At 45.7% G+C, this 44009-nt stretch carries 39 protein-coding genes; 20 read left to right on the top strand and 19 right to left on the bottom strand.

Going from position 1 to position 44009, the window contains the following annotated elements; genetic code table 11:
- Positions 1–1078: NAD(P)-dependent oxidoreductase (locus AC5EF3_RS09725; protein WP_493547894.1), on the bottom strand; the 1078-nt coding region annotated here is incomplete at its 3' end.
- Positions 1079–1373: 295 nt separating this feature from the next.
- On the opposite strand from AC5EF3_RS09725, the gene AC5EF3_RS09720 reads away from it, so the two are divergent.
- Positions 1374–2222 carry an undecaprenyl-diphosphate phosphatase gene (locus AC5EF3_RS09720; protein ID WP_041301313.1) on the top strand — a complete coding sequence of 283 codons (849 nt, stop codon included), beginning with the start codon at positions 1374–1376 and terminating at the stop codon, positions 2220–2222.
- Positions 2223–2289: 67 nt separating this feature from the next.
- Here AC5EF3_RS09720 and AC5EF3_RS09715 read toward each other — a convergent pair whose 3' ends face one another.
- Positions 2290–3294, bottom strand: coding sequence for a complex I NDUFA9 subunit family protein (locus AC5EF3_RS09715; RefSeq protein WP_493547893.1), 1005 nt, complete (start codon positions 3292–3294; stop codon positions 2290–2292).
- Between the two features lie 313 nt (positions 3295–3607).
- Here AC5EF3_RS09715 and AC5EF3_RS09710 point away from each other — a divergent pair, with 313 nt between their 5' ends.
- A complete protein-coding gene (locus AC5EF3_RS09710; RefSeq protein WP_493547892.1) occupies positions 3608–6160 on the top strand; it encodes a glycoside hydrolase family 3 protein in 2553 nt (850 codons plus the stop codon).
- A 308-nt stretch (positions 6161–6468) separates the two neighbouring features.
- Positions 6469–6957 (top strand): response regulator, encoded by a 489-nt coding sequence (locus tag AC5EF3_RS09705; RefSeq protein ID WP_012778070.1) that lies wholly within the window; start codon positions 6469–6471, stop codon positions 6955–6957.
- Here the strand turns inward: AC5EF3_RS09705 and AC5EF3_RS09700 are convergent.
- The gene (locus AC5EF3_RS09700) at positions 6954–8174 is read right to left on the bottom strand and encodes an EAL domain-containing response regulator (RefSeq protein ID WP_493547891.1); all 1221 of its coding nucleotides are present in this window, start codon (positions 8172–8174) and stop codon (positions 6954–6956) included. The two genes, AC5EF3_RS09705 and AC5EF3_RS09700, sit on opposite strands and share 4 nt — an antisense overlap.
- A gap of 77 nt (positions 8175–8251) precedes the next feature.
- Complete coding sequence (locus AC5EF3_RS09695; RefSeq protein WP_493547895.1) at positions 8252–9595, bottom strand: TadE/TadG family type IV pilus assembly protein; 1344 nt, start codon at positions 9593–9595, stop codon at positions 8252–8254.
- 277 nt (positions 9596–9872) lie between these two features.
- On the opposite strand from AC5EF3_RS09695, the gene AC5EF3_RS09690 reads away from it, so the two are divergent.
- On the top strand, positions 9873–12626 hold the full coding sequence (locus AC5EF3_RS09690; protein ID WP_493547890.1) for a hybrid sensor histidine kinase/response regulator: 2754 nt from the start codon (positions 9873–9875) through the stop codon (positions 12624–12626).
- Here the strand turns inward: AC5EF3_RS09690 and AC5EF3_RS09685 are convergent.
- The 4 genes from AC5EF3_RS09685 to AC5EF3_RS09670 form a co-directional block, all read right to left on the bottom strand.
- On the bottom strand, positions 12615–13829 hold the full coding sequence (locus tag AC5EF3_RS09685; protein WP_493547889.1) for an OpgC family protein: 1215 nt from the start codon (positions 13827–13829) through the stop codon (positions 12615–12617). The two genes, AC5EF3_RS09690 and AC5EF3_RS09685, sit on opposite strands and share 12 nt — an antisense overlap.
- Positions 13822–15639, bottom strand: a complete 1818-nt coding sequence (gene mdoH / locus AC5EF3_RS09680; protein WP_012778075.1) for a glucans biosynthesis glucosyltransferase MdoH — start codon at positions 15637–15639, stop codon at positions 13822–13824. Before mdoH ends, AC5EF3_RS09685 begins: the two co-directional genes overlap by 8 nt.
- 87 nt (positions 15640–15726) lie before the next feature.
- Complete coding sequence (locus AC5EF3_RS09675) at positions 15727–15885, bottom strand: hypothetical protein (protein WP_012778076.1); 159 nt, start codon at positions 15883–15885, stop codon at positions 15727–15729.
- Positions 15869–17515: an OpgD/OpgG family glucan biosynthesis protein gene (locus AC5EF3_RS09670; protein ID WP_012778077.1), complete on the bottom strand. Its 1647-nt coding sequence runs from the start codon at positions 17513–17515 to the stop codon at positions 15869–15871. Before AC5EF3_RS09670 ends, AC5EF3_RS09675 begins: the two co-directional genes overlap by 17 nt.
- 600 nt (positions 17516–18115) lie before the next feature.
- Between AC5EF3_RS09670 and AC5EF3_RS09665 the strand changes: the two genes are divergently transcribed.
- The 11 genes from AC5EF3_RS09665 to AC5EF3_RS09615 all read left to right on the top strand — a co-directional run bounded on the left by AC5EF3_RS09665 (position 18116) and on the right by AC5EF3_RS09615 (position 27932).
- Positions 18116–19180, top strand: a complete 1065-nt coding sequence (locus AC5EF3_RS09665; RefSeq protein WP_493547888.1) for a LacI family DNA-binding transcriptional regulator — start codon at positions 18116–18118, stop codon at positions 19178–19180.
- Between the two features lie 158 nt (positions 19181–19338).
- Positions 19339–19953 carry a ribonuclease D gene (locus AC5EF3_RS09660; protein WP_012778079.1) on the top strand — a complete coding sequence of 205 codons (615 nt, stop codon included), beginning with the start codon at positions 19339–19341 and terminating at the stop codon, positions 19951–19953.
- A gap of 91 nt (positions 19954–20044) precedes the next feature.
- Positions 20045–20689, top strand: coding sequence for an LPS export ABC transporter periplasmic protein LptC (gene lptC, locus AC5EF3_RS09655; RefSeq protein ID WP_012778080.1), 645 nt, complete (start codon positions 20045–20047; stop codon positions 20687–20689).
- Between the two features lie 47 nt (positions 20690–20736).
- Complete coding sequence (lptA, locus tag AC5EF3_RS09650) at positions 20737–21273, top strand: lipopolysaccharide transport periplasmic protein LptA (RefSeq protein WP_012778081.1); 537 nt, start codon at positions 20737–20739, stop codon at positions 21271–21273.
- 64 nt (positions 21274–21337) lie between these two features.
- Positions 21338–22108, top strand: coding sequence for an LPS export ABC transporter ATP-binding protein (lptB, locus tag AC5EF3_RS09645; protein WP_012778082.1), 771 nt, complete (start codon positions 21338–21340; stop codon positions 22106–22108).
- A 10-nt stretch (positions 22109–22118) separates the two neighbouring features.
- Positions 22119–23621: an RNA polymerase factor sigma-54 gene (gene rpoN, locus AC5EF3_RS09640; RefSeq protein WP_012778083.1), complete on the top strand. Its 1503-nt coding sequence runs from the start codon at positions 22119–22121 to the stop codon at positions 23619–23621.
- Between the two features lie 135 nt (positions 23622–23756).
- A complete protein-coding gene (gene hpf / locus AC5EF3_RS09635; RefSeq protein ID WP_012778084.1) occupies positions 23757–24332 on the top strand; it encodes a ribosome hibernation-promoting factor, HPF/YfiA family in 576 nt (191 codons plus the stop codon).
- Positions 24333–24392: 60 nt separating this feature from the next.
- A complete protein-coding gene (locus AC5EF3_RS09630; protein WP_012778085.1) occupies positions 24393–24866 on the top strand; it encodes a PTS sugar transporter subunit IIA in 474 nt (157 codons plus the stop codon).
- 139 nt (positions 24867–25005) lie between these two features.
- Complete coding sequence (locus AC5EF3_RS09625) at positions 25006–25791, top strand: hypothetical protein (protein ID WP_012778086.1); 786 nt, start codon at positions 25006–25008, stop codon at positions 25789–25791.
- Between the two features lie 81 nt (positions 25792–25872).
- Positions 25873–26979, top strand: coding sequence for a histidinol-phosphate transaminase (hisC, locus tag AC5EF3_RS09620; protein WP_493547887.1), 1107 nt, complete (start codon positions 25873–25875; stop codon positions 26977–26979).
- On the top strand, positions 26976–27932 hold the full coding sequence (locus AC5EF3_RS09615) for a prephenate/arogenate dehydrogenase family protein (protein ID WP_493547886.1): 957 nt from the start codon (positions 26976–26978) through the stop codon (positions 27930–27932). Before hisC ends, AC5EF3_RS09615 begins: the two co-directional genes overlap by 4 nt.
- Positions 27933–27955: 23 nt before the next feature.
- Here AC5EF3_RS09615 and AC5EF3_RS09610 read toward each other — a convergent pair whose 3' ends face one another.
- The 5 genes from AC5EF3_RS09610 to AC5EF3_RS09590 all read right to left on the bottom strand — a co-directional run bounded on the left by AC5EF3_RS09610 (position 27956) and on the right by AC5EF3_RS09590 (position 31992).
- A complete protein-coding gene (locus tag AC5EF3_RS09610; RefSeq protein ID WP_493547885.1) occupies positions 27956–28966 on the bottom strand; it encodes a DUF2125 domain-containing protein in 1011 nt (336 codons plus the stop codon).
- Positions 28966–29727, bottom strand: coding sequence for a lysophospholipid acyltransferase family protein (locus AC5EF3_RS09605; RefSeq protein WP_012778090.1), 762 nt, complete (start codon positions 29725–29727; stop codon positions 28966–28968). Before AC5EF3_RS09605 ends, AC5EF3_RS09610 begins: the two co-directional genes overlap by 1 nt.
- A 73-nt stretch (positions 29728–29800) precedes the next feature.
- Entirely contained in the window at positions 29801–30322 is a 522-nt protein-coding gene (locus tag AC5EF3_RS09600) for a YdcF family protein (RefSeq protein ID WP_233356717.1), read from the bottom strand.
- Between the two features lie 93 nt (positions 30323–30415).
- The gene (locus AC5EF3_RS09595) at positions 30416–31279 is read right to left on the bottom strand and encodes a cell division protein FtsX (protein WP_012778092.1); all 864 of its coding nucleotides are present in this window, start codon (positions 31277–31279) and stop codon (positions 30416–30418) included.
- The gene (locus AC5EF3_RS09590; protein WP_012778093.1) at positions 31276–31992 is read right to left on the bottom strand and encodes a cell division ATP-binding protein FtsE; all 717 of its coding nucleotides are present in this window, start codon (positions 31990–31992) and stop codon (positions 31276–31278) included. The genes AC5EF3_RS09595 and AC5EF3_RS09590 overlap by 4 nt, the downstream gene beginning before the upstream one ends.
- 84 nt (positions 31993–32076) lie before the next feature.
- Here AC5EF3_RS09590 and AC5EF3_RS09585 point away from each other — a divergent pair, with 84 nt between their 5' ends.
- The 3 genes from AC5EF3_RS09585 (at position 32077) to AC5EF3_RS09575 (ending at position 33993) form a co-directional block, all read left to right on the top strand.
- A complete protein-coding gene (locus AC5EF3_RS09585) occupies positions 32077–32979 on the top strand; it encodes an MJ0042-type zinc finger domain-containing protein (protein ID WP_493547884.1) in 903 nt (300 codons plus the stop codon).
- Positions 32966–33502 (top strand): phosphoribosyltransferase, encoded by a 537-nt coding sequence (locus AC5EF3_RS09580; RefSeq protein WP_012778095.1) that lies wholly within the window; start codon positions 32966–32968, stop codon positions 33500–33502. Before AC5EF3_RS09585 ends, AC5EF3_RS09580 begins: the two co-directional genes overlap by 14 nt.
- Before the next feature lie 86 nt (positions 33503–33588).
- Positions 33589–33993, top strand: a complete 405-nt coding sequence (locus AC5EF3_RS09575; RefSeq protein WP_493547883.1) for a hypothetical protein — start codon at positions 33589–33591, stop codon at positions 33991–33993.
- Positions 33994–34044: 51 nt separating this feature from the next.
- Here AC5EF3_RS09575 and AC5EF3_RS09570 read toward each other — a convergent pair whose 3' ends face one another.
- From AC5EF3_RS09570 to argH, 4 genes are all read right to left on the bottom strand, one after another.
- A complete protein-coding gene (locus tag AC5EF3_RS09570) occupies positions 34045–36639 on the bottom strand; it encodes a DUF4175 family protein (protein WP_493547882.1) in 2595 nt (864 codons plus the stop codon).
- Between the two features lie 64 nt (positions 36640–36703).
- A complete protein-coding gene (gene lysA / locus AC5EF3_RS09565) occupies positions 36704–37969 on the bottom strand; it encodes a diaminopimelate decarboxylase (protein ID WP_493547881.1) in 1266 nt (421 codons plus the stop codon).
- A gap of 81 nt (positions 37970–38050) precedes the next feature.
- Entirely contained in the window at positions 38051–38257 is a 207-nt protein-coding gene (lptM, locus tag AC5EF3_RS09560; protein ID WP_012778098.1) for an LPS translocon maturation chaperone LptM, read from the bottom strand.
- On the bottom strand, positions 38254–39681 hold the full coding sequence (gene argH, locus AC5EF3_RS09555) for an argininosuccinate lyase (protein WP_149037343.1): 1428 nt from the start codon (positions 39679–39681) through the stop codon (positions 38254–38256). Before argH ends, lptM begins: the two co-directional genes overlap by 4 nt.
- Before the next feature lie 41 nt (positions 39682–39722).
- Here argH and AC5EF3_RS09550 point away from each other — a divergent pair, with 41 nt between their 5' ends.
- On the top strand, positions 39723–40316 hold the full coding sequence (locus AC5EF3_RS09550) for a TlpA family protein disulfide reductase (protein WP_493547880.1): 594 nt from the start codon (positions 39723–39725) through the stop codon (positions 40314–40316).
- Between the two features lie 56 nt (positions 40317–40372).
- Here AC5EF3_RS09550 and AC5EF3_RS09545 read toward each other — a convergent pair whose 3' ends face one another.
- Together AC5EF3_RS09545 and AC5EF3_RS09540 are read right to left on the bottom strand one after the other, a co-directional pair.
- Entirely contained in the window at positions 40373–41929 is a 1557-nt protein-coding gene (locus tag AC5EF3_RS09545) for a Tad domain-containing protein (protein WP_493547879.1), read from the bottom strand.
- 217 nt (positions 41930–42146) lie between these two features.
- On the bottom strand, positions 42147–43025 hold the full coding sequence (locus tag AC5EF3_RS09540) for a 3-hydroxybutyryl-CoA dehydrogenase (protein WP_012778102.1): 879 nt from the start codon (positions 43023–43025) through the stop codon (positions 42147–42149).
- A 381-nt stretch (positions 43026–43406) separates the two neighbouring features.
- Between AC5EF3_RS09540 and AC5EF3_RS09535 the strand changes: the two genes are divergently transcribed.
- On the top strand, positions 43407–43883 hold the full coding sequence (locus tag AC5EF3_RS09535) for a hemerythrin domain-containing protein (RefSeq protein WP_012778103.1): 477 nt from the start codon (positions 43407–43409) through the stop codon (positions 43881–43883).
- Positions 43884–44009: the final 126 nt, after the last annotated feature.

The following is a 44009-nucleotide window of genomic DNA, read 5'->3' as shown; positions in this document are numbered from 1 at the left end:
CGCCAGTTTTTTTCTCGACGACTGAGCTAGGTGCAGAGAGCCAGTCAAATTTGACGCCTTCTTCTTCTGCATTGAGAACTTCGCGTTGAGAGCCGGGCATGTTTTCACGGTCACGGCGATACATACATGTAACCGCTTTAGCGCCTTGGCGTATGGCCGTGCGGACACAATCCATTGCCGTGTCACCGCCACCGATGACGACAACGCGTTTGCCTTCAGCATTTAGTTCGCCTGATTCAAAACGCTCGACCTTGTCTCCAAGGCTGAGTTTGTTTGATGTGATCAGGAAGTCTAAAGCAGCGTGCACGCCTTTGGCATCTTCACCCGGCATATTCAGGTCACGTGCTTTATAAACACCTGTCGCGATTAGCATGGAATCGTGTTTTTGGCGCAGTTCTTGGAGTGTGACTGTGTTTCCAACATCTGTGTTGTATACAAATTCAACACCGGAATCTTTGAGGTATTGCTCACGGCGAAGCACGATTTCTTTTTCAAGCTTAAAGCCGGGGATACCATATATTAGAAGACCACCAGCGCGGTCATAGCGGTCATAGACTGTGACTTGATATCCTAAACGGCGCAATTGTTCGGCCGCAGCGAAACCAGCAGGACCTGCACCAATAATACCAACGGATTGATCGCGTTCTTTGGGTGGTTTTACAGGTGTGACCCAGCCATTTTCAAATGCTGTGTCAGTGATGTATTTTTCAACAGCTCCAATGGTGACAGTGCCATGTCCTGATTGCTCGATAGTACAACTGCCTTCACACAAGCGATCTTGCGGACAGATGCGGCCACATATTTCTGGCATGTTGTTGGTTGAAGACGATAATTGATACGCTTCTTCCAGACGGCCTTCGGCGGTGAGTTTAAGCCAATCAGGAATATTATTACCTAGAGGGCAATGTTGCTGACAAAACGGGACACCACATTGGGAACAGCGAGAGGATTGTTCTGCTGCTTTTGCATCAATGTAGTCAGCATAAATTTCATGGAAATCTTGCTTGCGGTTTTTGGCGTCACGTTTTTTTGGCATCTCTTTGTCGAGCGAGATGAATTTCAGCATTTTCTCAGGCATGACTGACTTCTTTGATCTTAGTTTTATATGAGTGAGACCTTCATAATCCGCTAAAACGAGGCCTGCAAGCCTCAAAATGTATGATTGAAACCATATGGATCTCAAATATGCCGTGTATTGGAGATTTAAGCTAGTAGTTGATAATGATTCTCATATTTTATGCACTATATGGTTTGTAATAATTTTTAACACGTTTTATGGCTGGTTATTGTGCTGTAAACGCTTGCATCATTATGACAGTAGCAGTTTGGTGCATCACGTTGGTTTCGACCATGTTTTAAGTATGGGGTATTATATGTCGTATTTGCAATTGGCTTTGATTGCTTTGGTGCAAGGAATAACGGAATGGCTCCCGATTTCATCATCGGCGCACGTTTTGTTGGCAGCAGACTATTTTGGTTTAGATGGTCCTGAAGAATTGCTGATTAATGCGATGGCGCATTTGGGAACATTGGGTGCAATCCTCATTTATTTTTGGAAAGATTTTGTCAAAGCGAGTGTAGGAAGTGTTGAGCTTGTGTCTGCGCCGATGACAAAAAAGCCTTTGTCTGAAGCGGCACACCTTGCTTTGATGATTATTGTTGCCACCCCTGTCGCCCTTGCAATTGCGGCGGGATGGGAAATTTTCGCGGATGATGCAGTGAAAGACAGTATGCGCAATGTGTATGTGGTGGCTGGTTCAACAGTTTTCTTTGGTGCTTTGCTGTGGTGGGCAGATGTAAAAGGTAAAACACACCGCACCGAAAAAGACATGACGATGAAAGATGCTTTTCTGATTGGGATTACCCAGCCGATTGCAGCATTAATTCCCGGCACTAGCCGGTCGGGTATTACAATGACGGCATCTCGTGCGCTTGGGTTTAGTCGTGAAGAAGCAGCACGTTTTTCAATGTTGATTGGTGCACCTATGCTGGCTGCTGTTGGTGCTTATGCATTTCTTGAGTTGACGAAAGCAGGGGGCAATACAGGAGATGCCACTTTGATGGATGGGCTGTATGTGGCTGCATTGTCTTTTGTGTCAGGGATTGTGTCTATTGCGGCTTTGATGGCGATCCTTAAGCGTATGAGTTTCTTGCCATTCGTGCTTTATCGCTTCGCGTTGGGTGGTCTTCTATTGCTGATGGCCCCGCATTTAATGGCTTAGATAATTTAACCCAAAAGAAAACGGGACCAGTTGGCCCCGTTTTTTGTCTCTGATTTTAATCAGTCAATTAGATATCGACGCGAGATACGTCTTCTTTTTCAGGAATGTGGAATTGACCATATTCACGGTGGCGCCAAAGATAAGTTGGAACGATGGCTTCCACAGTTTCTAAACTTGTAACGCCAAGATCTTGGATTGTTCCAAAGTTTTTGTCTGTTTCTAGGCCGACAATGTTATCTGATTTTAGCATCCGCACTTGATCACGCGTGATTGGCGGTGCGTGGAAAGGCCAGAATTTGAATAGTCCGGCAAAGACAAGGCCTTTAAGTTCAGCAGCAAAGAATGGAATCGGGAGCAAAGTTTTTTTGCGGTCTGTTTGCTCAGTAATGAATTCTAGCAATTCTTTGAATGTGTATGTGCGTGGGCCGCCAATTTCATATGTGCGTCCCTGTGTTTCAGGGATTGAAAGGGCGTTTACGATCGCATCAGCTAAATCACCCACAAAAACGGGTTGGAATTTGGTCTTGCCGCCGCCGACTAAAGGAAGGAAAGGCAAAAATTTGGCAAAGGTCGCAAATTTGTTGAAGAATTGATCTTCTGGGCCAAATACCAATGATGGGCGCAGGATTGTTGCCGTTGGGATTTTCTCAAGGACTGCATTTTCTGCTTCAGCTTTAGTGCGGGCGTAATTTGCATTGGACTCAAGGTCTGCACCAATTGCTGACAATTGTATAAATTGCTTAATACCAGCATCTGCGGCGTATTCAGCAATATTTTGCGCACCTAATGCTTGTGTCCCATCAAAGGTGTTTCTGCCTTTTTGGTATAATAGGCCGACAAGATTCAAAACTGCATCGGCACCATCAAGTGCGCGAACAATAGACGGGCGGTTGCGGACATTGGCTTGGATGATTTGGACTTGACCAACTTCTCCACCTATACGCATGTCGCCAGCGTTCATCGGATTGCGGACAGCGACGCGAACACGCCAACCTGCTTTACACAATGCGCGTACTGCATAGCGGCCTATAAAGCCCGAGCCACCAAATACTGTAATGAGTTTGCCTGACATGACACCTAGTCCTGTGTGATTCATTCGTCCGCTGACTATAGACGAGAGTGTGCTTAATCAAAATTCGCTGCAAATGTCTATGCAGTTTGGCGCGAAAGAACGTCGCGCCGGCTAAATAGAGGCTTTTTTCCCGCTTATACCGTAGCGATTGCTAACAAATTGCAATTTCGACATCAGTTTTTAACAGACTGGATCTTTTGAGTTTTTGCTATTGGCTATCTGCAATTCCATTAATTCTAAGTTGTTACTACTGTTGACAACGTAGTCATTTGTGACATCTATTGCAGTCCCCGGATTGTTTGAGGTGTGCGAGATGAAAACTAGTTCAGCTTTGAAATTAGTGAGCCTTTGTGTGTTAGGTGGTGTTATGACTGGTTGCGTAAAGGCATCCGATGTTCAAAAAGTATCTGATCAAGGAGCAGCGTTTACAGAATTAGCTGCCTCTACGCAAGAATCAGGCGTTGCGAATCCAGATATCTGGCCAGATCTTGCCCCTTTACCATTAGACCCTGAAGTTGAAGCACGTGTCGATGAGCTGCTTGCTCAAATGACATTGGAACAAAAAGTTGGGCAAGTCATTCAAGGTGACAGTGACTCCATTACACCCGAGGACGTTAAAAAATATCGTCTTGGTTCAATTTTGAGTGGCGGTAGCTCCGCACCTGGCGATAAAGCATATACAGATGCTCAAACATGGCTGGATACAGCAGATGCGTTTTATGATGCATCAGTTGACCCTGAAGGCGTTGAAGTCGCTATTCCTTTGATCTGGGGAATTGATGCTGTTCACGGGCACACAAATCTAGCAGGCGCAGTGGTATTCCCTCACAATATTGGATTGGGTGCAGCGAATAATCCGGATTTGATAGAAAAAATTGCGGCATCTACGGCAAAAGCGCTGACAATTTCCGGTCATGATTGGACATTTGCGCCTACGCTGGCTGTACCAAGAGATGCGCGTTGGGGCCGCACTTATGAGGGCTTCTCTCAATCACCTGAGATCGTTTCAGAATATTCCGCTCGCATTGTTGAAGGATTGCAGGGCGTTTATGGTGCGGATGACTTCATGACCGAAGGCCGCGTTATTTCCAGCGCCAAACACTTCCTTGGAGATGGTGGAACTGAAAACGGTGTTGATCAGGGTAATGTGACGATTTCTGAAGAGGAATTAAGAGACATTCATGGAGCTGGTTATATTGGCGCTGTTGAGTCTGGTGTGCAAACGATTATGGCGTCTTTCAATGCTTGGCACGGCAAAAAAATGCACGGTAATAAATCGCTGTTGACGGGTGTTTTGAAAGAACAAATGAATTTCCAAGGTTTTATTGTTGGTGATTGGAATGGTCACGGACAGATTGCTGGCTGTACGAATACTGACTGTCCTCAAGCTATCAATGCTGGTCTGGATATGTATATGGCACCAGACAGTTGGAAAGGGCTGTGGGAAACAACATTAGCGTATGCAAAGGATGGGACAATCCCAATGGAGCGTCTCGATGATGCAGTTCGCCGCATCCTGCGCGTTAAAATTGCATCTGGCATATTTGAAAAAGGGCGTCCAAGTGAGCGCGCCAATGCAGGTGATGCTGCTAATTTAGGTGCAGATGAGCATCGTACTATCGCACGTGAAGCAGTACGCGAGTCTTTGGTTCTTATAAAGAATAACGACCAGCTTTTACCATTAGCAGCTGCACAGACGGTTATGGTCGTCGGTGATGGTGCTGATAGCATATCCAAGGCATCAGGTGGATGGACGCTCTCATGGCAGGGGACTGGTCACACCAATGATGAATTCCCGAACGGAACAAGCATACTTGATGGTATAAAATCAGTTGTTGAAGCGGGTGGCGGTAAAGTTATTTTCAACCCAACTGGTGAAGTGATGGATGAAAAGGCTGATGTTGTTATTGCTGTATATGGTGAAGATCCGTATGCGGAATTCCAAGGCGATATCGAACATTTGGCATTTTTAGACAATGGGTTTGATACGTCTAGCTTGAAAGCTCACAAAGATGCAGGCGCAAAAATCGTATCTGTATTTTTGTCTGGGCGTCCTCTTTGGGTCAATAATCAAGTTAATGCGTCTGATGCGTTTATTGCGGCTTGGTTGCCGGGTAGTGAAGGTGATGGGGTTGCAGATATGTTGTTCCGTACATCAGATGAATTTGAATTTACGGGACGTCTTTCTTACCCGTGGCCAAATACAGCCAATGCAAAAGACGCTTTAGTATCTGAGCCATTATTTAATATTGGATATGGTCTAACTTACGCTGAAAATAAAACACTTGCAGCGCTTTCTGAAGATGCTGGTATCGCTTTATCTTCTCAAGGCGAAAGAGGGCAGCTCTTTGTTAAAGGCAAAACAGTTGATCCTTGGAGCTTTGTTTCCATGTCGGCAAATGGCGTCACATCTATTGGGCCAGAAGGATTGCAATCTGATCTTCTGAATGTGACTAGAGCTGACTTTTCGGCTCAAGAAGATGCGCTTGCCATTGAGTGGAAAGAAGCTAATTCCCGTGTCCTTACCGGATTTGTTTCTAATGCGCCGGTGGACTATATGCGCGAATCAAATGGAGCCATGGAACTGGCTTTTATGCTTCGTTCATTGTCGGACACAAATGCTAAGCTAGATGTTCTTGTTGGATGTGAAACAGGTGCGTGTGAAGTCGTTTCGACAATTGATGCACCAGCAGATGAATGGAGTGAGACGCGCATTTCTCTCAGCTGCTTTGCTGAAAAAGGTGTGAGCATGTCTAATCTGAGATCTATCCTTGCTTTGAACGCATCATCACCAAGCAAAATTGGTTTGGCGAATGTGCGCCTTGAAGCCGATGCTGATGGCGTTCAGACCTGTCCAAAAGAGTAGTTCAACCTATTTCTTCGGAGTGAAGCCTAATACATTTGATTTTGGTTTTATGTCCTAACTTGCCCTCTTGCTCTGTATATAAGCATGAGGGCATATTTTTGTGTGATGATTTATCGGCAGCGGAATTTGATGGTTGGCTGGGAGAAAGATTATTATATGGCGGGTATTTGTTGAGTTGTTTACGCTTTAACCATTCCCGTCATGGTTGAATTAATTAAAAATTAACCAGTGTTGAGTAATAGTAAATATAATTTAATAAATTCTTTCTATATGAAAGAATACATTCTGCGTTGAAGGGGAGCTGGAGAATGGCCGGATTATCCTTAGAGAGCATAGTCGTTGAAAACGATAATTCTGAAGACGTAACTCAATCAGAAACATTGCCAATGCCTGCAAGGCGCATTGCAGTTGTGGATGATAGCCGCATAGATTTTCGACTTTTGCGCCGCCAACTTGAAATGTCCAATAATTCAAATCTTGTTATTGAGCATTATTCGACTTTGGCTGAATTTCTTGATGACGCGACAGTTTCACCAGATGCGGTTATTTTAGATAGACACTTGCCTGAATCAGGATTGAGTGAAGGGCGTATTCGCGAAATTCGCGCGCGTCACAAGAATTGTGGTGTGATTATACATACTGGTATGATGACGCCTTCCCTGCGCTCAACAGCCAGCCATGAAGGCGCAATTGCTGTCATTGAGAAGGGCACTTTGGATAGTGAAGCTATCGGGTTATTGGTTGAAACGGCTGCTGTGCTCGGCCCGCAAATGTATTTACCAGGCGGACGCCATTAAGCCACCGATTTTGCCCGCACATTTTTGCTGCGGGCATTAATGTCCAAAATCCATGAGTTGAATTGGCTTGCCGTCATCGGGCGGGCGATGAGGTATCCTTGGACTTCATCGACGCCAAGGCGGCGGACATATTGCAGTGTTTCTTTGGTTTCAATACCTTCAGCGACGACACGTAGATCAAGCTGCTTTGCCATTTTCATAGCGGTTTCGACAGCAATTCGGCTGAATGGATTTTCAACAACGTCTTTGATAAAAGACTGGTCAATTTTCAATTCATTGAAGGGGTAGAGCCTTAATTGTTCAATGGATGCGGCACCGGTTCCAAAATCATCCAGAGACAGTCTGAACCCTTTAAGGCGAAACCGCGCTAAGACATCAAGCATGTCTGCACCATAGGACATAACCTTATTTTCAACCACTTCCAGAGTGATCAAACGTCGGTCTATATCATGCAATTTGAATATACGTTCCAATCTGTCAGGAAGCTGGATATCTGACAGACTTAATGGACTGAAATTCAAAGAGGCTTTTAGGTGACGTCCCTGACGTTGCCATATTTGCAAATCGCGTGCGACTTGTTCGGCGAGATCTTCAGTTGCTCTTGTAATCGTGCCGTATGTTTCAGCAGCTTCAAGGAAATTCATCGGCGATTCGTATTCACCGGAATCGTTCAAAACCCGCCCCAGCACTTCGACGCTTTCGACACGTTTTGATATCAAGCTGAGTTTGGGTTGGTAAAATGGGTTGAAACGGCGTTCGTCGATATACTGGCTTACTTTTTTACCAGACCATAAATGCGCATCGGAAGGAGATGATGTTGTGCCCATCATTGGCGTTGAAATATGCGACAAAACAGTTTGCAGCGCTTCGGCGGTAAATGGTTTTTGGATTGTGCCTAGAACATCAATCCGTTGGATACGGGCAAGTCTGGTTACGGTCTCAAGAAGGTCAAGATCTTCACTTGATACGATTACAAGCGCGCCGTGATAAGAAAGTTTGCCTAATTCGCGGATAAGGGTCACGCCATCCATATTAGGCATGTTGAGGTCACAAAATATAATCTCAATCAGATGCTGATAGCGTTGTAGGATTTCCAGAGCATGTTGACCATCAAGTGCAGTGTCAACTTTTTCAATGCCTTGCGCACGAATAACGTCTTGCGCCACAATGTGGAACACTGGATCGTCATCTACGACTAGTGCATGCGAAAAACTCATAATGGGAACTCATCAACTCTTAGTCGTGCACTATATCCGAAACCCAATAATAAAGCTTAACAGGTGACGGAGAAATTTCATCGTTTAAGGCGAATAGTCACTTCCTGTGAACCCACACCTTGTGGAACGGGGATATCTGATAAGTGGTAGTCGGTTTTAATCACAAGGTTGGGTCCGTTTTTGAGCTGGAATGAATTGGCGACAATAACTGTATATTCGGATTCATCAGCAACGGGTTTGTCACCATCAATGGTGAGGTCGCTAAATGGGATATAAATTGTGCCAACGAGCGTGCCCGCATTGTCGCTTGTAATACGGTGGTTTTTCCTGACGACTTCACCAAGTGTGTTGTTTTGAACTTTACCTAGAACGCCGCCAAGCTTGTTACCTAATTTTCCCGCAACTTTGCCGCCAAGGGTATCGGTGAGACCACCAAACCCTGCATCATAAATGAGGAGGCCAGCCATTGGACCTGAGCGTGGTGCACGTAAGGAGATTGAAGAATGTTTACCAAAATTGATTGTTGCCAATGGCCCGGACAAGAAAAAGCCTACGCCATCACCTTCGATATTGCCTGAGCTCTGCACATTTAAAGGACCATTGAGAATAATGTATTCGCCGGGTTTAAATTTTACATCAGCACCGTTTACATATAACCCGCCACAATAAACACCGGGTTCGAGAGTAACGTTCTCTCCAGGGTTTATGTGCACGCCATGTAACAGTCCATCAACACAATCCAAAGCATCAAAAGGAGGGTAAGGGCGGTCTCTAAGAGGGTCAGTAATTGGGGGGCAGCTTGTGATGACATCTCCGCCAATAGTGTGTGGGTCTCCTCTTAAGCCACCAGCAATACAGACAAAATCCATATTAACTTGCGCCATATCTCTAACGATCATGGAATATCTATTATCTGAATTGGAATAGACCTGACAGTTCTCTGCTGTGATACGTGCTCTTTGTTGAAGATTAATCGTGCCCTGTTCGTGATCTGATAATCCGATCAGACAGACATTTCCTCCACCTGAAACTTCAGCGACAGCTTCGGCATAAAAATTTGTTTCTTTTTGATCTTTTTTCAAAATCGAGGCGATGGTTTTAGGAGCCGTGGAGGAAACAGTAATAATCCCTTTGCTCACATCAAGCACAGCACGCGTTGTTGCTTGTTCGCCCGTCCAGTTCGCGTCAACATAACTACTTGCCACAGATTGCACGCGGGTTTGATCGGCTGAAGATACCGCCATCTCGCGCGCTGCTGCCAGTGCAGCCGCATCAACAACGGATTGCAGTTCGCGGTTTAAAGACGATTTTTGAGAGATATCTATTGTGCCGGCTATCACAGCTATCAACAAACCAATGAATAGCGCAGCCATGACGGAGACATTGCCCTGCGTTGATTTGCAGAACTTATACAGGCTCAAAAAATTGGCTGTTTTGTGATGATTTTTCTTGGTCAAATCGTAGACCTGTCCTCGGGCAAAACTGATATTGTTTTAAATATTAACATGGTTATTTCAATAATTAACAAACTAAGCCACCAAACTTGATGAATGAGCGTTTAAGTTTTGGAAACCATAAGTTGCCAAGACTGGCTGGTAACTTATTTAATCTGAACTGATCATGAAAACACACAGCGCCTTTTCCTATTTCAAATCTATAAGGTTCCGCCTTTCTTTCATGATAGGTGCGATTATTTTTATGAGTGTGTTGATGGTTTCTGGTTTTTCCAGTTGGCGTGAATTTGAGCGTCAGATTGAAACCAAACGACAATATGTTGAAGGCTCTGCACAAGGATTTGCAGCAGCAATTTCCGACCCATTCTCGCAAAATGATAGAGCAGGTGTGGTCAATGCTTTGCGAGGCGTACGCAGTTTATCAGGCATTGAGTTTGCTCAGGTCAAGGATGCCAATGGACGCGATTATTTTTCTTTGGGTGCTGGCGCGAGTTTACGTGGACGCGATGGTGACCCTAAAACGATGTCGACATTGCAATTGCTGAAAGCTGACTTCTTGAGGGTAGAAACACCCTTACTGGATGACGGGGCTACGATTGGTAGTCTGCATTTGCTGACCAATATTACAAGTTTCCGCAAAACGCTGATCAATGATTTGTCATTCATTGCAAAAGTAATGCTATGTATCACGTGTATCGGAGTGTGTGTGGCGCAGTTTGCGATTGGAAAATTGATTGCGCCTATCGCACATCTTGCCAAACTGATGGAACAAATTGGGGAGAGCAATCAGTTTGATACGCGTGAAACGAATGCCGCAGCGTTTGTAAAACGAGAAGATGAGACTGCTCAACTCGCACGCGCCTTCACTGACATGATGGATAAAATCAAAGAGCGCGACGATAAATTAGCCGACCACAGAGCATCTCTGGAACGCACGGTTGAAGAACGTACGCATGATTATCGTATGGCGAAAGAAGACGCTGAGGCTGCAAATGCGGCAAAGTCTGACTTTCTAGCGACGATGAGCCACGAGATTAGAACGCCCATGAATGGCCTGCTTGTTATGGCGGAGATGTTGTCAGCGGCGAATCTATCTATGCGGCACAGGCGATATGCCGAGATTATATCGCGTTCGGGTAAAAGCCTGCTGACGATTATAAATGACATTTTGGACCTTTCTAAAATTGAGAGCGGTAAATTGGATCTGGAGACAGCTCCATTTGAACCGGACGCAATGGTTGAAGATATTGCGTGTCTTTTTTGGGAAAAAGCTCGATCCAATAATGTAGAAATAGCTACATATATATCGCCCAACACGCCTCAGCGCATTCTGGGAGATGTTACGCGCCTGAATCAGGTTGTGACGAATTTGGTGAATAACGCTCTGAAATTCACTGAAAAAGGTGGTGTGGAAATTCGGGTGGATGGGCGGCTCAATAAAAATGGTCAGCGCGTTAGATTGCGCATTGATGTGATTGACACTGGGATAGGTATTCCGGCGGACCGTCTGGATCAGATATTTGAAGCTTTTTCTCAGGCAGATCAAAGCACAACGCGTAAATTTGGCGGAACGGGCCTTGGCTTGGCGGTATGTAAACGATTAATGCATGCTATGGGCGGGGATGTGAAAGTTGCATCTGCTGAAGGTAAGGGAAGTTGTTTCACCGCTATTGCTGACTTTCCTATTGTTGAAACATTCGCCATGGCGAAAAGCCTAACAGAGGACAAGCCAGTATTCGTGATTGGCTATGATTCCCATAAATCTTCTAAAGTGTCGACGCGTATAGCATCTCGCGGCTTAGCCAAAAGCTTGTATGACGCAGGTGCGGCAGTTTCGATAAAAGATATAAATCTCATAGAATGGAATGACTTAGAAGATAAAACGACGGTGATTGCACCTTCGAACTTGATCAAAAAAATCGCTGACCCAGAAGGGCGTATTTTCAATCGTTTGAATTTTGTCTGTCTGTCTGATGTTGGGGATATGCAGGCTGATACTTTGGTAAGCGATGGGTATGTGGTGGATATTTTACCTCAACCAACTGGGCGACGCGCTATTGCGGATTTGGTGTCGCGTGCCGTTTCCTCAAATTTCCGTGGCGCTGCTGCATTGAGTGATAATACTGCTGAACAAAGTCATGCCCAGTTTGAAGGTGTGCATGTTCTTGCTGCTGACGATAATGCCGTAAACCGAGAAGTCTTGCGGGAGGCGCTCTCGACATTGAGCGTGACTGTCGATTTTGCTGAAAATGGACAAGAAGCGCTTGAGATGGTGAACGACAAAAGCAACAAGTACGACATTGTGTTTATGGACGGGTCTATGCCAGTCATGGATGGTTTTGAAGCAACGCGTCGTATTCGTGCTGGTGAAGACGCGCGTGGCAAAGAGAAACGTTTGCCAATTGTTGGGCTGACAGCTCAAGTGCAAGGTTTAGGTGCCGATCATTGGAAAGATGTCGGTATGGATGAGTGTTTGTATAAACCTTTCACAATTGAACGTCTGGTTTCCACGCTTTCAGCTTTTGTCGCTGCATCAAAAGAAGGTGGCAGTAGGGTGAATGTAGAACCTGATGTTGTTGAACTAACAAGTGGAGGTGAGGCTCCTTTATTTGAGCAATCAACGCTCGATATGTTTGAGCAATTATCGTCTTCTTCGGGTGGAAATTTGCAAGAAAAAGTATGGGGTATGTTTGTATCCACCGCGCCTGCCTCACTGGAAGAGCTTGAAAAGCTAAGCCTTGAACCTGAGTTGGATGTGAAAATGATTGCGAGCACGGCGCATGCTTATAAATCCATGTGTCTAAGTGCAGGTGCAAAACGCGCGGCTGATCATGCATTGGTTTTAGAAAAGACAGCAGGCTCAGGACAAAAGGAAGAATTAGTCAGTATCATCAAAGATATGCTTATCTCCAGCAAAGCAACGATTGATGCAATGGAAGAAAGTCTCGCTGAACACAGAGCCATTGCATTAAATAGAGAAGCGGCTTTATCCAACTAAGCCATTTGCATTGTCTATCTTAGTAACAGGTTTTGTTTCTAGGTTTTTTGCCCGCTGAATTTCGCGTTTCTTATTGTTGCTGGCAAACACAGCAACGCGATATTGAATGTAGATGCCGGCTCCAAACAGAATAATGTCCATCCAGAGAGTTGGAGGGATAACGGCTCTAAAGCATTGAAGAAAAATGGATAATACAGTTCCAACAGCAAAAACAGGCAAGCCGTGTTTTCCCATTAGCTCGACGGCGTTCCATAAATTGGATGTAGAAATCCAGCTTGGCCATTTCGTGTTTATGACAAGGTATGTCAGCGATAATACATGCAATAGGCGCGGCAGAGATAGATAGGCTTTGTTGAAGTCCTTCATGATTCTCGGAAGCTCATCATTGAAGGGTAATGCACCCATTCTTTGCTGAATCCAGTAGAAAGAAAACAAAGCATAGGTAAGGGCTAGAACATATAAAACAGGATGGAATGGTGCTATGCGTTTGCCTGTTTTTGCGCTCATGCCGCCTAGAATTCCAATGACAAATATAAATTGCCACGCAAACGGGTTTAGAAACCATCTGCCATTATGAGGCCAGTTGGGCATGTTTATGTAAATACGCTCATAAAACAGGATATGCAGAGCAAACCAGATCAAGCCTGAAATAAGCAAAAGCAACCAACGGTTTCTAACGCCTAACCACAAGAATGCCGGAGCCATTAATAGCAGCATCATATACAGAGGTAAGATGTTCACATAGCCTATTTGATAGGTCAGTAGAGGAACGCCTATAGATGCGAGTATGGGGTGATCTATAAGTGGTTGTAGGGAGACTGCGCGGATCATTTTTTCAGCGCCGAAAACGCTGATTGTAACAGCAAGAATGGCAAGGCAAGCTGCAAAAACAAGTAAATGAACCCAATAGAGTTTGAAGGCGCGCGCCCACATTTTTTCCAGTCCGCTTTTGAATTCACCGCGCTGGAATGTGCCCGTATAGGCTAGTCCAACTGCAATGCCGGACATGAGGACAAAAGCTTCTGCGGCGTCAGAAAATCCCCAGTTTCTGGAGGTGAAAGCTTCAAAGGCGTTGCCGGGTACGTGGTTGATAAAAATCGTGAGGACCGCAAATCCACGAAACACATCCAGACGTCTGTCCCGCATAGGTTTTGAAGCTGGAGGGAGCGGTGGTGCAGCATTCGCTGATGCTGAGTTATGCATGAGATGGCTTATCTATATTTAGCGAATTTTGATCAGACGTTTGAGTTTCATCAGGTGAATTGCTGTCAGTTTCTTCCAGCCATCGGGTCAAAATAGATGTTTGAATCTGCATCACATCAGAAGGTGCATATTCCATTGGCGTCCAGAAGATGCCCATTAAGGCACTGATTTTACCACTCATTTGAGACGATGACAGTGTGATGAGTATCGAAGAAAATATTTGCGGCACAGCGATAGGCATAAACCAGTAAATCAGTTGCGGTGCTAGAAACCAGCAAGATGTCATAATGGCGAGACCAGATAGTGTTATCCACCATGAAGCTTGAAAGCTTTCCTTCAGACCTACAGTGTCGGCTTCTCTGTTAGAAGCTGGCCATCCGCCATCTTTTCCTAGAACGATTTCTAGGAAGGCGCGGGTTTGGAACATCAGCATAATCGGCGCAAATATTGAAGACCATATAATCTCGACAAATGTGCTCCAAAGCGCGATGAGGCTGCCGCCAAAATTTCTGTTTTCACCGGTAAGTAAACCACGCAAAACGATTAGGAATTTAGGCCCGATTAGCAATACCAATACACCTATAATGAGGGTAAAAGCCTGCGTTTGAGCTGAGACCGGAAAGACAGGATGCTGGCCGGGATTGGGGAAATAATTTGTCGTTGTCTCTACCAAAGTAGGCGCAATAATAGAGGCGATTATAAATAAGGCCCAAAGCGGAGAGGCAAGATAAGCCATAATGCCTTGAGTGAAAGTAAAACGACACCAAGTCGTCAGGCCCGGTGCACCGACAAGGCGTGTATGTTGAAGGTTTCCTTGGCACCAGCGACGGTCGCGCTTGGCAAAATCTATTATGTTTTCAGGGCCTTCTTCATAAGATCCTTGCAATTCGGGATCTACGATGACTTTCCAACCTGCGCGAGATAATAGTGCTGCTTCGACATAATCATGGCTGAGGATATGGCCGCCAAAAGGAGGTTTTCCTTTCAAAGCTGGCAGGCCACAACTTGTCGCAAATGCGTGTGTGCGCACAATTGCGTTATGTCCCCAGAATGGCCCTTCAGTCCCCTGCGTGCTGGCGAGTCCACGCGCAAATGAAGGTGAGAAATAATTGGCGGCAAATTGAATAGAGCGACCAAACCAAGTACGCGCGCGAATGACTTTTGGGAGTGTCTGGAATAGTCCGATTTCAGGGTCGGATTCCATGCGGTTGACCATCTCAATCAGCGTGTCCCCCTCCATAAGGCTGTCCGCGTCTAGAATGATTAGGTATTCATATGCTGCGCCTGAAGTGCGGATGAAATCTTCAATATTTCCTGCTTTTTTGCCAACATTGTTGTCACGTCGTCTATAGAAAATGTTGCTCTTGTTTTGACATTCTGTGGAAAGTCTGTCGAACCATTGTTCTTCTGTTGCGATCACGTCCGGCTGATTGGTATCTGACAAAATTGCGAAATCAAAAAAGCGTCCAGCTTCCGCAATTTCCAAAGATTGGACCATAGCGGCGATATGGGAGAATGTTTTGGACGGATCTTCATTGTAGACAGGTACTAGAATGGCCGTACGGTTTTCGGGTTTTAATAATAATGTTTGCGGTGCGTTTTTGGAGCCATTATTTTGGAACAATAGGCCGCCCAATGCCATTGAACCGCCCCATGCTATCCACGCTGAAGAAATTGCAAGAAGCGCGATACGAACATAATCTAATATGTCCTTACCATCAGCAAAAAACACTTGTGCAGAAAGCTGCGTCGCGCTGATGGCAATAAGCAATGCATATGCAATTGATATGAAACGGCTGATAAATAACATAAAGCAACCTTACAGCTTCATGCCTTAGAGAATAGGTCTAAGGCTCTAATAGAAGCTGATACATACGAAATTGCATCTCGTTTGTCTTTACTTAGTTGCTAAACGGGCAGCAAAAGGAAGTACAGATGATGTACGACGCTCACGACGACGTTCTAGTGATTGAGCTGGCATAGCCATAGGTGCGTTTGGAAGGCCGCGCATTGTGTTTTTAGAAACTGAGTTCATTTTATTAGTATGGTTTTTCATCGCCTGATCTCCATTGATAAAGCCAAATTTCAGAAAGGCGCTCATTTCCATTTTCGAGGAAAGCATTGAGCTCCATAGGTGCATCTGAATCTGTTCGTGCATCGAGTACCAAGCGCCATACATTGCTATCGCCTATACGAGACAATGATGAGTGTACGAGCTGACCTCGACTAATATTAATTACTGATTTTACATCGCTGCCTTCAGGAAGGTTTTCTAAAGCTCCCCCTTCAAAATCAACGACGAATTTACGTAGTGTATTTTTACCAACTGTGCCGGATACTCCACCCATTCCACCTCTAAGACCGATAACTCGAGCGAACTCTTTAGTATCTGAATTGTCAGGCGAAATTGTGTCAGAATTGCCCAATTGGGTTACATCTTGTTCATGATTGGGGCGTTCAACATCTCCCCAGCTAAGGCGGTATTCATATTCTCTAAAGTCGCCTGCTTTAGGGGCATCCGCTGGTGTCCAGAAGGCAACGATATTGTCGTTGATTTCAAGATCTGTTGGGATTTCAACAAGTGAAATTTGTCCTTTTCCCCATTCGCCTTTGGGCTCCACCAATAAAGATGGGCGGCGTTCATAATGGGCCTCAGCGTCCTGATACATATCAAAGTCGCGGTTTCGCTGCATCAAACCAAAAGCTTTTGGGTTTGTTTCCGTAAAATAGGAATTGGCCAGTTTTTGCGGGTTATTTAGGTTGCGCCATAATTCGTCGCCATTCTCACGAATGATCTTTAGGCCATCACTGTCATGTACACGACCGCGATAATCATCAAACCGGTGATTTGAGTCCGAATATAAATACATGCTGGTCAGTGGAGCCACACCAAGGCGGGCGACATCATCACGGAAGTAAAGCCGTGCGGTGACATCCATAATTGTGTCTGGGCCGGGTGTGATCACAAATTTATAGGCACCCGTGACTGATTTACTGTCGAGGGCTGCGTATACCGTAATGCTTGTGGCATCTTCTTCAGGTGTTTCGATGTAAAAATCTGAAAAACGGGGAAATTCTTCACCAGCAGCAGTTGCTGTGTTTACGGAAAGTCCACGTGCTGAAAGCCCATATAAACTGCCTTCACCTAGAGCACGAAAATAACTTGCACCGATAAAAGAAACCAGTTCGTCTTTATAATCTGGATTGTTGAGGGGATAGGCCAGCCTAAAACCAGCAACACCTGGCATAACGAAGTTTTCAAAATTTGCAGGGTCTAGAGGCGGCCTGTAAATAAAGTCGCTCGAGCTAAACCCAACTGGTGCAACTTTGTCATCCTTGATTTCATAAACGCGCACTGTTTCCCAGAAAATACCACCAAGATGAAAAGCTTGCATTTCAAATGTAGACTGGTCTTTCCAGTAGGCTTTTTCAGGATTGTGACGGATAGCGCGGTGCTCGTCATATGTCATGCTGCTCAATAATTCGGGTAGTTCATCCCGAGACGGCGCTTGATATGGCGCTTTCGAACGCGATTCCATGACTTGAGATAAAAGATCAAACGAAAATGGCGTATTTGCCGGCGCAACCACGTCCGGCGTGTTCGCGGGAGCGGAACTCGCAGGCAGACAGGACGCGATGGAAATAATCATCCAAGATAGAAGTAAAGTGACGGATGGGCGCGACATTAAGCTTTTGTTAACCTTTAGATCGTGTTGCGGGCGTTCAAATGATTGGATTTGATCATTTGGTGAAGTTAGCAGTTCGAAATATTTTTGAGCCGTTTGAGGAGGTGAGGACCGGTTGATAGTGTGTGTTTAGCTGTTGAATGAAACGATTGAGTCGTTGTTTTGGTTCCCGTATCTAACGAATAGATTTGCTGTCCTAAAATGTCCTCCCGTTAACGGTAAGTGCTTATTGCCGCATTTTCGAAGAAGTTTCATGTGAAAAATCAGTAAGCTAAGGCTGAAACCTAATCTAAACACGATAAACCCCGCTATTTGCTGAAGAATCTGGCGCTCGTGAACATTTTGTAAGCATTGAATTTTAAGCCTGTAGAAGGACTAAAAATTGCGCAAAACGTATTTGTTAGGCGAATTGCTGCGTTTTTTATCATGTAAAGAAGGTGTTAGTGGCATAGAACACACACTCATTGGCTTCACAGAGTGTGGTTCGCGCGTTTAAATAGATATCTTCTTGTGATTTGCACGTGATTTCGCATAAGTGGACAATATATATGAATTTCAACCCTACGCTTTTTAAATGCAGGGATAGTTGGGGAAATCTTTTTGGCATCTGATCGGACACGCTCAAAATCAATAACATTGTCTGATGTTGCAAAAGACGCTGGTGTATCACCCATGACGGTGTCTCGCGTGATCAATGGTGAGATTAGTGTACGTGAGTCCACTCGCATATCTGTGCAAGAATCTATTCGAAAATTAAAATACCGTCCCAATATCGGTGCGAGACGGTTGGCAGGCGCGAAAGTTGCCCGCATTTGTTTGCTATACGGAAATCCATCCAGTTCGTATCTTGGTGAACTTTTGCTAGGCGCTGTCGAAAAGGCAGGGCGCTTGGGCCATCAATTGGTTGTTATTCGTGCGAGTGAAGATTTGACGGCGGACATGCTGGCGCAACAATACCGCACTCAATGGGATGGGATTATTTTGCCGTCTCCAATGGGAGATGAAAAAGCAACGCGTGACATTATCGCAAAAGAAAAAATTCCAGCCGTCTTTACAACAGGTGGCGTTGGAGGCCGTAGAAAAAAACTGCCTCACTCTTTTGAGCTAGGGATAGATAACCGGGCGGCTGCACGTGCGATCACGCAAAAACTAATTGATCTGGGCCACACGCGGATTGGCTTTATTAAGGGGCGTCAGGATCAGGCTGGCAGTTTGCTTAGATATAAAGGCTTTTGTGATGCGATGGAGGCGGCCAATCTGGAAGTTAATCCATTAATGGTCGAGCAGGGTGATTTTACCTATCTGTCCGGTATGGAAGCAGCCGAACGTATGTTGACTTTTGATCCACGTCCAACGGCTGTGTTTGCAGCAAATGATGATATGGCAGCTGGCGTTATTGGGGCGGGGTCGCGTCAAGGTTTAATGTTGCCGGGTGATTTGTCAGTTGCCGGATTTGATGATTCTCCCATCGCTACAAGTATCTGGCCACATCTGACAACTATCCACCAACCTGTGTCTGAGATTGGTGCGTATGCGGTGGAATGTCTGGATCAGATTATTTTTCCAAAAGACGACGAATCGGTTGTTACGAAAAAGCAGTATGAGTGGCTGGAATATACATTGATAGAACGCGCTTCCACAGCACCGCCCAGCCGGTTTAGTTGATTCCTGCGTTTCAAGTCTGGTCCCAAGTGTGGGTTTTTTGCCCCGTTTCCAAATCATATGCACGCAATAGAGGTAAATAGGGTTGCACCTATGGGCAAACCCTTCATATCTACGTTAAATGCTTGTCGCATGGTGTAATATATAGTGAAGGAATGAAGATGGCGATTAAATATCATGAAGGTGATCTGCCCAATGGTTTAAAGCTAGGTGCCATTCTTGCTGTTGATACAGAAGCCATGGGGTTGGAATTTCACCGAGATCAATTGTGTGTCGTGCAACTATCTGACGGCACAGGTGATGAGCATGTTGTTCGGTTGGACCGTAAAACCTTTGATTGCCCAAATTTAAAAGCACTTATGTCAGATACTAAAGTGTTGAAGATTTTCCACTTTGCACGCTTTGATGTGGCGATGATGAAAAAATGGCTGGGTATAGAATGTGCCCCAATATTCTGTACTAAAATCGCTTCCAAATTGGCGCGCACTTATACGGATCGTCACGGTCTAAAAGATGTGAGCCGCGAATTGGTTGGGGCTGATATGTCCAAAGCGCAGCAATCTTCAGATTGGGGAGCAGATTCACTTAGTGAGGCGCAGCTCGCCTATGCGGCTTCTGATGTGCTTTATCTTCATGAAATTCGCGAGAAACTCATCCTTATGCTTGAACGTGAAGGGCGGATGGAATTGGCGCAGGCGTGTTTTGATTTCCTTCCTAAGCGAGCAGATTTGGATTTGGCTGGATGGCCAGAAACTGACATTTTTGCGCATAGTTAAAAATTAGAGCAGCAAAGCCATAGTACAGACACTGTTTTGTCCATAAGCTATGTGCACAATCTCAACAATACTGTGACACTTGAGGCAGACTTTGAACGCAATTACTCAAAACAAGATGCAATTATGGGAGCCAAGGCGGGTCACGACTCTGACTCAAGCGCGCTTTCGTTCTAGTCTTGTTGGGCTTTTGCGTATGTTGTTCATGGCTGGTATCGCAATTTCGGCGGGGTGGTTGATTGGCCCTGTGGTTGTGCATGCGTTTACGTCCGGAGCATCGATTCAAGAAAACTCTGTAAATGGTGTGACGATGCTAAACCCTCGCTTTTCCGGGCGAGATGAAAACGGGAATGCATTCACCTTGACAGCCGGAACAGCCCAGAGACGTATTGATGAATTGGATGTTGTGGATTTGCAGCAGCCAGTTCTTGAAGACGGACTTGGCGGCGTCGTTCGGGCACGAACAGGTGTCTATGACAAGGGTAAGGAAATGCTGACCCTGACGGATAACGTGCATTTTGTAGATGCCTCCGACTATGAGTTAACAACAGACAGCGCTGTTGTGTTTATAAGTGAAAACCGAGTGGTGGGGTCTACTCCATTGCGGGGTGAAGGTCCCTTGGGGGAATTCCGAGCTGACAGCTATGAAGTTGTGGATGGCGGGAAACGCACTATCTTGATTGGGAATGTGTGGACTCAAATTGTAAGTGTTGACCCTGATGAAGAGGGCGACAATTGAGATGTTAAACGATATAGTAAAGTTGTGCAGTCATGAGGAAGTTGAACATGTTTAAATTCAAACAGGTAGCGCCTGTATTTGTTGCGATCATAACTATGCTCGTGCCGGCTGCGCATGCTCAATTGGGTAATTCACGTGGACCAATTGAAATAACTGCCGATAGATTTGAGCTTGATGATGTAAAACATGAAGCGATTTACCAAGGTAATGTTGATGTTATTCAGGGGCAATCGCGTATTCGTGCAAACAAAGTTGTTGTGAGCTATTGGAGCAAAGAAAGCCAGAAAGAGCGTGCTGCTGCGGCAACCGGATCTATTGGTGCCTTGAAGGAAATAATTGCAACAGGTGAAGTATACTACATTACGCCTGTTGAAAAAGTAAAAGCTGAACGCGGCGTATATAATGCGGAAAAAGAGCGTATTACGCTGTCTGGCAACGTACTTGTGACCAATGCTGAAGGTGTCATTGCGGGGGCACATCTCGTGATTGATATTCCTAAAGGACGTTACAATATGGATGGAGGCGGCCTTGGTGGTCGTGTGACATCTGTGTTTGAGAGTGTCGGTGAACCACCGATTCAATAAATTAATCATGTCTACGAAGATTTGTAGACAAGTTCTAACCTGATTTTAATGGTGTTGAGTTCTAATGACCGAACAGACGATTATTCAATCGAGTACTGAAGGGGAAGAAGGCAAGGGTGGCCTTCAAGCATTAAACATCGCGAAGTCCTTTAAAGGGCGGAGCGTGGTTAAAGATGTTTCTCTTTCTCTTCAGCGCGGTGAAATAGTTGGTCTGTTAGGGCCGAACGGGGCGGGTAAAACCACCTGTTTCTATATGATAATGGGACTCATCGCTGTGGATAACGGACGTGTGGAAATTGATGGAGAGGATGTGACAGCGTTGCCGATGTACCAACGTGCACGCCTTGGCGTCGGTTACCTTCCTCAGGAAAATTCGATTTTCCGAGGCATGACTGTTGAACAAAACATCATGAGTGTTGCTGAACTCACAGAAAAATCCAAAGAGAAACGCCATGAATTAGTGGCATCTTTGATGGATGAATTGAATGTGGCTCATCTTAGAGACCAAAGTGCGAATTCTCTTTCCGGTGGTGAACGCCGCCGTGTTGAGATTGCGCGTGCACTTGCTTCCCGGCCAAGTTTTATTTTGCTGGACGAACCCTTCGCCGGGATCGACCCATTAGCAGTATCTGATATTTCGGATTTGGTTCGATATTTGAAGCAACGCGGTTTAGGCGTGCTGATTACGGATCACCAAGTTCGTGAAATGCTGGATATTGTTGATCGCGCCTCCATTATTTATGAAGGTGAAGTGCTCTTTGAAGGTCAACCAGAAGAAATTCTGGCGAACAAAGATGTGCGTCGGGTCTATCTTGGGGACCGGTTCGCGGCCTAGGGGGGCGCGTATGGCTATTTCTCAACGTTTACAAATGCGTCAGGGCCAATCACTGGTCATGACACCACAATTGCAGCAAGCTATTAAATTGCTGCAATTATCCAATATCGAACTCGCCGAATATGTCGAAGCCGAGATCGAAAAAAATCCTCTGATTCAAAAAGGGGATGGATCTGAAGATAATTCTCCTAAAACAGAAGCTGTTGAGAGCAATTCTGCAACTGAGCTAGATCTTGGTGCAGGTGAAGCACAAAATAATCTTGATGCACCCCGCGAAGACGCGTTTGAAGCAGATTCCCCGTCTGAACAAGTTCAACCTGACGGCGCGAGTGGTCCATCTGCATCTGTCGACTGGTCCGGTACTGGTAAAGGTGGAAGCAGTTCTGGCGGCGGTGATGATTATGATTTTGAAAGCAATCTTTGTGAAGAAGTCACACTGCGTTCGCATTTAGAAGATCAGTTGAAAATGTCTGGTCTTCAAGGCGTAGATCAATTCGTTGCACAACGATTAATCGATGAACTCGATGAAGTTGGGTATATGCGGACAGAGCCTGCAGAAATTGCGGAAACGCTTGGAACAGACATAGCGCATATTGAGCGGGTTCTTGGTGTTTGTCAGGGATTTGAGCCAACAGGTGTTTTTGCGAAAAGCCTAGAAGATTGTTTGGCTATTCAGCTTAAAGAGAAAAACCGATTTGATCCGGCCATGGCGGCTATGCTGGATAATTTGCAAATGATTGCCAAGGGAAACCTCAAAGGTTTGGCTGAAATTTGCGGCGTGGATCGTGAAGACCTCTCGGATATGCTAACTGAATTGCGGGATTTATCGCCGCGTCCGGCGGCTGGTTATGCGGGGGATGCAGCGCCAACAGTGGTACCGGATGTGTTTGTGCGAGAGATGAGCAATGGAATGTTTGCCGTTGAATTAAACTCAGACACATTGCCGAAAGTGCTTCTGGATCGCACTTATTATGCTGAAGTGAATAATGTTACGCGAACTGAAGATGAAAAAGAATTCGTGTCCGAATGTCATGCAAATGCAAACTGGTTGATTAAAAGTTTGGATCAACGTGCTCGGACTATTTTGAAAGTGTCTCAAGAAATTATTCGTCAGCAAGATGGATTTTTTGTTCGCGGTGTTCAGGCGTTGAGACCTTTAAACCTTAAAGCAGTTGCAGATGCTGTTGATATGCATGAATCAACAATTTCGCGCGTGACTTCTAATAAATTCATGTCGACGCCGCGTGGTGTTTTTGAGTTGAAATATTTCTTCTCGGCTTCAATTCCTGCGATCCGTGGCGGTGAAGCGCATTCAGCAGAAGCTGTCCGATATCGGATTAAAGCGATGATTGATGATGAAGCTTCAGATGCTGTATTGTCAGATGATCAGATTGTTGAGCGTCTTCGTGCCCACGGAATCGACATTGCAAGACGAACAGTTGCTAAATATCGGGAATCTTTGCGAATTCCCTCATCAGTTGAGCGCAGAAGGATCTTGGCCCGCTCGGCATAATGTGCTTCACTATACGAACTGAGACGGGTCTGGCCGTCTTCACCGTAGATTTGTCGCGGTGCATGATGGCTTTCAGCCTCAGGGGCGTCTGACGTATCTCGTCAGACTTGTTTTTCGTATAATTGGAGACCCCACATGCAAATTGAAATCGCTGGAAAACAAATCAAACTTGGTGATGCACTTAAAGAGCACATCACTGCAGGTCTTGAAGGAAGCGTATCAAAGTATTTCGACCGTGCAGGCGAAGCATCAGTTTTTGTTTCAAAGCCTGGACGTCCGTTTGAAGTCGATTGCTCGGTGCACTTACCCTCCGGTGTTACATTGCAGGCACATGGCGAAGGCGCAGATGCGCACATTGCCTTTGAGGCCGCTCTAGAAAAGATTGAAAAACGCGTACGCCGATATCATAGGCGTCTCAAAGATCATCATAAAAATAACAAGGATACACTGCCTGTTGAGGCCGTGATGGAGCGCGTTATTGCGTCCAGTGATGATGAAGAAGACGACATGGCGTCGCTTGGAACAGCACCAGCAATCATTGCTGAGACTGATACAAAATTAAAAACAATGACTGTTTCTATGGCAGTGATGCAGCTGGAATTGACTGATTCTCCAGCGATTATGTTCAGAAATGCGTCTCATGGCGCTTTGAATATGGTGTTCCGCCGGACTGATGGGAATGTGGGGTGGGTTGATCCGGGTGTCGCTTAGCGATATCTGCTATCCGATCGGCTAAGTATTTCCGAAAGTAATGGACGAGAATATTATTGAATGACTGACGTTCTGGATTTGCTTCATCCCGAAACTATTGCACCACGCGCAAAATGGGGAAGTCGAAAACTCGTTATTTCTGAATTGGCAGAAATCATTGCAAAAGAAACAGGTCTCGATGGAAATGAGATCTTTTCCGCTGTGATGGAAAGAGAACGTCTTGGGTCTACTGGTGTGGGCGAGGGGGTGGCTATCCCTCACGCCCGCATTGCCGGTTTGAAAAAACCAATTGGTGCTTTTGCGCGGCTTGTAGAGGGAGTCGATTTTGAAGCGATTGATGAACGAGATTGTGATCTTGTATTCTTATTGCTTGCCCCCAAAGAGGCTGGTGTTGAACACTTAAGGGCATTGGCTAAAGTATCGCGTATTATGCGTCAGGAAAAACTGCGAGAAGGCCTTCGTAAAGCCCTTTCCGTGGATGCTGTATTGGCTGTGTTTACGACCTCTTCCAAATCTGAAATTCCAGTTGCTTAGTTTCCCTTGCGCGGGGAATTTAGCAATAATCCGAAATATCGCCTTCATACTGTTGGTATAGTGTATTGGGTATTGGTAAAACTTACGAGCGTGTTCTAGTTTATATAGATCTCGGCAATCGACCCGTGGGAGCAGGCTGATGAATGAAGAATTTATTCGAGCGGAAATTGAGTCTGCAGATAAAGCGCTAAATGAAGCGTTTATTCGTCGCTTGCGGGCCATTAGCGCGCTGAAAGAGGCTAAAAGGGTCGATGATACTGAAATATCGGCTGATCTGGCGGCTGATGCTGCACTTGTGCGCCGCCTCATTGAAGAAGCTCCTGATGACGTGTCCATTGATGCCGTTGCGCGATTCTGTCGTGCCTTTATCGGTGAATGTGTGGTGTATCAGGGTGTGAAAGCCGTGCGGTATGCGGGAGGGGACGCAACACGGCTTGTTGCAGCTGCACGTGGTTTCTTTGGATATGCCGCGAACCTGACGAGCGCCGTTGATCCGAGAGAAGCATTGGAAGCAGTTGCGGAAGAAACTGGCGTGGTTGCGTGTTTACCTTGGCCGGAACTAGCTGGTGGCGGTCAATGGTGGCCTATGATGAATGAAAGTCGGTTTTCAGGGTTAAAAATATTATCAGGTTGGCCAAACTTGCCAGGTGAAAATGCTCAACCTTTAGAAACCGCAATTGTGGCGCGCAAAGAATTGTCACCCTCTGGTGCTGACGATATGTATGCAATTGCACATGATGATATTCATGATGCGCATCGTATCTTGAGAAATCTCGATATGCCGGGAGAAGTTGTTGCCCGCGTGCGGTCTTTGGCGCTTATTAAATTATCCGGATATATCACAGAGGACGATTCTCGACTTGCTGAAGCACGCCAAGCTGGGTTAGACGGACTACAGATAATAGGCGTGTTACCACGTCCTTGAGGCTTAAAGCCTTAAACCCTGATGAAGTCCGATGAGATTTTCAATTCACAAGATGTGAAAATCCCAATTGTGAAAGCAAGAATGATGACGAAGAAGCAGCGCCCAGAGCCATTGCCGCAAATCTTGGACATATCGCCATATGTGCCGGGTCATGCGCCTTCTCCAAGCACTGGACGTGTATTTAAGCTTGCTTCTAATGAAAACCCATTAGGTGCGTCGCCTGCTGCTAGACGTGCGGTGGAAGAGGCAACATCGCATCTTGAAGTTTACCCTGATGGTAATGCGACACGGCTTCGCGAAGCGATAGCGGAGCGCTATGGGCTTGATGCAAATAGAATTATTTGCGGTGCAGGATCAGATGAAATTTTTCAGATGCTAGGTAAAGCTTATCTGGAAAAAGGTGATGAGATTATTCAGTCAACGCACGGCTTTCTTGTGTATGAACTTGTGGCTCAACAAGCTGGAGCGATTACGAAAAGTGCACCAGAAAAACAATTACACACGGATGTTGATGCGATTTTGGATTGCGTCACTGAGAAAACAAAAATCGTTTTTATAGCGAACCCGAATAATCCAACAGGCACATATATCTCCTTTGAAGAAGTGCGCAGATTACATGCGGGGCTACCTAGCCATGTCATTTTAGTGCTTGATGGTGCGTATGCTGAATATGTGCGGGCGAATGATTATGCGGCTGGGATAGAGCTTGTCTCAGAGTTTGAAAATGTTGTGATGACACGTACATTTTCAAAGATATATGGCTTGGCTGCGCTCCGGCTTGGTTGGGCGTATGCACCAGCGCACATTATCGATGCGTTGCACCGCGTGCGTGGTCCGTTCAATGTTTCAGAGACAGCGCAGCTAGCAGGAATTGCGGCGATTCAGGATCAGGCATTTTTAGAGACATCTTTGGCTCACAATAATGAACAACGTGAACGTTTATTTGCGGGGCTTGAGAAACTTGGGCTTGATCCAGTGCCTAGTGTTGCCAATTTTATTCTAGCAAAATTCCCTGAAAAATTAGGGCAGTCCGCCGTTGAAGCCGCGAAATTCTTGGATACAAAAGGCGTGTCTGTGCGTGCGATGGTAAGCTATAAACTTCCCCATTGCTTGCGTATTTCTGTTGGCAGCGCCGACAGTGTGGATGCTGTGCTTTTGGGCCTAGAAGAATTTCTGGCAGCATCATGATTACAAAAATATCAAATCCAATATTTGACACCATCACAATAATTGGGGCTGGCCTTATAGGCTCGTCTATAGCCCGCGCGAGTGAAGCAAGCGGCGTGGCTAAAACTATCCGCATTTATGATGCGAATGAAGCTGTTCGCGCGCGTGCTGCGAAAATTGGGTTGGGCGACGTGTCTGATACAATTGAAGCAGCTTGTACGGGAGCTGATCTTGTTGTTCTGTGTACGCCGGTTGGTGTTTTGGGAGCCGCCGCGCAAGCAGCTGCGCCTTTCTTGAAAGAAGGGGCTATTTTAACAGATGTAGGCTCTGTGAAGGAAAGTGCACTCAATGACATGGTCGCTGTGAGTCCGGCGCATGTGCATGTGATTGCGGGGCATCCGATTGCTGGAACTGAGCATTCAGGGCCCGATGCTGGGTTTGCAAAATTGTTTTCAGGGCGTTGGTGTATCCTCACTCCACTGGAGGATCAGAGCGATTCCTACCAAGTTTCTGTGCAAAAACTGTCGCGTTTCTGGGAAGCTTTGGGGTCCACAGTTGAGATTATGAGTGCAAAGCGTCACGATTTGGTGCTGGCTATCACAAGTCACCTTCCTCACCTAATTGCATATAATATTTGTGCAACAGCTGAAGACATGGAACAGGTCACTGAGGGCGAAGTTGTGAAATTCTCTGCGGGTGGTTTTCGAGACTTTACCCGTATTGCAGCCTCTGATCCGACAATGTGGCGTGATGTGTTTTTGAACAATAAAGAAGCTGTTTTAGAGACACTGGGTCGATTTACTGAAGACCTCGCAGCATTGCAGCGGGCCATTCGTTGGTCAGATGGTGATCAATTATTTGATCTGTTTACGCGGGCGCGGTCTATTCGAAAATCCGTGATTGATGCTGGACAAGATACAGCTGCTCCCAATTTTGGCCGCCGTAGCGATGAAGATGATACGCCAGCAGAATAGACGGATAAGTTTTATATTTCTGTCTAATAAAGCGGGTCTATTTCGGCGATATCCTGAAACATGATTTTTACCTTGCCTTGGTGAAGTGAAATAGGAAGGAATGCGTCTTCTTTTTTCATCATGTTTTCTGCGATCGTTAGAGCTTGTATTTGATTTTTATCTAACGCGTTTTCTGCTTGCATTGCAGCTTTTAAGTTGGCGATATTCTCAACGCGCAAATTGACCAATCCTGTTGGTCTATGGGCATTGTCGATTTTGATGCTGTCAGTTTTTGCTTTGAGCTCTAAAGCACCCCATTTAAATTCTGTTAGTGGAGACATAAGGCTTGGATCTAGTTCATCTACGAGCTGAACAATATTGCCGCCTTGCTCTAAAGCTTTAACACCTTGAGTGATTGCTATGCGTGCTTTCAATGGGCCAATTTCAGTGCCAAGATATTCTGCATCCGAGACCGGGTCTGACAGTGTGAGCGTGTCAAAGCCTGCATAGATGCGTAAATCGTCGGGACTTTCTGGCATGGGAGAGATATGCAGGTTGGGGCCTGTAAGTGTGTATTTATCGTTGGCAGACGTGTTGGTTACCAATGAATTTGCGATGATAGATATTTGATTTAGCTTTTCGCCCTTACGGCTAAAAGATGCCTGAAATCCAGAACTGTCAGTGGTGTAGATTACGTTTTCTGCATCTGTCAGAATGTGGCGTCCAGGTGCAAACCCTATGAAATGATTGTAGTTATAGGTTTGCATGACAATGAGAAGTTTTTCGCCTTGCCATGTCCAGTCTTTGTTGGGTGTTGATAGGATGGGACTGTCAATCTCAAGTGTGAACCGATATGGAAAACCAGTCACTTTGGTGCCGCTATGCTCAATGCTGTATCCGGCAGCGCGTTGCTCTTGCATCCAGTTGAGCACACCTTTGTGAATAGCGTTGGAAGCAACAAACCAATAGATTGTATAAGCGATTAGGACCAAAGCAATCGCGGAAAACAAAATGATGAAGGACTTTGATTTTCCTTTTGTTTTTGTCTCTTCCATTATGCTTGTGCCTCTTTTTTAGCCTCATCTAATTTAGAGGGTATGGAGTGTTGTTCTTGAAGTAAAGCATTGGATGCTGGTTCTATATTGTCTTGCAATCTTTGCATGAATTCCTTGCGTGGAAGACCTGCTTCTATGGCGGGGAGAATATCAAAAACAAGCTTTCCCGGACGGCGCATGAAGCTGCCGCGTGGCCATATTGTGCCTGTGTTCAAAGCAACCGGAATGCAGGGCTCGTTTAATTCTTTGTACATTGCGTACACACCTGATTTGTAATCGGGTGTGGCACCGGGAATTTGACGTGTGCCTTCAGGGAAAATCAGAATTTGTCTGCCGCGTTGCGATTCTTCTTTGGCACGCCCCAACATTTTTTTGAGGGTTTTTACATAGCCACCCCGGTCGATTGGGATCATATCGGCGCGCCAACCATACCAGCCTAAAATTGGGTAGAAGAACAGCTCTCGCTTCAATACAAATGCCGGATTTTTGGCATAAATAAACGGCATCAATATATCATAAGTGCTTTGATGTTTAGACGCGATGAGGCAGGCCCCATCGGGCATGTTTTCAATGCCACGTATTTCTGTTTGAACGCCGCAAAAGAAACGTAAACCAAAGCGTGTCGCCTTAGCCCAAGAACGTGCAGCAGCGATGGATGCTTTTTGCGGTAAAAATAAAGCAGGAATAAAAACGACGCCCAGAACACCCATAGAAAGATAGTGCCAGATATAGAAGGCAAATGAACGCAACCAGATGAACATTATGGTGGAAAGTCTTTCTTTGGATTATTAGTCTCGTATTTCACTTATTCACGCTTTACAGGCTTGGCAAGCGTTAGCCGGATTGGAAAAGACGGCGTGTTTTGATTATACGCCATTTAACCCACTCAATACCCATGCGTTTTGCTGAACGCATATCAGTCCACCAAGCGTCCGCCTTAATCGCAGGGGAAGCAACTGCCAATCCAGTCAGTGTGACGTTTGGCATTGCACGTTCCAATTCTAGAAGCGCACGTTCCATATGGTAATTTGAGGTGACGATTATGAGTCTGGTGTATCCAGATTTCGTGGACCATTGGGCGACTTCCAAACCGTTTTCATAGGTTGTGCGGGCCTTATATCCGAGTGTGGTGCAGCATTCAAAGAAAGCTGTATCAACGCCGGCTGCAATGGCAACTTCATCTGGCTTGGCTTCTCGATTAACGCCAGAAATAAAAAGGGGAAGGTTTTGGTCTTTGGCAATTTCCGCAGCAAAAGCGATGCGATTGCTACCGCCTGTTAAAGCGATGACCGCATGTGGGTTTGACGTGTCAAATTGGGGTGTCGCCAATTGCGCGGCCCGATATGAAAAACTCACAAAGTCATAACCTATCAAAAATAGGCAAAATACCAAAAAGGCATTCCTGATTTTCTTTGTCAGACTTTTCATGCGTCTCGTCGGGTTCCTATATTACACTAATTCTGCGAGCGAGCGAATAACAGTGATGCGCGCAGCCATCATGGCGGATAGTCCCGCAATGATAGGTGTTAGCCCAAGAATCAGCCCATCTACCATCGATAAGGATAATTGTGGCAGAAGCCAGACCTGACCGTCCGATTGTTTGGCCATATATAAAAGTATAGCAGCGGAACAAAGTGCTAAAACAGCGCCGACAGTGCCCGCTTGCAATCCAAGTCCCAAAAATCGTCGTTCAAACATGCCGGCAATATAGCTATCTTTTGCACCGCATAAATGCAGGACATTGACGATTTCCTTACGCGCTAACAGGGCTGAATGCGTTGCGAATGCAATCACGGCGATTGCTGTGGCTGCCAAAAGCGCCACAGCGATAAGGGCAACCAATCGCGCTGAATCTGTTGCTTTGCGTACATCTTCAGACCAGACAACATGATCATCTACAGTGGCCGTGATTTTTTCGGCTGCAAAGCTGGCTTCTAGTTTGGGACCAAGACCAGAGACGCCTGCAAATGCTTCGGCGGCGATGAGTTTGGGCAGAGGCAATCCATCAGGGACACCGTTTTTACCCAGCCATGGGCTGAGCAATTCTTCAGCATCGCTTTTATTCAGTGCACGAGCGGATGATATCCCTTTCTGACGGCGGGTGATTTCCAGTGCTTTTTTCAAATGAAGCGGTGTGCCTTCGACGCGGATCGTGATTTGACCGGTGACATCATTTGTCCAGTCATTTGCTGCAGAATAGGCCGCGCGTGCTGAAAGGGCCGCTAAGGCTCCTAGAAAACACAAAGCGCAGACAACAAAAAACAAAGCTGCGTCGCGGGCATCTTCTTTAGGCAGGAGGGAGGATGTACTCATGAAATTGTAAAACTCGGCCTATTGCTTACTTGATGCATGACACTTCCATCGGCGAGGCGCAAAACTTCAGCGCCTGCATTTTTAACCATATCCTGATCATGTGTGGCAATCAAAACAGTTGTTCCCAAACGCTTATTTAATTCCTGAAACAATCGTAGCAGACGATCACCCATTTCTGGGTCGACATTCCCAGTTGGCTCGTCCGCAATTAAGAGGTCTGGCTTGCCAACGATTGCACGCGCGATAGCGACACGTTGTTTTTCGCCGCCAGATAATGTTTCGGGGCGGGCATCTAGCCTGTCACCCAATCCGACCCAGCGCAGTAATTCAATGACATCATCTCTATAGTGTTTTTCAGGTTCGCCGACGACACGAAGCGGCAAGGCTGCATTTTCATAGGCGGTGAGATGATCGAGTAGACGAAACTCCTGAAATACAACGCCGACACGTCTGCGCAGTTTGGCTAATCCTGTGCGGTTTAGTCGTCCGGTATTTACCCCAAACAGGGAAATGTTTCCCGACGTCGGCAGCAGGGCAAGATAGGCCAATTTCAAAAGCGTTGTTTTTCCTGCACCAGATGGTCCCGTTAATAGGGTGAAGGATCTAGCGTGTAATTCCATCGATACCTGAGTCAAAACGTCCTGATCTAGCCCATATGATAGGCTGACTTGATCAAATTGCACTGCAGGCTCTTCCAAAGACATATTTTTCATGGTTACCAAAAGTTTCCAATTTTATGTGACTATATCAGGTATTGGTTGGACATTGTTAACTGAAAGTGTGTTTTCGATAGCATTATGATTTTGATTTGTCCGTCTTGTCAGACACGATATTTTACTTCCGAGGCAGCTTTAGGCTCTTCTGGACGCAATGTGCGCTGCGCAGCTTGTGATCATTCATGGTATGCGAAACCTCCAGAAACTCTAGAAGCGGCTTCACAATCAGAGGAAGATACTGGTTTAACCCGTTCTCAGGTGGAGAGGCTACGCCAAAAAGCAGTTGAGAATGCCACTAATCGGTCTGGACCGCACGCCGAGCTTAGGGAAAAGCAAGCAAAGCGTCGTAGCCGCAATCGTGTTCTTGCAGCTAGTGCAGCATGGGTTATTTCTGGGATAACATTTGTTGGTGTGGCGAGTGGTGCTGTGAATTACCGTCAGGAAGTTGTCGAGTTCTGGCCCAAGTCAGCATCTGTCTATGCCATGATGGGCATGGAAGTGAATCGTTTTGGGTTGGAGTTTGGTGAATTATCGGCGCACCGCTCATTTGATGGTACAACACCGATTCTGACGATTACAGGGTCTGCCTCCAACATTTCTGATCGGCATCGGGCATCACCGATTGTAAGAATTAGCTTGCGCAATGAGCATGGTGAAATTGTGCAAGTTGAGCGCGTGAATTTGCTCGATAATGTTGTTGCGCCCGGACAAACATCAAGCTTTACGGCGCATATCGTATCTCCGCCCATGGATAGTTTTGATCTTCAGGCAAATTTTGAAAGTCCGCAAAAGGCCGTTGACGGGTTTGAAGATCATTATTCAGCGCCTGTAGATAGCGAGCCGCATTCGACGAATGAAGAGCATGGTGATGCTGCTGGTGAGCACGATGTAAATGACCATGAGGCAACTAGCCATGACGGTGATAGTCATGATACGCCTGCCAGCAACTCAGCTGACCATGGAACCACTGATGAGCACCACTGAGATACCTAATTTTGATGTCCTTTTGACAAAAGAAGAAATCGACGCTCGCATAAAGCAAACAGCAGAAACGCTTGTGCCCATGCTTGAAGGTAAATCCTGGACAGCGATTGTTATTCTTTTAGGCGCTGCACCTTTTGCATCTGATCTATTAAGAGCGCTAGCAGATCGCGGTATTGATGTTGGGTTTGATGCGCTTTGGTTGGAAAGCTACCGTGATGCGCGGGAAAGTTCTGGGCGTGTGGTTGTGCGGGCTGATATTCAAAGGTCCATTGCCGGTCGCGGCGCACTTATACTCGATGATGTGTTTGATTCAGGACGTACGCTCGAATTTGCACGTACACACCTAATGGCTAAAGGCGCAAGAGAAGTGCGCACATGTGTGTTTGCAAGAAAACCCGAAGCTGCGCCAACGGGGTTGGATGCTTGGGCATATGATGCGCCGCCACGTTATCTTGTCGGTTATGGTATGGATGATGCTGGACATTGGCGTGGATTGTCATATCTAGGCGCGGTGCCTGAATAGTCAGCTTTTGAATGATAACACTTCTAGGTGTTCGTTCGTCTAGCGCTAGATGTTATTCTTTCAGGTGAAGGCCTAAGAAAGTAAGAATGCTTATTCCGGTTATAATTGGCATCACGCTGACATTGATTGTGATCTTCATTGCAAGAGCAATTGGACTTGATCGGGATCGAGCTACCTACACATCGACATTGATTGCAATCGCTTTATTTTACATAGTTTTTGCCTTTGAAAACGGTGATATACTTACTCAAATTATAAATATTTTTTTCGCAACAATATTTATTGTAGGTGCCCTTATTGGGTATAAAAAATCAGTTTTACTTATTGCATGGCTTTTGATCGGTCATGGATTATTCGACGCGACATACCATTTCTTTTTTCAATTACACACACCCGCTCCGGAATGGTGGGCACCATTGTGTTTTGGTATAGATTTTGTTTTAGGCGGATACTTAATTTGGTTGCAAATGACCAAACCTTTGGAAAACTAAGGCTTTAATATTAGGCAACTTTGGGCCAATCCAGCCCTAGAAACTCAGCAGTTAAAAGCGTTTGAGCAATCTTAGAAGATAATCCATTTCATCATCACTAAGACCTTGTTTTGATGAGCGTTCGCGTAGCTCTTCGAGGATTTCGTAGGCGCGTTGCCTGTCCATTGTTTCTGGCACTTTGATTTCGTCGCCATCGCCGATAAGGCCGTTACCTGTTGGTCGACCTAGAGGGTCAGAAGCATCCTGTGCCTCATTTAAATCTGTGCCATTGCCTTGTTCGCCGCGTGCCTTATCCGCTTCAGCAGCCATCTCAGTGGCTGCGCGAGTGAGTGCTTTTTCTGCATCCTTTTGGTGACGCATTGCTGTTTCTAAATCGCCTTCAGATAAAGCTTGTGCCGCTTTGCGTTGCGCTTCTTTAGCTGCGGTTACAGCATCTCCTTTAGGTGTAAGGCGGTAGCCGTCCTCATCCATAGGATAGTCACCTGTCATACCTTCGATTTCACCATTTGAGCCAAATGATTGAGAGCCATTTTCTGAACCCGTACCGTTTTCATTTGAAAGTGAGGGGCTGTTGAGATGTCTCTCTGCTAATTCTTTTTGGCGCTGTTCGAGAGATGGTCCACTGCCATTGGGCGCTGAAGGTTGCCCTGATTCACCGGGTGTGGCGTTTTGCTGTTCGCGTTGTTTTTGCAATGTGTCATCATTTAAATCACGCTGATCACGTAATTCTTCTGCGAGTTTTTCTAATTCTTTGGATGTTGGGTTTTGTTGACTGCCCAAAGGGTCGCCAGACATGGAATTGGAGAGTTGTAGATTTTTCATCGCCTCCAGAAGATCGCTCATATCAGACAATAATTGTCTTGCTTGCTCGGTCGCGCCTGTTTCTGTGAGCTCTTCCAGTGTTTTCAGCATTTTTTCTAAGTCTGAGCCGCCAAGTTTCATTGAGTTGGGAGCTTCACCATCAAGGTCTGCAGGATCGATGCCGCGCCTTAAAGCTTCAGCAAGACGCATATCGACATAATTCTGGACGGCTTGCTTATACGCTTTCATTAGGCGTTTGATGTCTTCTTCAGAGGCACCGTCCCGCAAAGCCGTTTCGAGGGCTTTTCTGGCAGCTTCCAGTGCGCGGGCGGCATCAGCAAGGGTGCCATATTCTGCACGCATGGCGACAGACCATAAAATGCCTTCGGAAGTATCAGCTTCCGGTTTGGATTCTGCGGATGCGATGATGTGTTTGGCCTGACGCAATCCAAGATAAATGACACGATCATTGAAATATGTGTCTGGTTTATAGGTTAGCGAATCCAGCATGATAGCGGCGCGTTTAATCTCTTTGGGCGCTTTTTCTAATTTTGATGGTGGTATTGGCGATATTTGCCCATTGTCCATGATTTCAGCATTGGCTGTGGGTGCTTCATCATAATCTTGCCATTCCCGCAAAACGACAGACCGCACTTCCATAGCTGCCCTTGCCATCGGTTGCAGGAATAATTTTTGAGGGAGGGTGAATGCAACTTCGCGTGAATCGCTTTTTTGTCCCGCCGCATCACTCACTCTTAGAAAAGCAATGATAGGTATGCCGGCCCATTTATGGCGCGTCAGATTGAGGGCAGCTTTATTCTTGGCTTTTTGAGGCTCGATGCCCGGAAGATCCAGTTTTATCGTATCGGTGAAGTTTTCCTCGCCGGCTTTGGGCTTAGCTGGACGAATGATAAGAGACACATCCGTTATCCCATAATCATCTTGGGCGCTCCAACCAAAGGCAGTGCGGTCATTGTCATCAATTTTCGGGTAGCCATCAAATGTAATTGTTGGGAATTGATCTGCATTTGTACTGATATCGTAGGCTGCGCGTTTTCCCCACCAGTGTATTTCAGCGGTGACTTCTTTTTGAAGGTCTAGTTTGAGTTTGGTTTCATATGTGCCATCTGCGCCGCGTTTTAGCGGGAGAGATTTGGTTTTTTTGCCATAATGCAGTTTGAGTTTGGGCTTACCATGCGTTTCAACGCGTATCGTAAATTCTGAGCCTGCCGGTGCACTAAAAGTTTGGTTTGCCGATACATCAAAAGGGGCGTGGCCCGTATAAGCAGGGGGCGTGACCCAAGCTTGCGCGATTAGGTTATCAGCGCCAACCAATGTTCCAAAATCTGCCTTGAATGTATTTTGTAGGCGAGGAATAGCTAAATTCCCAGCGAAGACGATGGATGCAATGAGGGCAATCGGCGTGATGAAACGAAAGAAAAGCGGATCAATGGCTTGCGCCTTTTTCCATAGAGATGGCTGAGGAAGGTTTCTCGCTTCCGCTAGAACTTTTTCTCTATGTTCTGCCCACATAGCTGCAGCTTGAGCATGAGGACGTACGGGATTATCAATCAAAGTTGATGCGGGGCGGGTCTCAGATAAGGCATCAATTTCGGCAAAAGCATCTTGCTGTGTTGGTTTGGAAAAGTTTCTGATCCCGCGAATGGCAAGTCCAATGCAGATTAGAATAGTGGTTAGTGTCGCTGCAGCGCGGAGTTTGGGGCTGACAGCTTCTAGCGCGCCCGTGAATGACAATATCAACCAAAGGCCAAGAATGAATGCCAATCCACCAAATGCCGACACATAAGCAAGCCAGTTTAGCCGCCTATGTGTGGATTTTATCATTTGGCTTATACGTTCTGCGCCATTCATTATTATTGATCAGGCCTTAGTTTGTGTCGCGTTGGAATTACTCTAACCAGTCAGGCTGTTTTTCCAAAGCGATGATGTCATCATAACTTGGCCTTGGGCGGATTACGCTAAATGAATCGCCATTGACCAATACTTCTGCTGCTAGAGGTCTGGCATTATATTGTGATGAAAGAACGGCACCATAAGCCCCAGCTGACATAAAGGCGATTTTATCATCTTGCTTTAACGGATGCATTGGGCGTGCTTTTTGGAAACGATCGGTTGTTTCGCACACTGGCCCAACCAAATCTACGGGAGCAATAGGCGCATCGCTTGCCGGTTCGATAAGGGGCTGCACCTCGTGGATTGAATCGTAAAGTGCGGGGCGCGCAAGGTCGTTCATGCCTGCATCGAGGATTACAAAAGTGCGACCATCGCGTTCTTTTACATACTCAACATTTGCAAGCATAACGCCTGCATTTCCGGCAATCATGCGGCCGGGTTCAAGGATGAGTTCGACATCAACGCCTTGTTTTACTTCACGGATCATTTGGGCGTATTTGGCGGGAGAATCTGGGTTGTCTTCCGGGGCGTAGGGTATGCCTAAACCGCCGCCCAGATCCATACGTTTAATGTCTATGCCTTGAGCGCGCAATTCGCGCACTAATGCGACCACTTTTTCAAAAGCAATGCGCATAGGCTCAATGTCCATAATTTGGCTACCAATATGAACATCCACTCCGATTGGATTAATGCCTTTCATAGCAGCGGCTTTAGCGTACATATCTGCCGCTTCGTGCCAAGCAATACCAAATTTGTGTTCTGCGCCGCCAGTGGAGATATTGGCATGGCCGCCAGCGTCTACGTGTGGGTTTACACGAAAAGCGATCGGCGCGACTTTGCCCAGTCCGATCGCAATTTCATTGAGACGCTCCATTTCAGGGAAGCTTTCAACATTGAATTGGTGAATGCCTGCTTTTAACGCAGCTGTTAGCTCTGCGCGTGTTTTTCCGACACCGGAGAAAACGATTTTTTCAGCTGGAATACCTGCGTGTAGCGCTTTGGCCAACTCTCCACCAGATACAACATCCGCCCCAGCGCCAAGCTTGGCCAATGTGGCGATGACACCAATATTTCCACAAGCTTTCACAGAATAGGCGATAAGGTATTTTGACCCTTCAAAAGCCTCTGCAAGCACATTGTAGTGTCGCTCTAATGTTGCCGTTGAATAAACGTAAGTCGGGGTCCCAACTTGGTTGGCGATGTCATCCAATGGAACGCCTTCACATTGAAGACGGCCATTCACATAGTTGAAATGGTGCATTTAATTCGGTTTCATTTTGAAAATCCATGTGAATAGATGGGCTGTTTTTATTCACATGGATTGAAGATAATTGTGTTGTGGTTAGCCTTCAGGGCCGCCAAGAAGTTCATCATCTGGAATTTCTTCTTCGATGATTTCATCTTCAACGACAGGAGGCTGAGGTGGCGCTGCAACGGGTTCTGGATCATTGCGGAAGATTGGTTCAGGACGTTCCAAATCTCCGGGTAGGCCACACGCTGATAAAGATGCAAGGGCTGTCAGGCCCAGAATGATTTTCATTGGTCTCATAATAGGCGTTCCTTCCATGAAGCAATTTGCTCGCGTACACGCACTGGGGCTGTACCACCATAACTTTGACGGCTGGCGACAGAGGCGTCCACACTCAATATATCAAATACATCATTTGTGATGCGTGGTTCAATAGCTTGAAGCTCTTCAAGTGACAGATCCCACAATTGCACGCCTTTTTCTTCAGCTGCTTTCACGCTGGCACCCGTAATGTGGTGGGCTTCACGGAATGGGATATTCAAATCGCGCACCAGCCAGTCAGCAAGATCAGTGGCAGTTGAGAAGCCGCCTGAAGCTGCCTTTGCTAGATTCTCTTTATTGAAGGTCATGGTTTCGATCATGCCTGTCATAGCTTGTAGAGATAGGTCTAGGCTATCAAAGGCTTCAAATGTGATCTGCTTATCGTCTTGCATATCCTTGGAATAGGCAAGCGGCAGTCCTTTCATCAGGGTGAGCATCGCAATTAATGAGCCATTTGCACGGCCTGTTTTGGCGCGCACGAGTTCTGCTGCATCAGGATTGCGTTTTTGTGGCATGATGGATGACCCAGTCGACCAAGCATCAGACATACGCACGAAGGAGAAAGGGGAGGAGGACCAGATGACCAATTCTTCGGCGAGGCGTGAGAGATGTTGGGCACAGATTGCAATGCTGGATAAGCTCTCAATCGCATAATCACGCGCTGATACGGCATCGAGTGAATTTGCCATTGGGTGATCAAAACCAAGTGCTTCTGCTGTCATTTCTCGGTCGATGTTAAATCCTGTACCTGCCAATGCAGCAGCACCGAGCGGACATTCATCCATGCGGTGGATCGCATCTGCAAAACGAGAAAAATCACGCGAGAACATTTCAACATAGGCCATTAAATGATGGCCAACTGTGACAGGTTGAGCAGTTTGTAAATGTGTGAAACCCGGCATAACCCAATCCACATGGGTTTCAGCTTGGCTTAATAAAGCTTTCATCAGGGTTTCGATCTGGTCTAGCCGCGCTGTACAAGAGGCTTTCACCCATAGCCGAAAATCGGTTGCGACCTGATCGTTTCTTGAGCGGGCAGTGTGCAAACGTCCTGCTGCGCCACCAATAAGCTTTTTGAGGCGTGCTTCGATATTCATGTGAATATCTTCAAGTTCAACCGAGAAATGAAATTTATCGTGACGAATTTCATTTATGATTTTGTCGAGCCCTTCGACGATATCGTCGCAATCGACTTCATTGATAATGCCTTGTTCACATAACATTTTGGCATGGGCGATAGAACCAGCTACATCTTCCTCGGCCAGACGTTTATCCACGTTGATCGATGCATTTATAGACGTCATGATTGAATCAGGCTTTGCGCTGAATCGTCCACCCCACATCTCTTGTCCTTTGGTGTCGGAGGGCGTATCTGAACTGTTCTTGTCTTGTTTACTAGTCATATCTGATCAAGTCTCGTCGTAACGTGTAGGAGTTTGCGTTCATGCCTAAAGCTATTACTCGATTTGGCATACCCGCAATGTTGATAGTGGGTGGATTATTTGTCGTTGTCGCATTGTTTTCAGCGAGTAACCAGCCAAAGACAGGTAGTTCAGGACTAAAACGTTATGCAAAAGGGGATTTGGCAAGTCTAGAATTGTCTGCTGGTAAAGCTGCACCAAGTGGTGAATTTGATAATGCAGAGGGTAAAGCCGTAAGTTTACAGGATTTCAACGGGGAAGTTGTTGTTCTAAATATCTGGTTTGAGGCTTGTCCACCTTGTGAAGAAGAGATGCCGTCTCTGGGGCGCCTGCAAGAGGCCGTTCAAGATGATGGTGTGCGTGTCGTCGCTGTTGCGGTTGATCGTGAATACAATCGGGAAAATACACGCAAATCATTAGAGCAATGGACAAATGGTGTGTTGGATTTCTATTTCGATACGACCTATGGCATTGCTTATGATACGGGCGCAAAGGGCATGCCGACAACAATTATTTACAATAGAAGCGGTGAGGAAGTCGCCCGCTTTTCGGGTGGTGCTGACTGGTCGAGTGAAAATGCGATTGCCTTGATAAAAGAAATCGCATCAACAAAATAGGCCGACTAAAAAAGTCAGTGAAATTGGAAATCTAAATAAACATCGTCACGGCTAGTTTATTTAGAAAGTCTGAGTGCTTTTGAAGCAAGCTCCTGAAACGTCTCATCCAGCTCGTTACCTTTAATATTATAGGCGTGACTGTCGCTTCCGGCACATTCTCTAAGTAAAGCAATCGCTGTACTGTCATAATATGAATGCAGGTCGAGCGCGATGGTAAAAAGCTCAACGTCTTTGCTGCGGATAACTTCACATGCATCCAGCATTAAACTGTTGAGATCACTGCCGCTAACTTCTTCTTTGTTTATTCCCTCAGGAGCTACGCAGTCTCTTGTGGTGTGGCTAAATTTCTTTTTACCATTTTTTTTCGTCTTATAATGGTCAGTGTAAGTACACCATCCATAATAGCTATAACCCTCACTGCTGGTGGTTGTGTTCTCACCATCTGTCAACATAATCATGATTTTACGTGACTTTGTTGAATGGAAGCTGTCTGGCTTAGTATCTGAATTATAACCAAAAAAATTGTTCCAGTTTGCCTGTTGTGAGAACATGCGATACCCCCACATGAGGCCGATATCGGCATGCGTGTTTCCGCTTGGGTTAAGCTGGTTGAGCTTTTTAATAATCTGTGGGCGGCTCTGAGACATAGCCAGCATAGGGCTTGGGCAGTCTGAGTTTGGGTCCCAGCCAGCGACTTTTCGGGCAGGCCATTTCATTTTGGATGGCGGAACGTCTGTGAGAGGCGTTACATTACCTGAACTGCTTATTTTGCGCTCGTCTTTTGTTGCAGTGATGCATCCAAGCCAGCCTGATGAGCCAAAATCATCGTCAATGTCGGAATCACTATAGCTTCCAAAGTCAGAAAAACCGGGTGGATATAAGTTCTCCGTAAAATCCTGAAAAGACGTAACTTGGTTGGTTCCATTTCCATAATTGGAATTGTGGATTGCGGGGCCAGGAGAGGCATCCCATGTGCCCGGTCTATCCATATTGATATTGACCGTTGCGTTCCAAGGCACAACACCAACCTGTACAGTGCGTTCGTAGACGGCATTGTCGAACACACTGTTTACAAAGTTAATTGAGGCTGTGCGAAGTTGCTTCATGCGGTTTTGAGAACTCATTGATCCTGAAGTATCGAGCACCAACACGATTTCTAATTTTCTGGAATCTCCAACTGTCGCAGCGGCAAGTGCTGGTAGTACAACATCGCTTTTGCCAAATAATCCACCAAAGATGAGTTTTATTTTGGTTGAAGCTTTTCCGACAATTTCTCCGTCTTCCTTGAAGACTAATTGAATTTGGTTGTTTTCGAAATTGTTTGAAGAGGATAGAAGATTTGCGGTGAGATAATCAGAAGCGATTTTCTGAGAATCTTCCTGTCTCTTGGTTTCTTTGACTTGAACTGAGCTTGTTAAATATGCGCGGGCAGCTGCAAGAACGGCGGAATCTGTGGCTGCTTGAAGGTGCATTTTTGCACTATCCATACGCCGAAAATCTATGGTGAAGCCGATAATGAAAAGTATGACTGTGAGAAAAAGCGCAAACATAGGCGCGACACCCGCATTGGTCGCGTTTAGAAACTGCTTCAACGTTTTTTGAATTGAACGCACTTAAATATCACCTTTATACAGTCACCCACTGACTGGTAGTGATACTGTATAAACATTTCTATTTCTTTGCTTTTTGCGTATTCAACTTCGTACATATTGTTAGCGTGGGCTTAACTATACTGTTCAGAAATCGCCGTTTGTATTGATGTCATTCAATTTTTATAAGCAAGATTTGGAATATATCAAAAGTAGAAATGTTCTGTGTATCGGGACAGAATTAGCGTGTTGGAATAGGAGTTTCGCCGCGATAATCGTAGAAACCACGATTTGTTTTGCGGCCCAGCCAACCCGCTTCAACATATTTCACCAAGAGTGGGCAAGGACGATATTTCGTATCTGCAAGGCCATCATGTAAAACCTGCATTATGGACAAACATGTATCGAGACCAATGAAGTCTGCTAGCATGAGTGGGCCCATTGGATGATTAGCTCCAAGCTTCATGCTTGTATCAATCGAATCTACTGATCCAACGCCTTCATAAAGCGTATAAACAGCTTCGTTGATCATCGGCATTAGAATTCGGTTTACTATAAAACCCGGAAAATCTTCAGAGTTTGTGAGTGTTTTTCCCAATTTCTCGACAATGAAAGCAGCTGCGTCGTATGTTTCCTGATTGGTCGCCAAGCCACGAATAACCTCAACAAGGTTCATGACGGGCACAGGGTTCATAAAGTGGACACCGATAAAGCGTTCAGGTCTGTCAGTCGCTGCAGCTAGGCGTGTAATGGAAATAGATGACGTGTTGGTGGCGAGCATCGCGTCATCTTTTAGATAGGGTGTAATATCTTTAAAGATTTGCGCTTTGATTTCTTCTTTCTCTGTTGCTGCTTCAATGACCATATCAGCAGAAGAGAGCCGTTCTAAAGGTAGCCCGGACTTTATCCGCGCTAGGGCATCGTCCATTTCTTGTTGGGTAATGGTGTCTTTGCTGACCTGACGCACCATATTTTTTTTGATGACATTCAATGCAGCTTCAATACGGTCTTGCGTTACGTCATTTAGCAAAACGTTGAAACCAGCCAAGGCACAAACATGTGCGATACCATTACCCATTTGCCCTGCGCCAATTACGCCGACAGTTTCGATGTTGCCCATGCCCTAAACCTCTACATTGTATCTGAAAATGCATGCGTTCGTGCTACGTATTCAGAATTTATACCCGTATCATAATGTTTTAGATGACATAATCCCTAAAACATTATTGAAAATTGTTTCGAGCTATTATGTCTAAATAGAATGAAAAATGCCACCCATGAGGGGTGGCGTATAAATAGTTCTTTGTGGTGTCTATTATAAGGTTTCAGCTAGCCCGTTGAAGACTGTGAACTAAATCAGCGATGACGTACTTCATCTTCGTTTACGGCGCTGAAAATCCGATATCAAGCTCCTGTGGTTCGACACTTCTAGATTCACGTATGTGTTTAGGGAACTTTATAGCTGCAAAGAGCGTTGGTTGGTGGAAGGGAGACAAATCTCATGACAGATATTTTTGAAGTACTCAAAACCGACCACGAGGTTCACAGAAAATTACTCGAGCGCTTATCTGAGACTTCAGGAAATTCTTCTGAACGTAAAAAATTATGGGAAGAATTTTATTATGATGTCAAATCCCATGCCGCCGCCGAAGAAGAAACTTTCTACGCGAATTTAATGAAGACTGAGGATGGTCAGTCTAAGGCGCGTCATTCGGTGTCTGAGCATAAAGAAGTAGATGATGTGCTGGATGAGTTGAATGAAATGGATATGTCTTCCAGTGGTTGGTTGAATCGTTTCAATTCAATGCGCCATGATTATGAGCATCACATTGACGAGGAAGAAGAAGATATTTTTCCTGTCGGTAAACAAGAACTATCTACGCAAACTGCGCGTGAATTGGCAGCAAAATTTAAAGAGAGAAAGTGTAAAGAACACGATCTTGTTGAACAAAAGACTGAAGAAAAGCTCGAAGAATAATTTTGGAAATTACTTAATAAAAAGGCCCACAACAAAACATGTTGCGGGCCTTTTGTCGTTTCTTTACAGACGTTTATAGAGCGTCAGTCAGTTCTGGAAGAACGTTGAATAAGTCAGCTACAAGGC

The sequence above is a fragment of the Hirschia sp. genome (genome assembly GCF_058892565.1).
The sequence above is the reverse complement of the archived record's forward strand: the minus strand, read 5'-3'. Positions and strand labels throughout refer to the sequence as shown.

Coding starts and splice junctions, on each gene's coding strand:
- AC5EF3_RS09720 (WP_041301313.1), top strand. CDS start 1,374: ATGTCGTATTTGCAATTGGCTTTGATTGCTTTGGTGCAAGGAATAACG.
- AC5EF3_RS09715 (WP_493547893.1), bottom strand. CDS start 3,294: ATGTCAGGCAAACTCATTACAGTATTTGGTGGCTCGGGCTTTATAGGC.
- AC5EF3_RS09710 (WP_493547892.1), top strand. CDS start 3,608: ATGAAAACTAGTTCAGCTTTGAAATTAGTGAGCCTTTGTGTGTTAGGT.
- AC5EF3_RS09705 (WP_012778070.1), top strand. CDS start 6,469: ATGGCCGGATTATCCTTAGAGAGCATAGTCGTTGAAAACGATAATTCT.
- AC5EF3_RS09700 (WP_493547891.1), bottom strand. CDS start 8,174: ATGAGTTTTTCGCATGCACTAGTCGTAGATGACGATCCAGTGTTCCAC.
- AC5EF3_RS09690 (WP_493547890.1), top strand. CDS start 9,873: ATGAGTGTGTTGATGGTTTCTGGTTTTTCCAGTTGGCGTGAATTTGAG.
- AC5EF3_RS09685 (WP_493547889.1), bottom strand. CDS start 13,829: ATGCATAACTCAGCATCAGCGAATGCTGCACCACCGCTCCCTCCAGCT.
- mdoH (WP_012778075.1), bottom strand. CDS start 15,639: ATGTTATTTATCAGCCGTTTCATATCAATTGCATATGCATTGCTTATT.
- AC5EF3_RS09675 (WP_012778076.1), bottom strand. CDS start 15,885: ATGAAAAACCATACTAATAAAATGAACTCAGTTTCTAAAAACACAATG.
- AC5EF3_RS09670 (WP_012778077.1), bottom strand. CDS start 17,515: ATGTCGCGCCCATCCGTCACTTTACTTCTATCTTGGATGATTATTTCC.
- AC5EF3_RS09660 (WP_012778079.1), top strand. CDS start 19,339: ATGGCGATTAAATATCATGAAGGTGATCTGCCCAATGGTTTAAAGCTA.
- lptA (WP_012778081.1), top strand. CDS start 20,737: ATGTTTAAATTCAAACAGGTAGCGCCTGTATTTGTTGCGATCATAACT.
- lptB (WP_012778082.1), top strand. CDS start 21,338: ATGACCGAACAGACGATTATTCAATCGAGTACTGAAGGGGAAGAAGGC.
- rpoN (WP_012778083.1), top strand. CDS start 22,119: ATGGCTATTTCTCAACGTTTACAAATGCGTCAGGGCCAATCACTGGTC.
- hpf (WP_012778084.1), top strand. CDS start 23,757: ATGCAAATTGAAATCGCTGGAAAACAAATCAAACTTGGTGATGCACTT.
- AC5EF3_RS09630 (WP_012778085.1), top strand. CDS start 24,393: ATGACTGACGTTCTGGATTTGCTTCATCCCGAAACTATTGCACCACGC.
- AC5EF3_RS09625 (WP_012778086.1), top strand. CDS start 25,006: ATGAATGAAGAATTTATTCGAGCGGAAATTGAGTCTGCAGATAAAGCG.
- hisC (WP_493547887.1), top strand. CDS start 25,873: ATGATGACGAAGAAGCAGCGCCCAGAGCCATTGCCGCAAATCTTGGAC.
- AC5EF3_RS09615 (WP_493547886.1), top strand. CDS start 26,976: ATGATTACAAAAATATCAAATCCAATATTTGACACCATCACAATAATT.
- AC5EF3_RS09610 (WP_493547885.1), bottom strand. CDS start 28,966: ATGGAAGAGACAAAAACAAAAGGAAAATCAAAGTCCTTCATCATTTTG.
- AC5EF3_RS09605 (WP_012778090.1), bottom strand. CDS start 29,727: ATGTTCATCTGGTTGCGTTCATTTGCCTTCTATATCTGGCACTATCTT.
- AC5EF3_RS09595 (WP_012778092.1), bottom strand. CDS start 31,279: ATGAGTACATCCTCCCTCCTGCCTAAAGAAGATGCCCGCGACGCAGCT.
- AC5EF3_RS09590 (WP_012778093.1), bottom strand. CDS start 31,992: ATGAAAAATATGTCTTTGGAAGAGCCTGCAGTGCAATTTGATCAAGTC.
- AC5EF3_RS09585 (WP_493547884.1), top strand. CDS start 32,077: ATGATTTTGATTTGTCCGTCTTGTCAGACACGATATTTTACTTCCGAG.
- AC5EF3_RS09580 (WP_012778095.1), top strand. CDS start 32,966: ATGAGCACCACTGAGATACCTAATTTTGATGTCCTTTTGACAAAAGAA.
- AC5EF3_RS09575 (WP_493547883.1), top strand. CDS start 33,589: ATGCTTATTCCGGTTATAATTGGCATCACGCTGACATTGATTGTGATC.
- AC5EF3_RS09570 (WP_493547882.1), bottom strand. CDS start 36,639: ATGATAAAATCCACACATAGGCGGCTAAACTGGCTTGCTTATGTGTCG.
- lysA (WP_493547881.1), bottom strand. CDS start 37,969: ATGCACCATTTCAACTATGTGAATGGCCGTCTTCAATGTGAAGGCGTT.
- lptM (WP_012778098.1), bottom strand. CDS start 38,257: ATGAGACCAATGAAAATCATTCTGGGCCTGACAGCCCTTGCATCTTTA.
- argH (WP_149037343.1), bottom strand. CDS start 39,681: ATGACTAGTAAACAAGACAAGAACAGTTCAGATACGCCCTCCGACACC.
- AC5EF3_RS09550 (WP_493547880.1), top strand. CDS start 39,723: ATGCCTAAAGCTATTACTCGATTTGGCATACCCGCAATGTTGATAGTG.
- AC5EF3_RS09540 (WP_012778102.1), bottom strand. CDS start 43,025: ATGGGCAACATCGAAACTGTCGGCGTAATTGGCGCAGGGCAAATGGGT.
- AC5EF3_RS09535 (WP_012778103.1), top strand. CDS start 43,407: ATGACAGATATTTTTGAAGTACTCAAAACCGACCACGAGGTTCACAGA.